Below are 42,185 nucleotides of genomic sequence, written 5' to 3'. Positions count from 1 at the left end.
CGTGCTCCTCGCGGCCGCCGGTGGCGGCCGCTCGCAGGCACGCGCCACCGCGAAGCGTGGAAGTGGTTACTTCAGCGCCTCGACGAGCGCCGCGCCCTCGACGTAGGGGATGTCGCGGCGGGCCGCGTAGGCGGCGGCGTCCGCGGGTGCGAGCGCGTCGCCCGTCTCGTCGTCGAGCATCTCGCAGACCACGGCGGCGGGCGCGGCGCCGACGGCCTCGGCCATCGCGAGGCCGAGTTCGGTGTGACCGGTCCGGCCGTCGAGGCCGTCGCGGTCGCCGCGCAGGACGTGGACGTGGCCGGGCGCGCGGAACTCGGCGGCGAACTCCTCGGGCCCGTAGCCGGTCGGGTCGTCGCGGACCCGCGCGGCCGCGTTCGCCACCTCGACGATGGTCTTCGCGCGGTCGGCGTCCGTGATCCCGGTGAACGTCTCGCGGTGGTTCACGGGGAGCGAGAACGAGGAGCGGTCGTCGTAGTCGGGGTCGTCGTCGACCGCGGGGTGGTCGAGCGCGTCCGCGAGGAACGGTAGGTCGAACGCGTCGCCGACCGCGTCGCTCACGGCCACGCAGATCAGGCCGCCGGCGTCGTTGCGCATGTGCGCGACCGCGGCCTCGTCGACCGCGCCCGCGGGGTAGACGATGTCCGTCTCCCCCTCGCGGTCCGCGAAGTCGTGGACGCAGACCGGGTCGCCGGCGCGGAAGGCGTCGAGCGCGCGCTCGACCGGGTCCGTCCCCTCGGCGGTCTCGCCGGCGTCGGCCCCCGCCGCGTCCGGGTCGGCGTCGACGTCGGCGCGCATCAGGCGACCTCCGTCTCGACCGCGGCCGAGCCAGGCTCGTCGGCGCGGCTCGCGGGCTCGACGCGGACCTCCACGCTGTCGCCGTCTTCGAGGTCGAGCGCGTCGCGCAGCCGGTCCGGCGCGATCAGTTCGAGCTGGTCGTCGTCGTGGTGGGTCCGGTCGGGGACGATGGCGTGGACCGCCTCGTAGCGCTCGCCGTCCGCGACGAGGGTGACGCCGTAGCAGGTGGCCGCGCCGTAGGTGCGGTCCTCGCCCTCCCACGCCTCGATCGGGACGGCGTCGATACCCGCCATCTCGCCGCGTCGGCGGACGCTCTCCTCGGTGAGGTTCACGTTGAGCGTCCCCGGGAACGGGTCGTAGCCGAGCCGCTCGCGGAACTGCTCGGCGTACCCCGGCAGCGTGATGTAGTGGCGCCCCTCGCCCATCCCGCCGGTGACCGCGCCGCGGAGCGAGAGCTCGACGTCCGACTCGAACAGCCGGCGGTAGTCGGCGTACTCCGCGCGGAGCGCGGCCTCGCCCGCGTCCGTCACGCGGACCCACTGCCCGTCGCTGACCACGTCGCGCTCGACGTAGCCCGCGGATTCGAGCGTCTGGAGGCGCCGCGAGGCGGTCTGCGTGGAGGCGTCGAGCCGGTCGCCAAGCGCCGCGCACGACACCTTCGTCTCGGAGAGGCCGCCGACCAGCCCGACGTGTTTGAGGGCCGCGAGCGCGGCCGGGTCCACGTCGGCCGTCGCGTCGGTCGCCGTCGCGTCTGACATACCGAACGCTCGGTCGTCCGCGGTCAAAAGGGTAACGAATGTGGGATGCGTCTCAAAAACGTTAATCGACAACCGGCGGCGAGGATCCGCGTCGTATCAGAAAATTCGCGCTCGCGGTACCTAATCCCGTCGGTGCCGGCCGGGTTCGCGGGTGTCGGGGACACCGGCCGAACTCGTTCGGTCGACGGGTGGGAGCCTCTCGCGTACCGGTCGGCGAAAGGTAAGGTACAAATACGAACGGCGATTGCTTCGTCTTGAGGGCTCGTAGATCAGTGGCAGATCGCTTCCTTCGCAAGGAAGAGGCCCGGGGTTCAAATCCCCGCGAGTCCATGTTTTTGCGCCGCGAGCAACGTCGCGAGCGGCGCATCTCTTAATGAGCGGGGATTTGAACCCTACCAGTCGCGCGCAGTGAGCGACGCGAGCGAGCACGTCTGGTAGGGTTCAGAATCCCCGCGAGTCCACTCCTTCACTCCTTTCAGTCGTTCAGTCGTTCCCTCGCGTGGTCCCACTCGCTCACTGCGTTCGCTCGCGGGACCCCCGCGAGTCCACTCCTGCGCTCGCTTCCTTCGCTCGTTAGGCCCGCGAGTCCGCTTCGTCCGTTGGAAGCGATTAAATACTCTCGGCGAATCCGTCGGCGTATGGGCGTCTCCGAGATACTCGAGGGCACGAACCTCACGCACCGGCAGATGGGGATCATCATGGTCGGGTGGATCCTGCTCGTCACCGTCATCTCCGTCGGCCTGCTGCTGTACACGTCGTCGCTGTAACGCCGGTGCGGCCGGTTCCGACGGCGTGACCGATCCGGCGGACGGGGCCGCGAGCGCAATCCTCTTTTAGTCGTTCGTTGTCGGGAGCGGTATGGCACGCGACAGCGACGCACACGACGGCGAGGAGACGGACCGCCGGCTCGTCGGCGGCTGGGAGGGGCGCTACTACGAGGACTTCGCGGTGGGTGACGTGTACAAACACCCCTACGGGCGGACGGTGACCGAGACCGACAACGTCTGGTTCACCAACCTCTCGATGAACCTCAACCCGATGCACTTCAACGAGGCGTACGCCGCCGAGACGGAGTTCGGCGAGCGCCTCGTCGACGGCACCTTCGTCATCGCGCTGGCGGTCGGGATGAGCGTCATCGACGTGTCGGCGAACGCGACCGCGAACCTCGGGTACGATAAGATCCGCCACCACGCGCCCGTCTTCCACGGCGACACGCTGTTCGCCGAGTCCGAGGTGATAGCGAAGCGCGAGTCCTCCTCGCGCGACCACGTCGGCATCGTCACCACGGAGCTGCGGACGTACAACCAGGACGACGAGCTGGTGCTCTCCTTGGAGCGCACGCCGATGGTGCTCAAGCGGTCGCACGCGCAGCCGAGCGCGGCGCAGCCGACGGGGTGGCCCGAGGGGATCGGCACCCAGCCGGAGGACCTGGAGTGACGCCCGCGCCCTCCGGCCCCGCGGCGCCGACCCTCGACGACCCGGTCCCGGCGACGCGGCTCGGCGGCGACCTGCCGTTCGCCGCCCCCGAGGAGGCGGCCGCGCTCGTCCCCGAGACCGCGACGCTGCTCGTCTCCGGCTTCGGCGGCGTCGGCTACCCGAAGCTGGTCCCCGAGGCGCTGGCGGCGGCCGACGGCGAGCGCGAACTGACGGTGATCTCCGGCGGCGGCGTCGGCGACGAGATCGACCGCGACCTCGTCGAGTCCGGCGACATGGCCCGGCGCTACCCGTTCGTCCCGAACGAGACCGCCCGCGAGGCGGCCAACGAGGGCCGGCTCGCCTTCCACGACCGCCACATCTCGCGGCTCGCCGACGAGGTGCGGTTCGGCGGCCTCCGCGCGGGGATGCGCGGCGAGACGGTAGCGGTCGTCGAGGCGGTCGCGGTCGGCCCCGACTGGCTCGTCCCCTCCACTTCCATCGGCCACACGCCCGCGTACGTGGGCGCCGCCGACCGCCTGATCGTCGAGGTGAACCGCGCGCAGCCGATCGACCTGGCTCGCGTCCACGACGTTCACGTCCGCGACGACCCGCCGAACCGGGCGCCGATCCCGCTCGACGACCCCCTCGGCGAGACCGGCGGCCCGGCGGTCGGGTTCGACCCCGAGAAGCTCGCCGCGGTCGTGGAGACGGACCGCCCGGACGACCCCTACGAGTTCCGCGATGTCTCCGCGACCGACGAGGCCATCGCGGCGAACCTCGGCGGGTTCCTGGAGGCCGAACTCGACCGCAACCCCCTGCTCGCCGACGCCGTGAACCTCCAGTTCGGCGTCGGCAGCCTCGGGAACGCGCTGATGGGCGCGCTCGCGGACGTGGACTTCGGCGACCGCGACGTGGCGTACGTCGGCGAGGTCGTCCAGGACGGCCTCCTCGACATGCTCGACGCGGGCGACCTCCGCGGCGCGAGCGCCACTTCGCTGGCGCTGTCGAGCGAGGGGCAAGAGCGGCTGTTCGCGGACGTCGAGCGCTACGCCGAGGACGTGGTGTTGCGCCCGGCGGACGTGTCGAACGCGCCCGAACTCATCGACCGGTTCGGCGTCGTCGGCGTCAACAGCGCCGTCGAGGTCGACCTGTACGGCAACGTGAACGCCACCCACATCGGCGGCACCCGCGTCGTCAACGGCATCGGCGGCGGCGGCGACTTCGCCCGCAACTGCCGGCTCGGCGTCGTCGCGCTCCCCTCCACGGCGGTCGGCGGCGACGTCTCGCGGGTCGTCCCGCTGACGCCGCACGTCGACCACACCGAGCACGACGCGAGCGTGGTCGTCACCGAGCACGGCGTCGCCGACCTCCGCGGCCTGTCGCCCCGCGAGCGCGCCGAGGAACTGATCGCGGTGGCCGACCCCTCCTTCCGCGAGGACCTGGAGGCGTACCGCGCGCGAGCGGCCGAGGACGGCGGCAACACGCCGCATCACCTTCCATCGGCGTTCTCGTGGGGGTCGACTGACTCGTAGCCCCGCGAGATCTGTTTTTCCAACGCGTAAGCAGTGAAAAAACCCGGACTGTTACTCGGACCGTAGTTTCGATTTCCGGCCGATCCCCTCGCTTTCCGTCAATTCTCGGGCGCGACGATACCCTTTTAGCGGTCCACGATGTTGGCGGATCTACATGGTAGATAGTGACAAGACGACTCGACGTGACGTTGTGAAGGGCGCGGCCGCGATGGGCGCCGTCGGACTCGCCGGCTGTTCCGGCGGCGGCGACGGCGGTGACGGCGGCGACGGCGGCGGCGACGTGACGGTCACCATCGGCGGCACGTCCACCGGCAGCTCGACGCAGGCGGCCGGCCAGGCGCTCGCCCGCGCCGCCTCCCAGCACAGCGACTTCCTGAACATCTCCGTTCAGGAGACGCAGGGCTGGACGGCGAACCTGTACGCCTACGACAACGGCGACATCCCGGCGATGGGCGTCGACAACAACTCGCTGGCGAAGGCGCTCAACGAGGAGGGGCCGTTCGCGGAGGATCCCGTCGACACCCTGCCGAACCAGGGCTTCCTGTTCACCTCGCTGCAGATCCACTGGGTCGGCCTCAACGACAGCGTCGAGTCCGTCGCCGACCTCCGCGAGGGCGGCTACACGATCTACCCGATCCAGCCCGGATTCGGGACGCGGCTGCTCACCGAGGAGATCCTCAAGGAAGCCGGCATGTGGGAGCCGAACGAGATCCTCAACCTCGACACGGGCGACATTCCCGGCGCCGTCGAGGAGGGCCGCGTCGACGCGCTCTGTCTGTACGGCGCGAACGGCGTCGCCCTCTCCGGCTGGTGTCAGAACGTCGACGTCCGCTCCGGCGGCGGCCTGAACCTGCTGGAGGTCGACGACGAGTTCCGCTCGGTCATCGAGGAGCACCCCGGCGCGATCCTCGAAGAGGTCGAGCCGTACGGGTACGAGCAGGACGTCACCGCCTACACCGACACGATGACGACCTGGTCGCTCGCCGGCCAGTGGGCGTTCAGCCCCGACATCCCGGCCCGCGCGACCGAGGAGATCTGCCGGCTCGCCATCGAGCACGAGGAGACGCTCCGCGAGTCCGACCCGACGACGCTGGAGTACTCGCCCGAAGCGATGACCCAGACCGTGATCCCGGAGATCGACATCCACGCCGGCGTGGCGAACTTCTTCGAGGACAACGACGTCTGGGAGGACTCCTGGAGCCGCGGCGACGAGTAGCCCCGACGACGCGCGCACAACCACCCTGACCACCCCCTTTCACCCTTTGACGGATGGCCACCAACCCCGACACACCACCCGACCCGACCGATCCGCCGACTGACCCCGACGTAGCGGAGGACAGCCTGCTCGCCGACGAGGAGTCGCTCGACCTCGCGGACGGCGACCGCGGCAGGAGACAGCTCTGGCTGTATCTCCTCTCGCTGCCGCTCTGGGTGGCCGTCGTCTTCGGCCCCACCGTCGTCGCGCCCGCGCTGCTGGGCACCGAGATAGACGGGTCGACGACGATGGTCGGCATCGCCGGCGTCGGCGGCGTCGCCGTCGTGGCCGCGGCGATCCTCTGGCTCGGCTCCGGCATCGAAGAGCGGCTCCGCATGGCGCTCATCTGCTACTCGATCCCGTTCTGGACGATCGTCATGTGGTACTCGTACACCCAGCAGATGCCCCGCGGGCAGTACGCGGTCGCGTTCCTCGGCGGCATCCTCGGGCTGTACGTCCTCTCGGAGCTCGACGAGCCGCTGATCGAGGGCAACTGGATCGAGACGGCGCTGCTCGTCGTCTCCGGGCTGATAACCCTGGGAACGAGCGGCTACCTCTTCCTGAACTACCAGCAGGTCGCGATCGACACGGTCGGGCGCGCGACGGAGGCGCAGATCATGCTGGCGTTCGCGTTCACGCTCGCGATGATCTACCTGACCTGGCGCTCGTTCGGGATCACCTTCCTCGCCGTCGTGCTGATCGGCATCGGCTACGGGCTGGCGGGCCCGCAGATGCCCGGCGCCCTGAGCCACGGCGGCCTGAGCCCCTCGCGGATCCTCCGGATCCTCGTGGTGAGCGTCGACGGCTTCTTCGGCTTCCTCACCCGGTTGGTGGCCGCGTGGATCGCGTTATTCCTGCTGTACGCGGGCCTGCTGAAGGCGTACGGCGCGTTCGACCTCATCCTGCGGCTGGCGGTCCGCTCGGCGAAGTACGTCGACTCAGGGATCGCGCAGACGGCCGTCATCGCGAGCGCGGTCATCGGCTCCGTCAACGGGAGCCAGACCGCCAACGCCGGGATGACCGGCTCGTTCACCATCCCGCTGATGAAGGAGAACGGGATCAAACCGGAGACCGCCGGCGGCATCGAGGCGGTCGCGTCGACCGCCGGCCAGGTGCTCCCGCCCGTGATGGGCGCGGGGGCGTTCATCATGGCGTCGCTCATCACCGGCGTCACCTACGTCGACGTCATCATCGCGGGGCTGATCCCCGCCGCGGTCCTCGTGGTCTCCATCGCGATGGCCGTCCACTACGTGGCGGCCCCGCAGATCGACGACCCCGAGATGGACGGCCTCATCGGCGATCAGATGGACCGCCGGACGGTGGTCCTGGAGTCCGTGAAGTACGGCGTGCCGCTCGTCATCCTGATCTACGTGCTGGGCGTGCTCCAGTACACGGTGATGACCGCGGCGCTGTACACCGCGCTGTCGATGATCGCCTTCGGGATCGGCGTCCCGCAAATCCAGGCGGCCCTCGACGGCGAGAGCAACCGCGAGACGTTCGTCGAGACGCTCGAACAGACGATCGACGGCTTCCGCGAGGGGGTCATCGTCGTCGCGCCGGTGACGATCATCCTCGCGGCGATCAACGGCGTCGTCGACATCCTGATGGCGACGGGCGTCCCGACCGCCATCTCGCTCACGCTGCTCGACCTGTCGGGCGGCATCGCCATCGTCGCGTTCATGCTGGCGATGATCATCTGCATCATCCTCGGTCTCGGCATGCCGACGACCGCCGCGTACACGGTCGTGGCGCTGCTCGTCGCGCCGACGCTGATCAACCAGTTCGCGGTGCCCGAGTTCGCGGGCCACTTCTTCGTGTTCTACGCCGCCATCCTGGCGGGGCTGACGCCGCCCATCGCCACCTGCGTCGCGGTCACCTGCGGCATCTCCGGCGGCGGCTTCTGGGGGAGCTGTAAGGAGGCGCTGCGCATCTCCGCGCCGCTTTTCGTCCTTCCCTTCGCCTTCGCCTACCACCCCGAGCTCGTCTCCGGGAGCTTCAACTACGCCTCGCTGTCCGCCGGCGTGCTCGCGATGCTCGGCTCGCTCGCGATCATCCACGGGATCAACTACCAGTTCGTGTTCGGCCGCGGGCAGACGTACGGGCTGCGGATCGCCTTCTTCGTCGCCGGCGTGTTGGCGATGGTCCACCCGATGCAGATGGTCCAGTTCGGCGCCCTGGCGGCCGTCCTCGCGCTGTACGGGCTCCAGACGGTCATCGGCCGCCCGAACCCGCTGGGGACCCTGCGCGGCGCGGCGGGCATGATCTCCGGCCGGAAGCGGTAACCCGGCCGGCGACCCGCTTCCGCGGCCGTCCGTCGTCCAGATTTCTTTCCACCCTCTCCGCTCTCTTCTTCACCGTCGTCTCCGCGCCGCGAGCGGTCGCTCAGTACGACCGCGGCAGCCCCAGCACGCGCTCGCCGAGGTAGTTCAAGGCGAGCTGTTGAGTGACGGGGACGAGCCGCGTCAGGCGGGCCTCGCGGAAGTAGCGCTCCACGTCGTACTCGCGGGCGACCCCGAAGCCGCCGTGGGTCTGGACCGCGGCGTCGGCCGCCTCGAACGCGGCCTCGGCGGCGAGGTACTTCGCGACGTTCGCCTCCGCGCCCGCCGCGGTGCGTTCGAGGTCGTCGAGGCGGTCGGCCGCGCTGTAGATCACCTTCTTGGCCGCGAGCAGGTCGGCGTACGCCTCCGCGAGCGGGTGTTGGACCGCCTGGTTGGCGCCGATGGGGCCGCTGAACACCTCGCGCTCGTTCGCGTACTCGATGCCGCGCTCCAGGGCGACCTCGCCGAGCCCGAGGCACTCGGCGGCGATCACCAGCCGCTCCTCGTTGAGCCCGTCGAGGACCTGGTAGAACCCCTCGCCCTCCTCGCCGATCAGGTTCCGCGCGGGGACGCGCAGGTCGTCGAAGTACAGCTGGTAGGAGTGGACCGCGCGGCTCGCGGTCTTCGGGATCCGCTCGATCTCCAGCCCGTTCCCGTAGGCCTCCTCGAGGTCGACGAGGATCATCGAGATGCCGCGGGTGCGCTTGTCCACCTCGTCTCTGGGCGTCGTCCGCGCCATCAGGAGGAGGTAGTCGCTGTCCTCGACCCGCGAGATCCACACCTTCTCGCCGTTGACCACGTACTCGTCGCCGTCCCGCTCGGCTCTGGTCTCCATCGCCGTCGAGTCGGAGCCGGCGTTCGGCTCGGTGAGCCCGAACGCCTGGATGCGCGCCTCGCCGTCGGCGACGCGCGGCAGGAGGTCCGCCTTCAGCCCCTCGTCGGCGTACTTCACGATCGGGACGGAGTTGTAGATCCCGCCGTGGATCGACTGCGGGCCGGCGAAGCCGCCGCCGCTCGCGGCGATCTCCTCCATCATCACCACGGCCTCGCTCGTCGACATGCCCACGCCGCCGTACTCCTCGGGCACGAGCATGCCCAGCCAGCCGTCGTCGGCGAGCGCGTCGACGAACTCCGTGGGGTACGTCGCCGTCCGGTCGCGCTCGCGCCAGTACTCGTCGCCGAACTCGGCGCAGAGGTCCCGGACGCTGCGCCGCACGAGCGACTGCTGCTCGGTGAGTTCGACCGAGTCCCGCCAGTCCTGCGTCATGGGAGCACCTCCCGGCCGCGGCTCATAAGGATTCGTGACCGGGCAGTTCGTGCCGCCGAACGGGCGCTCTGAGGCGCCCGAGGCGGTCGCTCCGCGGGGTCGTCGCACCGTCGGGTTGCCGCGACGGCACCGCTTATGAACCGGGACGTGGTGGCGGGCGGTGAATGGACCGCTCCTACTGGCGCACCGTCTCCCTGGTGACGCTGTGGCAGGTGTCCGCGAGCGTCTGTTACTACACCGTCTTCGCCGCGACGACGTTCTTCCGCGACGAGTTCGGGCTCTCCCGGCTTCAGGTCGGCCTCGTCGTCACGACGCTGACGCTCGGGTACGCGCTGTTCCTGCTGCCGGTGGGGGCGATAACCGACCGCGTCGGCGAGCGGAAGACCCTCTCGCTCGGCCTCGTCGGCCTCGCCGCGGGGATGGTCCTCGTCGCCGGCGCGCCCTCCTACGCCCTCCTCCTCGTCGCCGTCTTCCTGCTCGGCTCCGTCTACAGCGTCGCGATGCCGGGGACGAACAAGGCGATATACGACAGCGTCCAGCCCGGCCGGCAGAACACCGCGATGGGGATCAAGCAGGTCGGCGTCACCGGCGGGAGCGGGATCAGCGCGCTGCTCGTCACCGGGCTCGCGGGGTACCTCTTCTGGCAGGCCGGCTTCCTGATCGCCGCGGGGTTCGGCTTCCTCGTCGCGCTCGTCTTCGGGGTCCTCTACCGCGGCGCGGGCGGCGGGACGGCGAGCCGGCCGGACCTCCGCGGCCTGGCGGGCAACCGGCCGTACGTCCTGCTCGTCGTCGCCGGGCTGTTCCTCGGCGCGGCGCTTTTCACGACCACGGGGTACACCGTCCTCTACGTCGAGGAGTCCGTCGGCGCGTCGGTCGCGTTCGCCGGCACCGTGCTGGCGGTCGTCCAGCTGTTCGGCAGCGGGGGGCGGCTCCTCGGCGGGTGGCTCTCCGACCGGCTCCCCGGCGACCCGCAGGTCCGGATCGGCGGCATCCTGCTCGTCCAGACGCTCGCGAGCGCGGGGCTGTTCCTCGTCGTCGCCCGAACCTCGACGGAGGCGACCGCCGCGGTCGCGTTCGCCGCGCTCGGCTTCTTCGTCCTCGGCTTCACGGGCGTCTACTACTCCGTGATGGCGACGCTCGTCCCGGCCGACCAGATGGGGAGCGCGACCGCCGGCTGTCAGGTCGCCCTGACCTCCGGGGCGCTGTTCGCCCCGCCCGCGTTCGGCTACCTCGCGGACACCGCCACGTACCGCGCGAGCTGGACCCTGCTTGCCGGGATCTGCGTCGTCGCCGCCGTCCTCGTCGTCGCCGTCATCCGCGCCGACCCGCCGGTCGGCGAGACGGCGATGGCGGAGTAGCGACCCCGTCGCCGTCCCCCGGCCGACGCGCGCCCGACTCTCGGCAACCGCGGCGGCTACCCCCGACGTTATCAGCCGACCCGCCGAACCGTCGGCCGACATGGACGCCGCCGAGCGCCGGATCGTCGGATTCACCGCGGGGTCGCACGGGCTCGTCCACACCTACGAGCTGTCGATCCCGATCCTGCTGACGGTGTGGGTCGGGCGGTTCTCGACGACCGCCGCCGCGCTCGGCGTCGTCGTCACGCTCGGCTACGGCCTCTTCGGCCTCGGGGCGCTGCCGGGCGGCATCCTGGTCGACCGGTTCGGCTCGAAGCCGCTCATCCTCGCCTGCCTCGTCGGGATGGCCGGGTCGTTCCTGCTCGTGAGCGTCGCGCCGACGCTCCCCGTCCTCGCCGCGGCCATCGCGATCTGGGGGCTCACCGCCAGCGTCTACCACCCCGCGGGGCTGTCGCTGCTCTCGAAGGCGGTCGAGCAGCGCGGGACCGCGCTCGGCTACCACGGGATCGGCGGCAACCTCGGCATCGCGCTCGGCCCCCTGGCGACCGCGCTGCTGCTGTTGGCGTTCGACTGGCGGCTGGTGACGGCGGCGCTCGCGCTGCCCGCGCTCGCCGTCGCGGCGTACGGGGTCACCGTCGACGTGGACGCGGCGCTTCAGTCCGGGGACGAGAAGGATCCCGACGGGGAAGATCCGGACGGGGTTGAGCCGGACGGGAAAGATCCGAACGGCGGGTCGAGCGACTCGTCCGGCGGGACCAAAGGCGAGGTCTCGCTGTCGTCGATCGCGACCGACACGCGGCTCCTGGTCGCCGGCGGGTTCCTGATCGTGTTCGCGTTCGTCACGTTCAGCGGGCTCTACTACCGCACGTTCCTCACGTTCCTCCCGGACCTGCTCGGCGACGTGCTGGGCGGCCTCGTCGACCTCCAGATCGTCGACCCCGAGAACCCCTACGCCGACCAGTTCGACGTGGGCCGGTACCTCTACGTGGCGGTGCTCACGGTCGGGGTGCTCGGCCAGTACCTCGGCGGCCGGATCGCCGACCGCATCCCGCCGGAGCGGGGCCTCGTCGCGGTGATGGCCGTCCTGTCGGCGCTCGCGCTGCTCTTCGTCCCGGCGACCGGCGCGGTCGCCACCTTCCTCGCGGTGTCGCTCGCCTTAGGCGTCGCGCTGTTCACGGTCCAGCCGCTCTCGCAGGCGACGGTGGCGGCCTACTCGCCGAGCGAGGCGCGCGGCCTCTCGTTCGGCTACACGTACGTCGGGATCTTCGGGATCGGCGCGCTCGGCTCCACGCTGGCCGGGACGGTCCTCACCCGCGCCGGGCCCCGCGAGCTGTTCGTCGTCCTGGCGGTCATCGCGGCGCTCGGCGCGCTGGCGGCGACCGCCGTAACCCGGTTCGCGACGCGCCCGGACTGATCCGGTGCGCCGTCGCCTCATTCCCGACTGACTCGCCGAGGCGCGGCGTTCGCGGGCCCTCGGATCCGGCGGGGGTGTTTAAGAAGGCCGGCGTTCAATCCCGCCGTATGTACCACGTCCTGTTGCCCGTCGACATCGAGACGGACCGCGCGCTCTCGCAGGTCGACATCCTCGAATCGCTCCCGGCCGACGCCGCGGAGATCGAGGTCACGCTGTTGCACGTGTACGAGTCCGTCGACGCGCCCGCCGACGAGGCGGGCTCGTCGGTCATCGACGAGATCAACGAGTCGATCGAGGACCTCCGCGGGATCCCCGACTCGCTGGAGGCCGTCGAGGCGCGGCTCGACGAGCTCGGGATCTCCCACGACCGGGAGCTCCACGTCGGCGACGCCGCGGACGCGATCCTCGCGGTCGCGGCCGACCGCGACGTCGACTCGATCGTGCTCGGGATGCGCGAGCGCTCCCCGGTCGGGAAGGCGCTGTTCGGCAGCGTCAGCCAGTCCGTCATCCTCAACGCGGACCGCCCCGTCATCGTCGGGAAGCCGTCCGACGACGACTGAGACTCCCTCTCACTCCGCCGTCGCCGCGTCGACGAGGTCCGCGACGGACCGCCCGGAGAGCGACTCGACGACGGCCGCGAGGCGGTCGGCGTCGACGCCGCTGCCCGCGAGCAGCCCCGCCGCCTTCGCCTCCGTCTCCGCGGCCGACATCGGCTTCTCCGGCTCGCCGAGCGGGACGCTCACCGACGCCTCGCGCGTCTCGCCGCCGGCGGTCACGGTCACCCGCGCGCCCCACGCCTCGGGGAACCGCGCCTCGATCGCCGGGTCGGTCTCCACGCTCGTCGCGTCCATCAGCCGACGAATCGCGGGGTCGTCCCACCGCGGCGGCCCGTCGAGGCGCCCGACCGCGCGCAGGAACGCCTCGGCGTCGGCGGTCCCCTCGGTCAGCGTCACGGCGGCGGCGAACGGCGCGGAGAACTGGCAGTCGACGAACCCCTCGGGGCGCCGCTTCGCCGCGATCGGCTCGCCCGTGAGCCGGACGCCCGCGCTCGGGATCGCGACCTCGATCCCCTCGACCGCGTCGGGGTCGACCGCGGGGGCTACCTCCCGGAGCCCGTCGATCGCGGCGTGGAGGTAGCGGCAGCACGGGTACGGCTTGCGGCCCGTCTCCGCGACCGCGTCGCGCTCGCTGATCCGGTCGACGGCGGCGGGGTTCGGCTCGTCGGAGTACCCTGAAAAGAAGCCGTGCTCGCCGTCGAGCGGGTCGGCCGCGCCGACGACCCCGGCGGCCGCGAGGTCGGTCGCCTCGATGCCGCGGCGCGCCGCGAGCCCGGGGTGGAGCCGCTTGTTCCACGCGCCGTTCGCGAGGAACTGGAGCGAGCCGGCCGCCTGGCTCCCCGCGATCCCGAAGGCGTCCCGCAGTTCGTCGGCGTCGAGGCCGCGGACCACGCCCGCCGCCGCGACGGCCCCGAACGTCCCGCAGGTCGCAGTGACGTGGAAGCCGCGGTCGTAGTGGGCGTCCGGCCCGACCGCCTCGCCGACGGTACAGGCCACGTCGTAGCCGGCCGCGACGCCCGCGCGGAACCGGTCCGCTGGCGTCTCCGGACCCTCACCCTCGGCCGCCGCGAGCGCGGCGGCGATCACCGGCGCGCCCGGGTGGAGCGAGGAGGCGAGGTGGGTGTCGTCGAAGTCGAGGCTGTGCGCGAGCGCCCCGTTCGCGAGCGCCGCGTCCGCGGGGGTCAGCCGCTCGCCGCTCGGGAGGACCGTCGCGGCGGCGTCGCTCTCGGGGTCGGGCGTCGGGCCCGCGACCTTCCGGACGCCGTCGAGGATCGCCGGCGTGGAGTCGGCGTGAGTCGCGCCGCCGACCGCGACCGCGAACCAGTCGAGGAGGTGCGCCGGGAGGTCCGGCCGGTCGGGGTCGACCGACAGGCAGTGGTCGACGATGCGCTGGGTTACCATGGCGGCGGGTCGTCGCCGCCGGCAATCAAGGTTCGCTCCGCGGCAGCCCCGCGCCGGGAACGGGGTCAATCGGTGTGTTCGTCGTCGGCCTCGTGGTCGGCGACTTCTTCCTCGTGGTCGTCGTCTTCCTCGTCCTCGTCGCCTTCGTGAGCGTGCGCGCCGGAGTCTTCGTCGCCGTCGGCCTCGCTCTCGGCCTCGACATCGATCGTCACGGGTCCGTCGTCGACCGCGTCCGGTCCGGACTCCGTCGCCTCGTGATCGCCCGCGTCGTCGTCACCGAACTCGTCGCGGTCGGCCGACTCCAGTTCGCTCAGCGCGTAGCCGACCGCGTAACCGGTCGAGCCGCCGAGGAAGGCCCCGATGCCGGCGCCGATCGGGCCGCCGCGGGCCCCGAGGACGGCCCCGGTGAACCCGCCGACCGTCGCCGCGCGCTCCGCGTCGCGCTCGGGGTCGCCGGTCGGTTCGAGCGGGTCCTTCGCGTGCCGGTCCGCGTCGCCGTGGTCGTGGGCGTCCATACCACGCCTTGCGGCCGCACGGGCGTATATCCCTCGCCGATCAGGCGGTGTGTTTCGCCTCCTCCGGGTCCTCGACGACCTCGACGCCGCGGTTGTTGACCGCGTAGGGGTCGAGCCCCTGCTCCTGGAGGAACTGCTTGTAGAGCCGCTCGGCGGTCTCGCCGTCCTTCTGCTTGTCGCTGGCGTGGTCGCACAGCTCGACGAGGGTCTCGGGCACGTCGTTCTCGTGGACGATCCAGTGGTTGATCGTGTCGGAGAGCCGCCGGATGGGCGAGGTGAAGTGGCCGTAGATGTCGAAGTTGAGCGCGTGGTGACCGCCGAACGGGTCGTTCATGTACTTCGCCCGGGGCATCACCTTCAGCACGGCGCGCTGGATCTTGTTGAGCTGGCGCTCCGGGGACTCTTCGAGGGCGGCGTTGACCGCCTTCCGCGGGTCGTCGCCCCACGCGTTGCCGGGGATCGAGACGCCGTCGAGCTCTTGGATCTCCTTGAGCGCCTCGTTCCACTGGTCGGGGGTCGGCTGCGGGTGGACACGGTACATCGCCTCGACGCCGCGGTCCCACATCAGCGTGTGCGTCACCGCCTTGTTCGCCTTCAGCATCGACTCCTCGATGATGGTGTGCGCGCGGTCGCGCCGGGGGTTGAGGACGAGCGAGCCGTCCTCCTTGCGCTGCTCGTGCATCCGGTCCGCGAGCTCGAAGGCGAGCTGGTTCTCCTCGCTCAGGGGGAGGTCGGGGTCGTCGAGCCGGTTCTCGCACTCCTTGTAGGTGAGCCGCTCGTCGGAGTTGATGACGGACTTGTAGATGTCGATGTCCTCGAACGAGAGGGTCTCCTCGTCTATCTCCATCTCCACGGTGTGGGCGAGCCGGTCCTCGTTCGGGACGAGCGAGCAGACGGTCTCGGCCAGCACCGGCGGGAGCATGTGGATCGTGTAGTCGGGCAGGTAGACGGTGTTCGCCCGCTCGACGGCCTCCTCCCACATCGCGGTGTCGGGCGTGACGTAGTGGGTCACGTCGGCGATGTGGACCCACAGCCGGTAGGCCCCGTCCTCGCGCTCGATGGAGATGGCGTCGTCGAAGTCCTGCGCGTCGACCGGGTCGGTGGTCCACGTGGTGAGGTCGCGGAGGTCCTCGCGCTCGTCGATCTCGGCCTCGATCTCCTCGTAGACGCCCTCGGTCCGGGCCTCGGCCTCGCGGAGGACCTCGTTCGGGAACTCGTCGCGGATCCCGAACTCCTCGAACAGCTCCTCGCGCTTCTCCGCGAGTCGGTCCGCGAGCGCCGGCGTGATCGTCACGGGGCCCTGGTCCTCGGCGGACCCCGGCTTCGGCTCGTCGTCTGACATACCTCCACCAACGCGGGTGCGTTAGAAAGGCCTGTCGGGCGGCGTGACGCGGGCGTCGTCTCTCGGTCGGGCGCGCCCGGTTCGTCCGAGCGCGCGGTCAGACGAGCGCGGCGACAGCCGGCGCCAGCGCCAGCGCGGCGACGGCGAGCGCGACCGCGCCGAGGACGACCGGGACCGCCGACGCGCCGACCAGTCGGAGCGCGGTCCGGCGCGCGGTCGCGTCCGAGACGACGAACGGCGCGCCGTCCGCGACCCGCGACTTCACCTCGCCGACCGGCGCGTCCGGGAACGCCGCGGCGTCGCCGACGACCGTCACCTCGTCGCCCGGGCGGAGCGCCCGCTGGACGTACCGCCGCCGCGGGTCGTCGCCGATCGTGAGCGGGCCGATCTCGTACCCGGTCTCCGTGTCGTCGACCTCGTCGACCGCGTCGATGAACCCCCGGACGCGCTCGGGCGGCTCCTCGCCGGCGTCGAGTTTGACCTTCTCGTCGACGTCGAGCGAGAACGTCGCCGCCGCGGGGTCGACCCGGACCCCGGTCCCGCCGGCGTCGACCCGGAACGGGACGCCGGCCTCCCCCCCGTCGATCGAGACCCACGACTGCCCCTTCCCCTGGCTGCGGAGCTCGGACACGTCGTACTCGACGCAGAGGCACGGGTCGCCGCCGAACGGCGCCGGGAGCGTATCGTCGTCGACCGCGGCGGCGCGGCCGGTGACCCGTATCCCCCGCTCCGCGCCGTCGAGTCCGGCCGGGTCGGTCGGCGTCGTTCGGAGGACCCGGACCGCGTCGCGGGCGCCGCTCGCGCCGCGCGCGAGGAGGACGATGCCGAGGACCAGCGCGCCGGCGCCGATCGCGGTCGGGACCGGGTCGAGGGCGCTGATCGCGGTCGGAACTGAGCCGAGGGAGTCGACGGCCGCCGGAACCGGCGTCGCGGTCGCTGCGTGGAGGGCACACATACCTATCCCCGCGGTACCGACCCGCGCTTGGTAGAACTATCGGTCGCGGTCCGAGCGGTCGCGGTCGGAGCGCGTGCGGTCGGAGCGGCCGCGGTCCGACCGGGCGCCGGCGTCGCCCTCGTCGCTCCGAGCGCCGTCGTCCGCCACCGCGTCGACGTAGCGCCCGAGGAACTCCTCGTCGCTGAGCCCGTCCGCCTCGATCGACCGGAGCAGCGATTCGAGCCCGTCGCGCGGCTGGTGGCAGATCTCGTCGTCGCAGTCGGCACAGAGGTACTCGAACTCCTTGTCGCGCCGGCTCCAGCGGTCGCCCTCCTTGTCGTACTCGCGCGCGTCCTCCCGCAGCACCGAGTCGCCGCACGCGATACACACGACCGTCCGCCGGTCCCGACTCCCGCGGGAGCCCCACATACCCGTCCCCTCGGACCCGGTCCACTTAGCGTTTGGTGCGACGACCGACGCGCGTCCGACGCGGGCGCCCGCCGGGACTCCGACGGCCCGCAGCGGGCGACGCGTCGCCCGGACTCGTCCCCCCTCGTCCGGCGACGTACAGACATATTACGGTGGGCTCTCTGTGCTCCGTATGACGATCACCGAGTCCGACCTCCCGGGGGTCGGGAAGAAGTTCGAGATCGAGTTAGGCGGCGGCGAGGAGATGGTCGTCGTCATCCACAACACGGGCAAACGGGAGGTGTTTCGCCGGTCCGACCCGGACGCCGACTCCGAGAAGGCGTTCGAGTTCTCCGACGACCTCGCGCGGACGATCGGCTCGATCATCGAGGGGGCGTACTTCCAGCCCGTCGAGCCCGATACCCAGGAGACGACGCTGCCGGGCGGCATCCTCTTGGAGTGGTACGAGCTGCCCCCGGGCTCGCCGCTCGTCGGAGAGACGCTGGAGAGCGCCGACATCGGCAACCGCACCGGGCTCGCGGTCGTCGCCATCCAGCGCGACGACGAGGTGCTCGACAGCCCGGGCGCCGGCACCACCCTCCGCGAGGGCGACACGCTGATCGGGGTCGGCACGCCGGAGAACTGCGAGGCGTTCGAGGAGATACTCACCGAATGACCGGCGGACTCGGCGCGTCGCCCCTCGGCGCCGCGGCCGCTCCGGGCGGTCCGGTGACCGCGACCGTCGGCGCTCGGGGTGAGCGGTAGTGGCGCTGCTCGACGTCGGCGTCATGTTCGTCGCGGTCGCGGCCGCCGGCGCGGTCGCGAGCCGCCTCGGCCAGTCCGTGATCCCCGCGTACATCCTCGTCGGGACGCTCCTCGGGCAGTACGTTCTCGGACGGCTCTCGCTCCCGGTCGTCGGGACCGCCTACGTGCCCGAGACGGAGTTCATCTCCCTCGGCGCGGAGCTGGGGATCGTCTTCCTGCTGTTCTTCCTCGGGCTGGAGTTCAACCTCGACCGGCTGCTCGCCCGGCGGGGCCCGATCGGGACGGCCGGGACGATCGACCTCGCGAACTTCGGGGTCGGGCTCGTCCTCGGGTGGCTCGTCTTCGGGGCGTTCCTCCCGGCGTTCCTGATCGCGGGGATCGTCTACATCTCCTCGTCGGCGGTGATCACGAAGTCGCTCATCGACCTCGGCTGGATCGCCAACGACGAGGCGGAGCCGCTGCTCGGCACCCTCGTCTACGAGGACCTGTTCATCGCGGTGTACCTCGCGGTCGCGTCCGCCCTCGTGCTCGGCGGCGGCGACGTCGCCGCGGCCGCCGCGGACGTCGGGATCGCGGTCGGGTTCATCCTCGTGTTACTCGCCGCCGTTCGCTTCGGCACGTCGGCGTTCGACCGGCTGGTGGCGACGGACAACATGGAGTTCGTCGCGCTCCGGGCCGTCGCCGCCGTCGTGTTCGTCGCCGGCGCGGCGCTCGCGCTCGGCGTCAGCGAGGCGGTCGCGGCGTTCTTCGTCGGGATGGCGTTCTCCGCGACCGGGCGGGCCCACGACATCGAGACGATCCTGGAGCCGGTCCGCGACGTGTTCGCCGCGGTGTTCTTCTTCTGGATCGGGCTCGTCACCGACCCCGCGCTGTTCGCCGACGTGGCGGCGCTCGTCGCCCTCGCGGTCGTCGTGACCACGCCGACGAAGGCCGTCACCGGCTACTTCGCGGGGCGCGCGTTCGACCTCGACGCCCGGCGCTCGACGCGCGTCGGCCTCGGGATGACCACCCGGGGCGAGTTCTCGCTCATCATCGCGACCGTCGCGGTCTCCGGCGCGGAGGCCGGCTCGTTCGACCCGGCGCTCGCGGCGACGATCAACGCGTTCGCGGTCGCCTACGTCCTCGTGATGGCGGTGCTCGGGACGACGCTGATGAGCTACTCGTCGCCGTTCGAGTCGCTCGCGACCGCGTGGCTGGATCGGGACGGATCGGACAGCGGCGGTGTAAACGGGTAGCGTTTCGGCGGTGCCGTAGCGCACGTATAAATAGTCGTCAACGGATCGGCGGCCAACACCGCCAAAGCCCCAGTCGCGAGGACAGCGCACGCTCGTTGCGCTCCTCGTCGCTCGTTTCACTCGCTCCTGCGGTGCTTACGTCGCCTGCGCTGTCCTCGCAACTGCCCCTTTGAGTCCCGCCCCTCCGGAAGACGTTCCTGCTCGCTCACTCCGTTCGCTGCGCGGGCTGCGACTTCCGTGCTCCCGCTCGCTGCGCTCGCGGCAACGCACAGCGACCACACCTCGCGCCTCCCCAGCCTCGTCAGTCGCCGTCGCTTCGCTCCGGCGACTGACTCCCTCGCACCGGCGGTTCGCGGCCCTTCGGGCCGCTCACCGGGGCGCGCCGACCGCCGATTTATAAATGTCTCTCTCGCCGTCTCGGCGGTCATTTATAAATAGCGTCGCCGCGCTCGTCGCTTACTTGGTCGCGACCGGGCCGCGGCCGACGACGTCCTCGACCGCCTGGAGGAAGTCGCTCCGGCTCTCGAAGAGGGGCACCTCCGAGTCCGCGAGCACGTCGTCGAGCGTCTGCGGGCCGTCGGGCGTCCGGATCTCGGCGTCGCCCTCCTGTTCGCGGACGTCGCTGCGCGTCGCGGGCCACATGAGCCGCGACGCGACGCGGGCGACCGGCTCGCCGGCCACGTCCGGCCCGTCGCCGAGTTCGACGGCCGGCGCCGCTTCCGCCTCCTCGTCCTCGTCCGCATCGGTGTCGCTCATGCCCCGCGGTTCCGCTCGGGCGACACTAATGGTTTCGATGCCGTCCGGTCGCCCGCGGGGCGAGCCCCGCCCGCTCGGTCCGACTGGGGGAATACACCCGGAATAATTCGGTAATACTGTTATATCATCCGGCGGCATTTACCGGTTGGGGGCACGGCACACGACTCCCGTATTCGCGTGTCGAACGTCGGCACGCCGGTCTCCGCCTCTTCCGTTTCGCGACACCGACGCCGAGCGGCGCGTCGCCCTCGACGACGGCCACGGCCACGAGCCGTCGGTCCCGCCGCTCGCCTCACCGCCGGTCACGCCCACCCGCGGTCGGTCCGGTTCAGGCGCTCGCAGCCGTCCTCGGTGACGACCACGAGGTCCTCGATCCGACAGCCGAACCGCCCGTCGAGGTAGATCCCGGGCTCGACGGAGCAGACCATCCCCGGCTCCAGCGGGCGGTCGTTGCCGGCGACGAGGTACGGCTCCTCGTGGACGTCCAGGCCCACGCCGTGGCCGGTCCGGTGGACGAACGCATCGCCGTACCCGGCCGCCTCGACGACCTCGCGCGCGGCGCGGTCGACGGCCGACGCGGGGACGCCGGGCCCGACCGCCTCGACGCCGGCCGCCTGCGCCTCGCGCACGACCTCGTGGACCTCGCGGTACGCCTCGCTCGGCTCGCCGCCGAAGGCGAGCGTCCGCGTCTGGTCCGACGGGTACCCGTCGACGCGCGTCCCGAAGTCCAAGACGACCGGCTCGCCAGCCCGGATCTCGCGGTCGCCGTGGCCGTGGTGGGGCTTCGCGCCGTTCTCGCCCGCCCCGACGACCGTCTCGAAGCTGACCCCGCGCCCGCCGCGCTCGGTCAGCCGGTCCGCGATCCAGTCGGCGAGCGCCGCCTCCGTCATCCCGACCGCGTCGGCGCCCAGGTCGCGGAGGTCGCCGACGACCGCGTCCGCGACCCCGGCCGCCTCGCGGAGGGCCGTCAGCTCGGCGTCGTCCTTCCGCACCCGGAGGTCGGCGAGCGCCTCGCTCGCGAGCCCCCACTCGGCGTCCGGCGCCGCCGCGCGGAGGTCCTGCGTGAACCGCGCCCACATCGTGTCGTCGACGAGGAGCCGCCCCGAGTCGAGCCCGCGGTCGGCGAGCAGCTCGCGCGTCGCCGCGACCGGGTCGTCGCCGTCGCTCCACGTCCGCACCTCCCCGACGGTCGTCGCCTCTCGGACCTGCGTCTCGTACAGCGCCGGGGCGAGCAGCGCCGGCTCCGGGTCGGCCGCGCTCGCCGCCGGCACGACGAGGAAGAAGTGCCGCTCGCCCGGCTCCTCGGCGAAGCCGGTGAGGTACTGGAGGTTGCGGCTCGGGAACGCGACCAGCCCCGCCGCGCCGGCCTCGTCCAGCCGCCGCGCCGCCAGCTCGCGCCGCCGCTCGTGCGGGTCGGCCGGTCGCTCCCCTCCCGACCGGTCCGCGTGTGCGTCGTCTGTCACGGGCCGGAGTTCGGCCTCGGTATATAAGTAGGGTGGCCTTGCGGTGACAGCAAGCGGCGCATAACTACGCCGGATCGGTCGCTACGTGATAGCATGTCGACCGAGAACGCCGCGACCTTCGACTGCCCGGAGTGCGACGTGAGCGCCCCCTCGACGTCGGTGCCGTACGACTCGCTCGGCTACGTCCTCTGCCCGGTGTGCGGGTACGCCGCGTCGCCGAACGCGGAGGGGTCGCCGAGCGCCGGTCGGTCGCCGAGCACGGGCGACTGACCCGACCGACGCCGCGCCCGGCCCGGACCGTCGGCCGGCGGACGGCCCCCGCTCGGCCGCCGCGGAACCGCACCGCTTTAGCCGCGGGGCGCGTCCGCCCGGGTATGAGCTGGTCGCTGGAGCGCGACGACGGCACGGTCACCGAGTGGGAGCGATCGGACGGGTACGCGACCGTCAGGCTCCGCGAGCGCTCGGCCGGCGGCTTCGTCGTCCGCCTCGACGTGATGGAACAGGCGACCGACGAGTCGGCCTACGAGCGCGAGCGGTTCGACGACCGGGACGCGGCCGAGGAGCGGGCGACGGCGTGGCGCGAGGAGCGCGACCTCCACGGGTAGCGCGGGCCTGCGACGGGTAGGACGGGCCCTCGACGCGCGGCGCGGGCACCTACTCGATGTCGACGCCATCGTCGAGGAAGACCTGACACTCGACGGTCCGGCCCTCGGGGTCCTCGGCGAAACACTGGTAGATGTCGTACGTCTCGTTCTCTCGCGGTTCCGTCACGACCGCGTCGCCGAGCCGCTCGCTCGCGGCGTCGACCCCGTCGCGGTCCGGGTAGACGAAGGTGAGGATGCCGCAGTCGTCGGCCGCGTCGCGCTCGCAGAACCCGAACAGGAACCCGTCGAACTCTAAGATCGTACAGTCGGGCTGTTCGAGCCGCACGGTCGCGTTCAGCCGCTCGCGGTAGAACTCGACGACCGCGTCGCGCCGCTCCGTCGCGTGGAAGACGATGCCGGTCATAGCGGTCGCTCGCGGCGGAGGCACTTCATCGCTCCGGGCGACGCGGTCGAGGTCGCCGGACGCGATTTCACCGCTCCGGGTGCGTGGGCGCGTCGAACCCGCCGCGGACGAGCGGCTTCGCGACGTGGCGGCGCGCGCTCGGCGGCACCTCGTACCACCCCGGTTCGAGGTCGCGTTCGATCGGTTCCGCGACCTTCCCCGGCGCGCTCGTCCCGCAGTCGCGACACCGGTACCCCTGTCCGCTCCCCGCCGACGACATCGACCGCCCGCAGTCGGGGCAGGTCGGGACCGCTGGCGCGGTCCGGACGAGGTCGCGGACGGCGAACTTCTCCAGTTTCAGGGTGCTCTCGGGCCCCGCCGCGTCCGCCCGCACCTCGTGTTCGCCGCAGAGGGTGACCCGGTCGCCCGGCCGGAGCGCGCGCACCCGGTCGCGGAACCGGCCCGTGGGCGCGAACGCGACGGCGCGGAGGCGGTCGGAGTCGGTCCCGTCCCCGGCGTCGGCCGCGCCGTCGTCGGCGACCGCGTCGCGGTCGGCCGCCACGTCGACGTGGACGTGTCCCCCCCGTTTCGTCTCCGGCTGGCTCGCGATCCTCCCGGCGACCCGATAGCCGGCGCCGTCGCGGAGGTCGCCGATCCGGCCGGGCGCGAGGTGCGCGTCCGTGCCCTGGTTCGTCAGGAACGTCGCCGCGCGCTCGACCGGCTCGCCCTCGATCCCGTCCGCGATCTCGCGGCACGCGGCCGGGTCGTCGCCCCGGATCCCGTGGAGGATCGGGCCGGGGGCGTTCGGGACGCAGACGGCCGCGCCGGTCTCCCGGTCGACGGTGTCCCAGACCGTCGGGTACCCCTCCGCCGCGGCGTCGAAGACGCTGTCGGCGTCGACCTCGCGCGGCGTCCCGCAGCGGTCCAGCTCGCGGTAGGAGATGCGCTCGAAGGTCCAGTCGTCGAACGCGGCCGGCGCGCCCACCGCCGCGAGCGCGCCGATCCGGCCCCGCCCCGCGACGGCCTCGTCCGCTCTCTCCGCCCCGCCGGCCGAGCCGACCGCGGCGTGTCGGAACCCCTGTTCCTCCGCGACCTCGACCGCCTCCGCGACGGAGAGCCGCTCGCGGAGCGCGCGCCGCGCGAACGCGGCGACCGCCTCGGGGATCGGCGCGCCGGTCGGGTCGAAGGGGTCGCCGTCTGCGTCGCGGTCGGCGACGACGACGCCGGGGGAGGTCCGCGGGTCCGCCGCGGCGGCGAACTCCTCGACCGTCTCGACCGCGACCGCCGCGGCCCGCTCCGCGTCGACCCCGGAGACGTGGAGCGCGACCGCGGCGTTCCCCCGCGTCTTGTGTTTCACCGCCGGGTTCAGGCGGACGAGGAGGCGCCGCCGGATCCGGGCGCCGCCGTCCGCGAGCCGCGCCGCGATCCGCGTCGCCACGTACGTCGTACACATCCCGCGCTCGCGGGAGTCGGTGTCGTCGACGGCGACGATCGGCATGTGCCCGCGTTCGCGGCGGCGCGTCAAGCCCCTTTCGAGGCCGGCCTCCCCCGACCGCCGAGCGGAGCCCCGCGGCTCGCCGACCGCGTTTCCGGGGCGGTCGAGTATTTAACCGTTTCCCGCCTCGAACGACGGAAATCGCAGGCGGGCGGCAGTTTCGTCGCCACACCGACGACACAACGCATATATACGGCGAGACGCTTATTCCGGCTATGTCCCGGACTGCGCTCATCGGGAACGTCACCGCGATGCTGGAGGACGCAGGGTTCCTCGTCAGCGACCGGTGTGCGGTCCGGCCCAAGAGCTTCGACGTGGCGGCCCGCCGCGACGAGGACCTCCTCCTGTTGAAGATCCTCGGCAACGTCGACGCGCTCGACGCGGAGACCGGCGCGGAGATGCGCCGGCTCGGCGAGTACCTCAGGGGGACGCCGATGGTGATCGGGATCCGCACCCGCGACGAGGAGCTGAAGCCCGGCGTCGTCTACTTCCGACACGGCGTGCCGGTGATCAACCCCGACACCGCCTACGACCTGTTCGTCGAGGGGATGCCGCCGCTCATCTACGCCGCCCCCGGCGGCCTGTACGTCAGCCTCGACGGCGACCTGCTGGCCGACGAGCGCGAGGAGCGCGGCTGGTCGCTCGGCCGGCTCGCGAACGAGCTGGGCGTCTCCCGGCGCACCGTCTCGAAGTACGAGGACGGGATGAACGCCTCCATCGAGGTGGCGATCCAGCTGGAGGAGCTGTTCGACCAGCCGTTCTCCAGCCCGGTGGACGTGCTCGACGGCGCGGACGAGGTCCGCGACTCGGAGCCGACCCCCTCCGCGCCCGAGGCTGACCCCGACGACGAGCACGTCCTCCACGTGCTCACGAGCGCGGGCTTCACCGTCCACCCGACCGCTCGCGCCCCGTTCAAGGCCGTCTCGGAGGACGAGGACAGCCCGGCGACGCGCGTGCTCACCGGCCACTCGGCGTTCACCGCCGCGGCCGAGAAGCGCGCCCGGATCATGTCCTCCATCGGCGAGGTGGCCCGGACCCGCTCGGTGTACTTCACGGAGGAAGACGAGAAGCGCGAGTCGGTCGACGGCACCGCCCTCGTCTCCTGCGAGGAGCTCGCCGAGGTCACCGACCCCGAGGAGATCCGCGAGCTGATCCGCGACCGCGCCCGCGCCCCCTCCGAGGCCTGACCGGCTCGCCGCGGCCCACCCGGTTCTCCCGTCTCACTCCCGCCGACGAGCCGTCGCCCTCACCGGCCGAGTAGCCGACTGAAGAAGCCGCCGTCCTTCTCCTCGTCGTCGTCGGCGTCCGCGGTCGACTCCGCCTCGGCGTCCGCCGAGCGTTCCCCGTCGTCCGCCTCCGCCTCGCTCTCGCCGTCCTCCTCGGACAGCACGGTGTTCATCGTCCCGGTGTCGTCGTCGCGGAACGGGATGCTGCCCGCGAGTTCGTCGTCGATGTCGTCGTCGGTCTCCGAATCGGCGCCCGAACCGCCCTCGGGCCCGTCGCCGCCGGCGTCGCGGCCGGCGGTCGCCCCGCGCGCCGTCTCGTCCGCGTCGGGGATCGTGTCCGACTCCTCGTCCGTCGCGGCCTCGGGGCCGGTGGCCTCGAGCTCGGCGGCCGCTCTCCCGCCGCTCACGGACTCGTCGCCGGCGCCGGGTCCGCCGGCCTCGTCGCTCTCGGTCGCCTCTCGGTCGGCGCCGATGCCCTCGCGAGCCGCCCCGTCGCCGTCGTCGACGGGCTCCTCCGGCTCGTCGCCGTCGTCGGGTGTTCCCTCGTCGGTCGTCTCGCCTCCGTCATCGTCGGAGGCCTCGCTCCCGCCGCCACCCGCGTCGTCGTCGCCGTCTTCGTCGGTGTCGTCGTCGCCGTCTTCGTCGGTGTCGTCGCCCGCGTCCGGACCCGCCGCCTCGCTCTCGCTCGCGACGATGATGTCGTCGCCGTCGCCGGGCTCCGCCACCCCGGTCGCGTCCGGGTCCGCGACGATGATGTCCTCGTCCTCCCCGTCGGCCTCGTCCGGCTCGCCGGTCTCTTCCGCTTCGTCGGCCTCGCCCTCGCCGCCGTCGGGCTCGTCGTCGGCCGCCGGCCCGTCGTCGACGATCACCGCGTCGTCGTCGGGCGCGTCCGGCTGTCCGTCCTCGGTCTCGTCGCCCATCTCGTACGCTTCCTCGGCCTCGTCATCGATCTCGCTCTCGGCTTCCGCTGCGGGCGCCTCGGTGCCGCCGACCGCCTCGGCCGCGGGCTCGTCGAGCCCGGCCCCGTCGACGGCCGCGCCGGTCAGCGCTCGGGCGAGGTCGCGGTACGCGCGCGTCGCCGGCGCGTCGGGCGCGACGGCCAGCAGCGGGCGGTTCGCCGCCGCGGCCCGGGCGACGGCCTCGTCGTCCGGGATCCGGCCGAGGACGGGGACGTCGAGCAGGGCGGTGACGACCTCGTCGGTGTCGTCGGTCACGCGGGTGATCGCGGCGCCGGCGACGGTCCCGCCGAGCCGCTCGGTCAGCTGCCGCGTCTTCTCGGTGTCGCCGAGGGCGCTCCGCTCCGGCGTCGAGACGAGCAGCGTCTCGTCGGCGATCGCGAGCGGGAGCGTGGAGTCGTGAGACAGCCCGGCGCCCGCGTCGACGAACACGTAGTCCGCGTCGTCGAACGCCTCGACGACCCGGCGGAGCCCCGACGGGTCCGCGGCGGCGTACGCGTCGAGATCGGTCGCCCCCGGGACGACCCGGAGGCCGGACGGCCCCTCGCGGACCGCGTCCTCCGGGTCCGCCTCGCCGGCCAGGGCGTCGTGGAGGGTGGTCTCGCCGGGCGTCACCCCGACGGCGCCCGCGAGGTTCGCCATGCCGAGGTCGGCGTCGATCGCGACGACGTCGGCGCCCGAGTCCGCCAGGATCGTCGCCAGCGCGGCCGTCGTGGTGGTCTTCCCGACCCCACCCTTCGCCGACGCGACCGCATACACCGTTGCCATACGGTGAGGGTCCGGCGACTGCTACTTAAATGTAGGCGGCGGCGCCCGGATCTCCCGGCCGTCGCGGCCGGGTCCCGGCCGGAATCCGGGCGAGATCGCCCCGGAATCGGCGCGCAACCCCGCGGGCTTTCGCAAACACCTTATACGTCGCTTGTAGAGTTTCAGGCGATTAGTAGCATGGCGAGACCAGAGGTGCTCAACTCGATCAAGGAGGCCGAACGGGAGGCGGACGAGATCATCGCTGACGCGGAAGCGGACGCCGAGGAGCGCCTCGCCGAAGCTCGAGAGCGCGCGGACGAGATCCGCGCCGAGGCCGAGGAGGAGGCGGAGGCCGAGGCCCAAGAGCGGCTCGAAGCGGCCCGAGAAGAGATCGAGGAGCGGCGCGAGGAGATCCTCGAATCGGGGCGTGCCGACCGCGACGAGCTCGAACGCGAGGCCCGCGACCGTGTGGAATCGGCCGTCGACTACGCCGTAGAACAGTTCGAGGCGGCGGTCCACGACCAGGCCGAGGAGGCGGTGGATGCTCAGGCCTGAGCAGATGAGCCGGGTGTCGGTGACGGGCTCGAAGCGCGTCATCGACGACGTCATCGAGGCGGCGTACGCCCACCACTCCCTGCACGTCACGGACTACGACGACCGGTACGAGGGGTTCGAGCCCGGGACGTCGCTCGACGGCGCGGAGACCGTCAACGAGCGCCTCGTCACGGTCCGGTCGCTCGAGAGCATCCTCGACGTCGACGAGGACGACGCCGAGGTCGCCCGGTCGCTCGACGACGACGAGCTCGTCGCCGAGCTCGAACGGGTCCGCGAGCGGGTCAACGAGCTCAACGACGAGCGCGACGAGCTCCAGGCCGCGATCCGCGACCGCCAGGAGGAGATCGACCGGATGGAGCCGTTCGCCGAGCTCGGGATCGACCTCGAGTACCTGCGCGGCTACGACTCGGTCGAGGTCGTCGTCGGCGAGGCAAAGCCCGACGCCGTCGAGGCCGCGCTCGCCGACGCCGACTCGATCGACGTCTTCGACGTGTTCGTCGGCGGCGACGTGCTCGCCATCGTTGCGCGGCCGACGGACCCCGACGCCGAGGGCGTCGTCCAGGACGCGCTCGTCGGCGTCGACATCGCGCTGCTCGACGTGCCGGACGCCGACGCCAGCCCGGAGGAGTACGTCGCGGAGCTGGAGGCCGAGCAGGCCGACCTCCGCGACGAGCTCGCCGGCGTCGAGCGCCAGCTCGAGTCGGTGAAAGAGGAGGCGGCGGGCTTCCTGCTGCGCGCCGAAGAGCAGCTCACCATCGAGGCCGAGAAGAAGGAGGCGCCGCTCTCGTTCGCGACCACCGAGAACGCCTTCGTCGCGGAGGGGTGGGTACCGACCGAGACGTACCCCGACTTCGAGGCGGCGATCGTCGACGCGGTCGGCGACCACGTCGAGGTCGAGGAGCTCGAACGCGCCTCGTTCACCCCCGACGGCGACCACCACGCCGAGCCGGTCGAGGACGGCGACGCGGGCGGCTCGGCCGACGAGAGCGCCGCTGACGCGGACCGCGAGGCGGAGACGGCGGTCGCCACCGACGGCGGCCACGCGACGCACGGCACCGACGACCCGCCGGTCGTCCAAGACAACGGCAGCGCGGCCGGCCCGTTCGAACTCCTCGTTCAGGCGTTCGGGCGGCCGAAGTACTCGGAGTTCGACCCGACGCTCCTCGTCTTCCTCACGTTCCCGGCGATGTTCGGGTTCATGATCGGCGACGTCGGGTACGGGGTCCTCTACGCCGCCATCGGGTTCTTCATGTACTCGAACTACGAGGGGGCGTTCCGCGAGCTCGGCTCCGTCGCGATGTGGGCCGGCGGCTTCACGATACTGTTCGGGATCTACTTCGGCATCGACCTGTTCGGCTACCACGCCTACCAGCTGCTCGGCATCCACTGGCCGGTCGCCGGGAAGGGGCTCTCGCCCGCCGACCTCAACTGGGGGCTGTCCTTCCTCGTCGTGAGCGTGGTGTTCGGGATCGTCCACCTGAACGTCGGTCACGTGCTCTCGTTCGTGAGCACCGCCCAGCAGCACGACCTGAAACACGCCGTGTACGAGGCCGGCTCGTGGCTGCTGATCCTCAACGGCGCGTGGATCTGGATCTTCAGCCAGCACGTGCCCGGTCCGAAGCCCGACTTCCTGTTCGAGGCGGTCTCGATCCTGACGTTCGGCGCGGTCTCGTTCAGCGGCTTCCCGGTCGTCGTCGGTATCGCCGGCGCCGTCGGGGCGGGCCTCGGGATCGTGCTGCTCGGCATCGGCGAGCCGCCGGAGCTCGCGGAGTTCCTCTCGCCGATCGTCAACGTCATCTCGTACGCCCGGATCATGGCCGTCCTGCTCGCGAAGGGCGGGATGGCGCTCGCGGTCAACCTGCTCGCGTTCGGCGCCTACATCGACGACGGCGGCGACGGGAGCTTCCACTTCATCTTCAGCGCGGACTACCTCGCCAAGGTGCAAGAGACCGCGGACTACGAGCTCGTGTTCGCGGGTATCACCACGGCGTTCGACCCGGCCTCGATCGGTCTGGTCGGGATCGTCGCCTTGGTGGGCGGGATCGTCGTGGCCGTCGTCGGCCACGTCGTCGTCCTCCTGCTCGGGGTCACGTCCGCCGGCATTCAGGCGGTCCGCCTCGAGTACGTGGAGTTCTTCGGGAACTTCTACGAGGGCGGCGGCCGCGCGTACCTCCCGTTCGGCCGCGACCGGAAGTACACCCGCGACGACTGACGACGCCCGGTCGTCGGTCGCCGCTCGGTCTCGCCGCTTCGACCGCGGTCGAACCCGGCAATTCCGTCGGGTTCTGACGCGGATAGCACCCGCTTTCCCCGCCGTTCTCCCGGATTCCGTTCGGTCGTTTTGGGAAGCTTTATGACTCCTGTAGGGGCAAATAGCAACCGTTCGGAGACGAGCAACAGCAACTACTACCAATGTTTGAAGCTACCAACGAACTCGGGAACCTCGTACTGTCGACCGGTGGAACGCTGACTGACCCCAACGCCGCGGCGGCGCTCGCCGTCGGGCTCGCGGCGCTGGGCGCAGGCTACGCGGAGCGCGGTATCGGGTCGGCCGCCGTCGGCGCGATGGCCGAGGACGACGACCTCTTCGTCAACGGGCTCATCCTGACGGTCCTTCCCGAGACGATCGTCATCCTCGCGCTCGTCGTCGTCTTCATCGTCGGGTAACTCTCCAGCGTTTTTCAACCAATGAGTTTGGAAACCGTCGTTGAGGACGTTGAAGATGAGGCCCGCGCGCGTGCGGAGGAGATCCGCGAACAGGCCGAGGCGGAGGCCGACGAGGTCATCGACGAGGCGGAGGCCGACGCGGACCGCATCCGCGAGGAGCGGCTCGCAGAGGTCGAGAGCCAGATCGACCAGGAGCGCGAACAGACGCTCTCGTCGGCGAAGCTCGAGGCCAAACAGGAGCGGCTGGGCGCCCGCCGCGACGTCTTGGAGGACGTCCACGACGAGGTCGAGGCGGCGATAGCCGACCTCGACGGCGACGACCGCCGCAACCTCACGGAGGCCTTACTCGACGCGACCCTCGCGGAGTTCGACGACGACGAGGACGTCGCCGTCTACACCCGCGCCGAGGACGTCGAGCTGCTCGAAGAGCTCGTGGCGGACCGCAACGCCGAGGTCGACGGCGAGGTCGACTGCCTCGGCGGCGTCGTCGCGGAGAGCGACACCTCCCGCGTTCGCGTGAACAACACGTTCGACTCGGTCCTGGAGTCCGTCTGGGACGACGAGTTGAAGAACATCTCGGAGCGGCTGTTCGACCAATGAGCGCCGCCGGTAGCTCGAACCCCGAGTACGTCGTCGCGCGGGTTCGTGCCCGCCGCGGCAGCCTCTACGGGGACGAGGAGTACCGCAAGCTCACCCGGATGGGGCCGGCCGAGATCGCCCGGTTCATGGAGGAGTCGAGCTACGGCGAGGAGGTCAACGCGCTCGGCAGCCGCCACGGCGGCGTGGACCTGATCGAGTACGCGCTGAACCGGAACCTCGCCGAGCAGTTCGACGCCATCCTCGACTGGAGCGAGGGGCCGCTGTACGACCTCATCGCCCGCTACCTCCGGAAGTTCGACGCTTGGAACGTGAAGACGGTCATCCGCGGCGTCTACACCGACGCGGACCAGTCGGCCGTCGAGGCCGACCTGATCCGCGCCGGCGAGTTCGACGACCGGCGCGTCCGTCGGCTGCTGGAGGCGGACTCGATCGACGGCGTGATCGAGGTCCTCGAAGACACGATCTACGGCGAGCCGCTGCGCGAGGCGTTCGCCGAGTACGAGGAGACGGGCGTGCTGGTGCCCTTGGAGAACGCGGTCGACCGCGCGTTCTACGAGCGGCTCCTCTCCGGGCTCGGCGGCGACGAGCCGACCCGGCAGTACGAGGCGTTCCTCAAGGCGGAGGTCGACTTCCGGAACGCGACGAACGCGCTCCGGCTCGCCCGCTCGGGCGCGGACATCGACCCCGCGGCGTACTTCATCGAGGGCGGCGACCTGTTCACCCGCTCGTCGCTCGCGCGGCTGGCGCAGAACCTCGACGAGCTGGTCGAGTACATCGGCGACAGCCAGTACGGCGACGAGCTCGGGCCCGCGCTGCGCGAGCTCGAGGAGGCGGACAGCCTCATCGCGTTCGAGCACGCCATCGACGGCGCGCTGTTGGCGTACGGCGACCGCCTCGGCACGATCCACCCGGTGTCGGTCACCCCGGTGATCTCCTACATCCTCGCGAAGGAGCGCGAGACGGAGAACATCCGGGCGATCGCCCGCGGGAAGGAGGCCGGCCTCTCGCCCGACGAGATCGAATCGGAGCTGGTGATAACATGAGCCAGGAGATAGCGGTCGTCGGCAGCCCGGAGTTCACGACCGGATTCCGCCTCGCCGGCGTCCGAGCGTTCGAGAACGTGCCGGACGAGGAGAAGGACGAGCGGCTCGACGACGCCGTCGAGCGGACGCTCGACGACGACGACGTCGGCATCATCGTGATGCACGACGACGACCTCGACCACCTCTCGCGGGGGACCCGCGAGGCCGTCGAGGGGAGCATCGAGCCGGTCCTCGTGACGCTCGGCGGCTCCGGCGCCGGTAGCGGCGGGCTGCGCGACCAGATCAAACGCGCCATCGGCATCGACCTGATGGAGGAAGACGACTAATATGAGCAAAGCAGACACAACCGACGCCGAGACAGACAGCGGCGTCATTCAGAGCGTGAGCGGTCCGGTCGTGACCGCCCGCGATCTCAACGCCCGCATGAACGACGTCGTCTACGTCGGCGACGAAGGGCTCATGGGGGAAGTGATCGAGATCGAGGGCGACCTCACGACCGTTCAGGTGTACGAGGAGACCTCCGGTGTCGGCCCCGGCGAACCCGTCGAGAACACGGGCGAGCCGCTGTCGGTCGACCTCGGCCCGGGGATGCTGGACGCCATCTACGACGGCGTTCAGCGCCCCCTGGACGTGCTGGAGGGCAAGATGGGCAGTCCGTACCTCGACCGCGGGGTCGACGCGCCCGGTATCGACCTCGAGGAGGAGTGGGAGTTCGAGCCCGAGGTCGAGGCAGGCGACGTCGTCGAGCCCGGCGACATCGTCGGGATCGTCGAGGAGACGGTCACCATCGACCACAAGGTCATGGTGCCGCCGGACTACGAGGGCGGCGAGGTCGTCGCTGCCGAGTCCGGGAGCTTCGACGTGACCGAGACGGTCGTCGAGCTGGACAACGGCGAGGAGATCTCGATGCACCAGGAGTGGCCGGTGCGCGAGGCCCGCCCCGCCAACGACAAGAAGACGCCCCGGACGCCGCTGGTGTCCGGCCAGCGCATCCTCGACGGCCTGTTCCCCATCGCGAAGGGCGGGACGGCCGCCATCCCCGGGCCGTTCGGCTCCGGGAAGACGGTCACCCAGCACCAGCTCGCGAAGTACGCCGACGCGGACATCATCGTCTACGTCGGCTGCGGCGAGCGCGGCAACGAGATGACCGAGGTCATCGAGGACTTCCCCGAGTTGGAGGACCCGGCCAACGGCAACCCGCTGATGGCCCGCACCTCGCTCATCGCGAACACCTCGAACATGCCCGTCGCGGCGCGTGAGTCCTGTATCTACACGGGGATCACGATCGCCGAGTACTACCGCGACATGGGGTACGACGTGGCGCTGATGGCCGACTCCACCTCGCGGTGGGCGGAGGCCATGCGCGAGATCTCCTCCCGGCTGGAGGAGATGCCCGGCGAGGAGGGGTACCCCGCGTACCTCGCCGCCCGCCTGGCGCAGTTCTACGAGCGCGCCGGCTACTTCGAGAACATCAACGGGACGGAGGGCTCCGTCTCGGCGATCGGCGCGGTGTCGCCGCCCGGCGGCGACTTCTCCGAGCCGGTCACCCAGAACACGCTGCGTATCGTGAAGACGTTCTGGGCGCTCGACGCGGACCTGGCGGAACGGCGCCACTTCCCGTCGATCAACTGGAACGAGTCCTACTCGCTGTACAAAGACCAGCTCGACCCCTGGTTCGAAGACGAGGTCGCCGACGACTGGGCCGAGCGGCGCCAGTGGGCGGTCGACGTGCTCGACGAGGAGACGGAGCTGCAAGAGATCGTCCAGCTCGTCGGGAAGGACGCCCTGCCCGACGACCAGCAGCTCACCCTGGAGGTCGCCCGCTACCTGCGCGAGGCGTACCTCCAGCAGAACGCGTTCCACCCGGTCGACACGTTCTGTCCGCCGGAGAAGACGTACCTCATGCTGACGACGATCCAGACGTTCAACGACGAGGCGTTCGACGCGCTCGACGCCGGCGTCCCGGTCGAGGAGATCATCGACATCGACTCGGCCCCGCGGATTAACCGTATCGGCGTCCAAGAGGACTACGAGGAGTACGTCGAGGATCTCAAAGCGGAGATCACCGAGGAGCTCCGGAGCCTCTACTGACCATGAAAGAGTATCAAACCATCACCGAGATCAGCGGTCCCCTCGTGTACGCCGAGGTCGACGAGGCGATCGGCTACGACGAGATCGTCGAGATCGAGACGGCACAGGGGGAGACGCTGCGCGGACAGGTGCTCGAATCCTCGGAGGACGTGGTCGCCATCCAGGTCTTCGAGGGCACCTCAGGCATCGACCGAGACGCGTCCGTCCGCTTCCTGGGCGAGACGATGAAGATGCCCGTCACCGAGGACCTCCTCGGGCGGGTGCTCGACGGCTCCGGCCGCCCGATCGACGACGGCCCGGAGATCGTTCCCGAGGAGCGCCAGGACATCGTCGGCGCGGCGATCAACCCGTACTCCCGGGAGTACCCCGAGGAGTTCATCGAGACGGGCGTCTCCGCCATCGACGGCATGAACACCCTGGTCCGGGGGCAGAAGCTCCCGATCTTCTCCAGCTCCGGCCAGCCGCACAGCGAGCTCGCGATGCAGATCGCGCGGCAGGCCAGCGTGCCCGAGGAGGAGGAGGGCGACGACGAGGACGGCTCCGAGTTCGCCGTCATCTTCGGCGCGATGGGGATCACCCAGGAGGAGGCCAACGAGTTCATGGAGGACTTCGAGCGCACCGGCGCGCTCGAACGCTCCGTCGTGTTCATGAACCTCGCGGACGACCCCGCCGTCGAGCGGACGGTCACGCCGCGGATGGTCCTGACGACGGCCGAGTACCTCGCCTTCGAGAAGGACTACCACGTCCTCGTCATCCTGACGGACATGACCAACTACTGCGAGGCGCTCCGCGAGATCGGGGCGGCCCGCGAGGAGGTGCCCGGCCGCCGCGGGTACCCCGGGTACATGTACACCGACCTGGCGCAGCTGTACGAGCGCGCCGGCCGGATCAAGGGGCGTGAGGGCTCTGTCACGCAGATCCCGATCCTCACGATGCCGGGCGACGACGACACCCACCCGATCCCGGACCTGACCGGGTACATCACGGAGGGGCAGATCTACGTCGACCCCGACCTCAACAGCCAGGGCCTCCAGCCGCCGATCAACGTCCTCCCCAGCCTGTCGCGGCTGATGGACGACGGCATCGGCGAGGGGCTCACCCGCGCCGACCACGCCGACGTGAAAGACCAGATGTTCGCGGCGTACGCGGAGGGCGAGGACCTCCGCGACCTCGTGAACATCGTCGGTCGCGAGGCGCTGTCGGAGCTCGACAACAAGTACCTCGACTTCGCGGACGCGTTCGAGTCCGAGTTCATCGACCAGGGCTTCGACGAGAACCGCGACATCGACGAGACGCTCTCGATCGGCTGGGACCTCCTCTCGATGCTGCCGAAGGACGCCCTCAACCGGATCGACGAGGAGTTCATCGAGGAGCACTACCGCGAAGACGAGTCCGAGCGCGAAGTCCTCGAAGCGGCCGACTGACGGCCCGAATCACTTTTTGACGCCTGCGACGCCGCGCCCGGACAGCGGCGCTGATCACCGTCGCTCCCAGTCGTCGTCGGGGGTGACCCGCCGCGTCTGAAAAGAATTAACCGCCTCGGAGCGGAAGCTTCCCTCAAGATGGCCAAGGACGTCAAACCGACGCGGAAGAACCTGATGGCGATCGAGGACCGCATCGAGCTCTCCGAGCGCGGTCACGACACGCTCGAACAGAAGCGCGACGGGCTCATCATGGAGTTCATGGACATCCTCGACCAGGCGCAGGACGTCCGGTCCGAGGTCTCCGAGAACTACGAGACGGCCCAGCGCAAGATCGACATGGCCCGGGCGATGGAGGGCGACGTCGCCGTCCGCGGCGCGGCCGCGGCGCTGAAAGAGCACCCCGAGATCACGACCCAGTCGAAGAACATCATGGGCGTCGTGGTCCCGCAGATCGAGTCCTCGAAGGTCCAGAAGAGCCTCGACGAGCGCGGGTACGGCCTGTTGGGCTCCTCGGCGCGGATCGACGAGGCGGCCGACGCCTACGAGGAGCTGTTAGAGAAGATCATCCTCGCGGCCGAGGTCGAGACGGCGATGAAGAAGATGCTCACCGAGATCGAGACCACGAAGCGCCGCGTGAACGCCTTGGAGTTCACGCTGCTCCCGACGCTCTACGAGAACCAGGAGTACATCGAGCAGAAGCTCGAAGAGCAGGAGCGCGAGGAGATCTTCCGCATGAAGAAGATCAAAGCGAAAAAGGAGGAAGAAGAGCGGGCGGAGGCCGAGGAGGCGACCGCGGAGGTCGCGGCCGCGGAGACCGAAGAGCTCGAGCCCGCCGACTGACGCCCTCGCGGCGTTCGCCTCGAATCGCCATCACCGCTTCCGCGCCGGTCCCGCTCGTTTTCCCGCCGTCGGCTTTTAGCCCGCCCCGCACGTAGCGACGGGTGTGTCCTGTCCACACTGTGACGCCGAGGTCGTCGCCTTCGCGGTGCCGCCGGCGCTCCGCGAACACGCCCCCGCCGATCCGGCGGCGATCTGTACGCGGTGTCTGCGCGTCGCCGCGGCCGACGAGGCGGGCGTCGCGGACGCGGCGACCGACGACCCCGACCTCGGCCGCGTCGACCCCGCGTTCCCCTCCGGCGAGGCGGGGATCGCCTTGGCGCTCTGTTGCGGGAACCTGGAGTCGTTCGCCACGAACCGCGCGTCGATCGAGGCCCTTGTCCGCCACGCCGAGGGGGCGGGCGCGGACGTGTTCGCGTTCCTCGGCCGGCTCGACGCCGCCGACGCCGCGTTCGACCTCGACCGGCGCCGGAAGGCCCTGATCGACGCGCTCTGAGCGGACGCGCGTCGAGCGGTGCGCTCCCGGCCGCCGAGCCCCTACAAGTCGACTCCGTCCGGGTCGTTCCACTCGTCGTCGTCGCCGTCGTCGTCCGCCTCCGTTCCCGCCGGACCGAGCCGCTCTTCTCCCTGCCGCGACTCGTGGACGGCGAAGCCGCCGGTGCGGCCGTCGTCGCCGCCGGCGTACGGGTCGGTCTCCGGGTCGTAGTCGCGCTCGTCGCGCTCGAACACGTACGCGAAGAAGCCGAACAACGGGACGAAGAAGGCGATCAGCGCCCACTTCCGCGGGTCCATGCCGTACTTGGGCGCGTCGACGTACGCGTAGGCGGCGAAGCCGACGAGCCACGCGAGCGGGACGCCGACGAGGATGACGGCGACGAGCGGTGTCATACCGTCGCTTCGACCGCGCGGTAATAAGGCTGCGGGCGGCGTCAGCGCCCCGCTCCGCCGCAGGAACCGAGGCCGGCGCGTCGGCGGGCCGCGTCGCTCACAGGAACGGCCGCCAGTAGAACGGGCTGACGAACCCCTCGATCACGGCGGCGACGGCGAACAGGATTCCGAGACCGACGGTCACCCAGAAGGCGGTCTCCAAGGCGTCGGCGAGCCGCTCGCGGCTCGCGCGGCCGCGGAACGTCCGCCACGAGACCGCGCCGAGGTGGACGCCCAGCGCGCCCGAGGCGACGAGCGCGGGGATCTCGAAGATCCCGTGGGGGACCACGAACGCGACGAGCGCGGGGAGGTTCTCCTCTAAGGCGGCGGTGGCGCCGAGCGCGAGGCCGTTGAACGCGAGCGACGAGAGCGCGGGGAGGACGAACCCCGCCCCGGAGAAGGCGGTCGCGATCGCGACGCCCCAGTTGTTCCCGAAGTACGTCAGCGCCGCCACGGGCGGGATCTGTCCGACCAGCCGTCCCTCGATCGAGGTCGGGACCGTCTCGGCGAACGGCGCGGCGGCCAGCCAGCCGAGCGCGCCGAAGCCGACGGCCACCGCGAGCGCGAGGGCGTGGTGGCCGGGCGTCGACCGGACGAAGCTCCCGAGCGCTCGCCAGCCGCGGCGGGCTCCGCCGACGAACTGCGCCCTGACGCCGGCCTCGGGCGGCGAGGCGGGGTCGACCGTGCCGCGGTAGTCGCCGTAGAGGACGGTCTTCAGCAGGTCGAGCGCGGGCGCGACGACGACCGCGCTGGCGAGCGCGACGACGGGGCCGCCGCCGAGGAACGCGATCCCGGAGGCGACCGACGCGACGGCGACCAGCGAGCCGATCGCGACCACGAGGTAGGCGGCGGCGTCGACGGGGTTCGAGCGCACGAAGCCGCCCGCGCCCTCGACCGCGCCGACCACGCCGGCGTCGTCGACGACGACGGCGACCGGCGCGAACGCGAACAGGATCCGGACGAGCGCTAAGGCGACGAACCCGACGAGCAGGGCGGCGACCGCGACCGCGGCGCCGAGGAACGGGTTCGCGAGGAACGCCGCGCCCACCGCGATCGACCCGAGCGCGACGACGGCGATCCAGAGGAGGAGCTCGGCGACGTACACCCCGAGGAACGTGAGCCAGCGGGACCGCGCGCCGGCGATCCCGCCGACGAGCCCCCGCTCGTCGCGGAGGCTCGTGATCACCGCGGAGAGCTGCCCGGCCGAGACGACGGCGTACGCGACTATCGCGAGGGCGACCGAGACGAGTACGCCGGCGACGAACAGGGCTCCGACCGTCGGCGTCAACAGGGGCTCGAACGCGGGCGTCAGGCCCTCGGCCCACGCCTGAATCGCCTCCGGGTCCTGCGTCTCCGGCGGCGGCTCGACCCCGGCGAGGGCGTCGCCGGCGGTCGCGAGCCGCCCGGAGAGTTCGAGGTGGAGGTAGATCCCCGCCAGCGCGGCGAACGTGCCGAGGCGAGCGATCACCGGGACCGCGGTCCCGAGGAGGTAGAAGGGGAGGAGCTGTGCGGGGCGGCGACGGAGGGTCGCTGTCGTTGCCGAGACGGCGGCGGAGAGGTCCATGTCCTCGCTTCGGCCGTGCCACACAAAAAAGAGCGTGTCCGGGAACTAATCCCAGAACGACTGCGTGCGCGCGTACTCCCGCTCCTGGCGGAGCACGTCGCGGTAGAACTCGTCTTCGTCCTCGCGCAGCTTGTTGATGATCCGCGCGGCGTTGTGGGGGCCGACGCCCCGGGCGGCGAGGGCGATCACCGCCCGTTTCCCGTGGGTCTGGACGAGGCTCGCGGCGCGGTGGGCGCGCTCGGTGCGGCGCTCCTGCTCGTCGTCCTTCTCGGGCGCGCGCACCGCGGCGACCGTCTCGTCGTCCCACGGGTTCAGCGCCGCGATCCGCGTCGACCCGCACTCGGGGCACTCGGGCTGGTCGCGGACGCGCCGGACCTTCGTCGTCTGCTTCCAGTCGGTACAGTGGAGACAGAAGAGGATGACGCGGTCGTCCCGTATGCGCTCCTTGACCGTCTCGATCACGTCGGCGTCGGCGTTGTCGGGGACGAGGAACTCCGTGCCGGCGGACCGGCCCGCGGTGCCGAGCGGGGTGCGCTCGCGGGCGATCGCGAGGTCGAGCGAGCCGTCCTGGACCGCCGCGAGCAGGTCGGCGGTCTCCGGCACGGCGAGGTCGGCGTGGAACACCTCGCGGAGCGCCTCGTCGTAGACGGGCGTGTCCTCCAAGGCGGCGAGCAGGCGGTCGCCGCCGAACTTCCCCCGCCCCTCCTTGTAGCGCTTGACGGCGCCGAACTTCGCGGCGACCTGCGCGAGCGTGAACTTCAGCGCGTCCGACTTCTTCACCGCGAGTTCGAGGTACGCCTCCAGGCGGTCGGGGTCGGTCGTCTCCAGCACCTCGCGGAAGGTCCCGGGACCGACGCCGCCGGGGACCTCGAACTCGATCCGGTACGGGTCGACGTCCATGCCGACCGACGAGCCGGCACGTTGGCCGACCAACGCCGCGAGCAGGCGTGCGAGCGTCTCGTTGACCTCGTGGCCGAAGGCGGCGTTGACCGCGACGGTGCGCGCGCTCCCCTCGATCACGACCCGCTCGTCCGTGGGGACCGGGTGGCCGGCGTCGACGTGGTCGACGACGGACTTCAGCGCGGCCGCGACCGTCTCCGCGTCGGTCGGGTAGCGCTCGGCGAGGTCGGCGGCGACGGCCTCGGGGGTCGAGCCATCCTCCAGCGCGGCCGCGGCCTCGCCGCGAATTCGACCCACCTCCTCGGCGACGGGCTTCGGGACGGGGATCTCCTGGCCCACCCACGAGGGGACCTCGCCGGTCGGGTCGGGGATCGGCGTCACGTTCACGCGCTCCTCATCCTCGTCGATCTCCGTAATCCGCCACATCTCGCCGCGCTGGACGAACGTCTCGCCCGGCCCGGCGAAGTTGACGACGAACTGCTCGTCTAAGGTCCCGATACCCCGCCGCGAGGACATGTCGTACACCTCGTAGGTGGCCTCGTCGGGGATCATCGAGAGGTTCGCGTAGAAGTACTGCCAGGTGCCGCCCGACTTCTCCAGCGTGTCCGTCTCCTCGTCGAGCCACAGCAGTCGGTTGCCGTCGAGCTCGCGGACGACCTCCTGGAACCGCGGCTCGGAGAGGTCCCTGAACGGGTAGGCGTCCGTGATCGTCCGGTACGCCTCCCGAGCGTGGAGCTCCCCCTCGTCCATCACGAGGCCGACGATCTGGTTCGCGACCGTGTCGAGGCTGCCGTGGTGGATGTTCGCGGGCTCGACGAGCTCCTCGCCCGCCCGCCGCGCGATGGCCATCGCTTCGAGGGTGTCGTCGCCCCCCTGCGCGACGACGGTCCCCTCGGAGACGAGGTCGCGGCGGTGGCCAGCGCGCCCGACGCGCTGGAGCAGGCGGGCGACCTCGCGCGGGCTCCCGTACTGGACCACGTGGTCGACGCGGCCCACGTCGATCCCGAGCTCCATCGAGGAGGTACAGACGAGCCCGTCGAGGTCGCCCGACTTGAACCGGTCCTCCACGTCGATCCGGACCTCCTTCGAGAGCGACCCGTGGTGGAGCTCGATCTCCGTGGGGTCGTCGACCCCGCGCTCCCGCTCCTTTTCGGCGAGCGTCTTGAACCGCGAGCCGAGCGCCTCCGCGGTCTGTCGCGTGTTGACGAAGATCAGCGTCGACTCGTTGTCCGCGACGATCTCGCGGATCGTCCGCACGTGGCTCGCGGTCGTCTCGTCGACCGCGAGTTCGCCCGCGAGCGTCGTGTCGCGATCGGTAATCGACGGGTCCAGCACGCGCACGTCGGTCCGCGTCCCGGCCGCGACCTCGACCGTCTCGAAGTCGCGGTCCCCCTCGCGGTCAGGGTCCCGCGTCCCCGTCCCGACGAGGAACCGGCCGACCTCCTCGGGGTCGCCCACCGTCGCGGAGAGCCCGATCCGCTGGAACGGCCCCGCGACGCGGCGGAGCCGCTCCATGCCGACCGTGAGCTGGGCGCCCCGCTTCGCCGAGGCCAGCTCGTGGACCTCGTCGATCACGACGTGCGCGACGTCTTCGAGGGCGACTCGCATCTTCGAGCCCGTCAGGATCGCTTGGAGGCTCTCCGGCGTCGTGATGAGCACGTCCGGCGGGTCGTCCGCCTGCTTCGAGCGCTCGTACTGCGTGGTGTCCCCGTGGCGCACCGCGACCTCGACGCCGAGGGTCTCGCCCCACCACTCCAGCCGGTCCATCATGTCGCGGTTGAGCGCGCGGAGGGGGGTGATGTAGAGGGCAGAGATGCCGTCGCGGGGCGGGTCGCCGGGCGAGTTCCGGGCCTCGGCGAGCGCGTCGAAGACGGGGAGCATCGCGGTCTCCGTCTTCCCGGTGCCCGTGGGGGCTAAGACGAGCGCGTTCCGCCCGGCCGCGAGCGGCGGGATCGCCTCGCGCTGGGGCTCGGTGGGCGTGGAAAACCCCCGGTCCGACAGCGCCTCGCGGACCTCGCTCCCGAGGTGCGCGAACGCGTCCATCCCCGACGGCTCCGACATTAACTGATCGCCGGGTCTTGGGTCGTCGGGCGATTAAGCCCGTCGCTGTGCGCGATCGATCCGCCCATCGCGTCCGGGCGGAGCGGCGGCCCGGACGCGCTCAGTCGGCGCGGCGGAGTTCGACGGTGAACACGCTCCCGGTCGGATCGTTGTCCTCGACCCACACGTCGCCGCCGTACCTGTCAACGAGCGTCTCGACGAGGTACAGCCCGATCCCCGTTCCACCGCTCTCGAGTCCCTTCTCGCCCTCCTGGAAGATCTGCGCCTTGTGATCGTCCGCGATCCCGGGACCGTCGTCCGCGATCGACACGCGCACCGTCTCGTCCGACACGTCGGTCGACACCGTGATCTCGGCCACTTCCTTGTCGTTGTGGACGACCGCGTTCGTCAGGAGGTTCCGGAACACCGCCTCCAGCAGGTCGTCCGCCAACACCGTCACGTCCGGAATCGTCTCGTCCACGGTGACAGTCGCCCGGTCTTTGTCCGACCGGATCTGTTCGATCTGCTCGGTGAGTTCGGTGCGGAGGTCGACCGGCGTCTGGTCGGTACCGACCTGTAGCAGCACGTCGGTGACGTCTCTGGCGGTCTCCGTGATGTCGGCGGCCTGCCGCGCCGC

At 71.3% G+C, this 42,185-nt stretch carries 40 protein-coding genes and 1 tRNA gene; 24 read left to right on the top strand and 17 right to left on the bottom strand.

Annotation, left to right across the window (positions count from 1 at the left end):
* Positions 1 to 66: 66 nt before the first annotated feature.
* Positions 67 to 795 carry a 3,4-dihydroxy-2-butanone-4-phosphate synthase gene (gene ribB / locus EXE44_RS15225; protein ID WP_121563586.1) on the bottom strand — a complete coding sequence of 243 codons (729 nt, stop codon included), beginning with the start codon at positions 793 to 795 and terminating at the stop codon, positions 67 to 69.
* The gene (locus EXE44_RS15220; protein WP_137717850.1) at positions 795 to 1,553 is read right to left on the bottom strand and encodes a DUF120 domain-containing protein; all 759 of its coding nucleotides are present in this window, start codon (positions 1,551 to 1,553) and stop codon (positions 795 to 797) included. The genes ribB and EXE44_RS15220 overlap by 1 nt, the downstream gene beginning before the upstream one ends.
* Before the next feature lie 258 nt (positions 1,554 to 1,811).
* Here EXE44_RS15220 and EXE44_RS15215 point away from each other — a divergent pair.
* The 6 genes from EXE44_RS15215 (at position 1,812) to EXE44_RS15195 (ending at position 8,038) form a co-directional block, all read left to right on the top strand.
* A tRNA-Ala gene (locus EXE44_RS15215) sits at positions 1,812 to 1,883 on the top strand.
* Positions 1,884 to 2,191: 308 nt separating this feature from the next.
* Entirely contained in the window at positions 2,192 to 2,320 is a 129-nt protein-coding gene (locus EXE44_RS21930) for a hypothetical protein (protein ID WP_255510283.1), read from the top strand.
* A 91-nt stretch (positions 2,321 to 2,411) separates the two neighbouring features.
* Positions 2,412 to 2,990 (top strand): MaoC family dehydratase, encoded by a 579-nt coding sequence (locus EXE44_RS15210; protein WP_137717849.1) that lies wholly within the window; start codon positions 2,412 to 2,414, stop codon positions 2,988 to 2,990.
* Positions 2,987 to 4,501, top strand: a complete 1,515-nt coding sequence (locus EXE44_RS15205; RefSeq protein WP_137717848.1) for an acetyl-CoA hydrolase/transferase C-terminal domain-containing protein — start codon at positions 2,987 to 2,989, stop codon at positions 4,499 to 4,501. Before EXE44_RS15210 ends, EXE44_RS15205 begins: the two co-directional genes overlap by 4 nt.
* A 154-nt stretch (positions 4,502 to 4,655) precedes the next feature.
* The gene (locus EXE44_RS15200; RefSeq protein WP_235681744.1) at positions 4,656 to 5,717 is read left to right on the top strand and encodes a TAXI family TRAP transporter solute-binding subunit; all 1,062 of its coding nucleotides are present in this window, start codon (positions 4,656 to 4,658) and stop codon (positions 5,715 to 5,717) included.
* A 53-nt stretch (positions 5,718 to 5,770) separates the two neighbouring features.
* Positions 5,771 to 8,038: a TRAP transporter fused permease subunit gene (locus tag EXE44_RS15195; protein ID WP_137717847.1), complete on the top strand. Its 2,268-nt coding sequence runs from the start codon at positions 5,771 to 5,773 to the stop codon at positions 8,036 to 8,038.
* Between the two features lie 100 nt (positions 8,039 to 8,138).
* Here EXE44_RS15195 and EXE44_RS15190 read toward each other — a convergent pair whose 3' ends face one another.
* Complete coding sequence (locus tag EXE44_RS15190) at positions 8,139 to 9,341, bottom strand: acyl-CoA dehydrogenase family protein (protein WP_137717846.1); 1,203 nt, start codon at positions 9,339 to 9,341, stop codon at positions 8,139 to 8,141.
* A gap of 164 nt (positions 9,342 to 9,505) precedes the next feature.
* On the opposite strand from EXE44_RS15190, the gene EXE44_RS15185 reads away from it, so the two are divergent.
* The 3 genes from EXE44_RS15185 (at position 9,506) to EXE44_RS15175 (ending at position 12,673) form a co-directional block, all read left to right on the top strand.
* The gene (locus tag EXE44_RS15185; protein WP_137717845.1) at positions 9,506 to 10,699 is read left to right on the top strand and encodes an MFS transporter; all 1,194 of its coding nucleotides are present in this window, start codon (positions 9,506 to 9,508) and stop codon (positions 10,697 to 10,699) included.
* Positions 10,700 to 10,799: 100 nt separating this feature from the next.
* Positions 10,800 to 12,113: an MFS transporter gene (locus EXE44_RS15180; RefSeq protein ID WP_137717844.1), complete on the top strand. Its 1,314-nt coding sequence runs from the start codon at positions 10,800 to 10,802 to the stop codon at positions 12,111 to 12,113.
* 107 nt (positions 12,114 to 12,220) lie between these two features.
* Positions 12,221 to 12,673 (top strand): universal stress protein, encoded by a 453-nt coding sequence (locus EXE44_RS15175; RefSeq protein ID WP_121600315.1) that lies wholly within the window; start codon positions 12,221 to 12,223, stop codon positions 12,671 to 12,673.
* A gap of 9 nt (positions 12,674 to 12,682) precedes the next feature.
* Here the strand turns inward: EXE44_RS15175 and EXE44_RS15170 are convergent, their stop codons facing one another.
* The 5 genes from EXE44_RS15170 to EXE44_RS15150 all read right to left on the bottom strand — a co-directional run bounded on the left by EXE44_RS15170 (position 12,683) and on the right by EXE44_RS15150 (position 17,291).
* Positions 12,683 to 14,071: an MmgE/PrpD family protein gene (locus EXE44_RS15170; RefSeq protein ID WP_137717843.1), complete on the bottom strand. Its 1,389-nt coding sequence runs from the start codon at positions 14,069 to 14,071 to the stop codon at positions 12,683 to 12,685.
* 65 nt (positions 14,072 to 14,136) lie between these two features.
* Positions 14,137 to 14,586 carry a hypothetical protein gene (locus EXE44_RS15165; protein WP_137717842.1) on the bottom strand — a complete coding sequence of 150 codons (450 nt, stop codon included), beginning with the start codon at positions 14,584 to 14,586 and terminating at the stop codon, positions 14,137 to 14,139.
* Positions 14,587 to 14,626: 40 nt separating this feature from the next.
* Positions 14,627 to 15,928, bottom strand: a complete 1,302-nt coding sequence (locus EXE44_RS15160) for a ribonuclease R family protein (protein WP_137717841.1) — start codon at positions 15,926 to 15,928, stop codon at positions 14,627 to 14,629.
* A gap of 97 nt (positions 15,929 to 16,025) precedes the next feature.
* A complete protein-coding gene (locus EXE44_RS15155; protein ID WP_137717840.1) occupies positions 16,026 to 16,883 on the bottom strand; it encodes a hypothetical protein in 858 nt (285 codons plus the stop codon).
* A 36-nt stretch (positions 16,884 to 16,919) separates the two neighbouring features.
* A complete protein-coding gene (locus tag EXE44_RS15150; RefSeq protein WP_137717839.1) occupies positions 16,920 to 17,291 on the bottom strand; it encodes a hypothetical protein in 372 nt (123 codons plus the stop codon).
* 172 nt (positions 17,292 to 17,463) lie between these two features.
* On the opposite strand from EXE44_RS15150, the gene EXE44_RS15145 reads away from it, so the two are divergent.
* Positions 17,464 to 17,946, top strand: coding sequence for a cation:proton antiporter regulatory subunit (locus EXE44_RS15145; RefSeq protein ID WP_137717838.1), 483 nt, complete (start codon positions 17,464 to 17,466; stop codon positions 17,944 to 17,946).
* Positions 17,947 to 18,034: 88 nt separating this feature from the next.
* Positions 18,035 to 19,270 carry a cation:proton antiporter gene (locus EXE44_RS15140; protein ID WP_137717837.1) on the top strand — a complete coding sequence of 412 codons (1,236 nt, stop codon included), beginning with the start codon at positions 18,035 to 18,037 and terminating at the stop codon, positions 19,268 to 19,270.
* Between the two features lie 456 nt (positions 19,271 to 19,726).
* Here EXE44_RS15140 and EXE44_RS15135 read toward each other — a convergent pair whose 3' ends face one another.
* Together EXE44_RS15135 and EXE44_RS15130 are read right to left on the bottom strand one after the other, a co-directional pair.
* Positions 19,727 to 20,026, bottom strand: coding sequence for a DUF5789 family protein (locus tag EXE44_RS15135; RefSeq protein WP_137717836.1), 300 nt, complete (start codon positions 20,024 to 20,026; stop codon positions 19,727 to 19,729).
* A 302-nt stretch (positions 20,027 to 20,328) separates the two neighbouring features.
* Positions 20,329 to 21,489 carry an aminopeptidase P family protein gene (locus tag EXE44_RS15130; RefSeq protein WP_137717835.1) on the bottom strand — a complete coding sequence of 387 codons (1,161 nt, stop codon included), beginning with the start codon at positions 21,487 to 21,489 and terminating at the stop codon, positions 20,329 to 20,331.
* A 93-nt stretch (positions 21,490 to 21,582) separates the two neighbouring features.
* Between EXE44_RS15130 and EXE44_RS20840 the strand changes: the two genes are divergently transcribed.
* Complete coding sequence (locus EXE44_RS20840) at positions 21,583 to 21,759, top strand: hypothetical protein (protein ID WP_199241222.1); 177 nt, start codon at positions 21,583 to 21,585, stop codon at positions 21,757 to 21,759.
* A gap of 104 nt (positions 21,760 to 21,863) precedes the next feature.
* On the top strand, positions 21,864 to 22,094 hold the full coding sequence (locus EXE44_RS15125; protein ID WP_137717834.1) for a hypothetical protein: 231 nt from the start codon (positions 21,864 to 21,866) through the stop codon (positions 22,092 to 22,094).
* Between the two features lie 49 nt (positions 22,095 to 22,143).
* On the opposite strand, the gene EXE44_RS15120 is transcribed toward EXE44_RS15125, so the two are convergent.
* Positions 22,144 to 22,497, bottom strand: coding sequence for a VOC family protein (locus EXE44_RS15120; RefSeq protein ID WP_137717833.1), 354 nt, complete (start codon positions 22,495 to 22,497; stop codon positions 22,144 to 22,146).
* A 67-nt stretch (positions 22,498 to 22,564) separates the two neighbouring features.
* Complete coding sequence (locus EXE44_RS15115) at positions 22,565 to 23,974, bottom strand: tRNA(Ile)(2)-agmatinylcytidine synthase (RefSeq protein WP_137717832.1); 1,410 nt, start codon at positions 23,972 to 23,974, stop codon at positions 22,565 to 22,567.
* Between the two features lie 212 nt (positions 23,975 to 24,186).
* Here EXE44_RS15115 and EXE44_RS15110 point away from each other — a divergent pair, with 212 nt between their 5' ends.
* Complete coding sequence (locus tag EXE44_RS15110; RefSeq protein ID WP_137717831.1) at positions 24,187 to 25,158, top strand: transcriptional regulator; 972 nt, start codon at positions 24,187 to 24,189, stop codon at positions 25,156 to 25,158.
* Between the two features lie 59 nt (positions 25,159 to 25,217).
* Here EXE44_RS15110 and minD read toward each other — a convergent pair whose 3' ends face one another.
* Positions 25,218 to 26,921, bottom strand: a complete 1,704-nt coding sequence (gene minD / locus EXE44_RS15105; protein WP_137717830.1) for a cell division ATPase MinD — start codon at positions 26,919 to 26,921, stop codon at positions 25,218 to 25,220.
* Between the two features lie 177 nt (positions 26,922 to 27,098).
* On the opposite strand from minD, the gene ahaH reads away from it, so the two are divergent.
* The 10 genes from ahaH (at position 27,099) to EXE44_RS15055 (ending at position 36,613) form a co-directional block, all read left to right on the top strand.
* A complete protein-coding gene (gene ahaH / locus EXE44_RS15100) occupies positions 27,099 to 27,455 on the top strand; it encodes an ATP synthase archaeal subunit H (protein WP_137717829.1) in 357 nt (118 codons plus the stop codon).
* Positions 27,456 to 27,459: 4 nt separating this feature from the next.
* Positions 27,460 to 29,667, top strand: a complete 2,208-nt coding sequence (locus EXE44_RS15095; protein ID WP_137717852.1) for a V-type ATP synthase subunit I — start codon at positions 27,460 to 27,462, stop codon at positions 29,665 to 29,667.
* A 200-nt stretch (positions 29,668 to 29,867) separates the two neighbouring features.
* Entirely contained in the window at positions 29,868 to 30,122 is a 255-nt protein-coding gene (locus EXE44_RS15090; RefSeq protein WP_004598766.1) for a hypothetical protein, read from the top strand.
* Between the two features lie 21 nt (positions 30,123 to 30,143).
* The gene (locus EXE44_RS15085; protein WP_137717828.1) at positions 30,144 to 30,722 is read left to right on the top strand and encodes a V-type ATP synthase subunit E; all 579 of its coding nucleotides are present in this window, start codon (positions 30,144 to 30,146) and stop codon (positions 30,720 to 30,722) included.
* Positions 30,719 to 31,765 carry a V-type ATP synthase subunit C gene (locus EXE44_RS15080; protein ID WP_137717827.1) on the top strand — a complete coding sequence of 349 codons (1,047 nt, stop codon included), beginning with the start codon at positions 30,719 to 30,721 and terminating at the stop codon, positions 31,763 to 31,765. Before EXE44_RS15085 ends, EXE44_RS15080 begins: the two co-directional genes overlap by 4 nt.
* The gene (locus tag EXE44_RS15075) at positions 31,762 to 32,091 is read left to right on the top strand and encodes a V-type ATP synthase subunit F (RefSeq protein ID WP_121563633.1); all 330 of its coding nucleotides are present in this window, start codon (positions 31,762 to 31,764) and stop codon (positions 32,089 to 32,091) included. Before EXE44_RS15080 ends, EXE44_RS15075 begins: the two co-directional genes overlap by 4 nt.
* A gap of 1 nt (position 32,092) precedes the next feature.
* The gene (locus EXE44_RS15070; RefSeq protein WP_137717826.1) at positions 32,093 to 33,856 is read left to right on the top strand and encodes an ATP synthase subunit A; all 1,764 of its coding nucleotides are present in this window, start codon (positions 32,093 to 32,095) and stop codon (positions 33,854 to 33,856) included.
* Positions 33,857 to 33,858: 2 nt separating this feature from the next.
* On the top strand, positions 33,859 to 35,280 hold the full coding sequence (locus EXE44_RS15065) for a V-type ATP synthase subunit B (RefSeq protein WP_137717825.1): 1,422 nt from the start codon (positions 33,859 to 33,861) through the stop codon (positions 35,278 to 35,280).
* A gap of 138 nt (positions 35,281 to 35,418) precedes the next feature.
* Positions 35,419 to 36,120, top strand: a complete 702-nt coding sequence (locus EXE44_RS15060) for a V-type ATP synthase subunit D (protein ID WP_137717824.1) — start codon at positions 35,419 to 35,421, stop codon at positions 36,118 to 36,120.
* A 103-nt stretch (positions 36,121 to 36,223) separates the two neighbouring features.
* On the top strand, positions 36,224 to 36,613 hold the full coding sequence (locus EXE44_RS15055; protein WP_137717823.1) for a DUF6276 family protein: 390 nt from the start codon (positions 36,224 to 36,226) through the stop codon (positions 36,611 to 36,613).
* A gap of 41 nt (positions 36,614 to 36,654) precedes the next feature.
* On the opposite strand, the gene EXE44_RS15050 is transcribed toward EXE44_RS15055, so the two are convergent.
* From EXE44_RS15050 to EXE44_RS15035, 4 genes are all read right to left on the bottom strand, one after another.
* Positions 36,655 to 37,005, bottom strand: coding sequence for a PLD nuclease N-terminal domain-containing protein (locus EXE44_RS15050; protein ID WP_137717822.1), 351 nt, complete (start codon positions 37,003 to 37,005; stop codon positions 36,655 to 36,657).
* A gap of 97 nt (positions 37,006 to 37,102) precedes the next feature.
* Positions 37,103 to 38,608 carry a stage II sporulation protein M gene (locus EXE44_RS15045; RefSeq protein WP_137717821.1) on the bottom strand — a complete coding sequence of 502 codons (1,506 nt, stop codon included), beginning with the start codon at positions 38,606 to 38,608 and terminating at the stop codon, positions 37,103 to 37,105.
* 45 nt (positions 38,609 to 38,653) lie between these two features.
* The gene (locus EXE44_RS15040) at positions 38,654 to 41,569 is read right to left on the bottom strand and encodes a DEAD/DEAH box helicase (RefSeq protein WP_199241221.1); all 2,916 of its coding nucleotides are present in this window, start codon (positions 41,567 to 41,569) and stop codon (positions 38,654 to 38,656) included.
* Positions 41,570 to 41,669: 100 nt separating this feature from the next.
* The coding region (locus EXE44_RS15035; RefSeq protein WP_137717820.1) for a sensor histidine kinase KdpD at positions 41,670 to 42,185 on the bottom strand (516 nt) is incomplete at its 5' end.

It is taken from the genome of Halorubrum sp. SS7 (assembly GCF_005435055.1).
Lineage (GTDB): Archaea > Halobacteriota > Halobacteria > Halobacteriales > Haloferacaceae > Halorubrum > Halorubrum salinarum.
This window is presented reverse-complemented; position numbering and strand designations above follow the sequence as displayed.

Coding starts and splice junctions, on each gene's coding strand:
- ribB (WP_121563586.1), bottom strand. CDS start 795: ATGCGCGCCGACGTCGACGCCGACCCGGACGCGGCGGGGGCCGACGCC.
- EXE44_RS15220 (WP_137717850.1), bottom strand. CDS start 1,553: ATGTCAGACGCGACGGCGACCGACGCGACGGCCGACGTGGACCCGGCC.
- EXE44_RS21930 (WP_255510283.1), top strand. CDS start 2,192: ATGGGCGTCTCCGAGATACTCGAGGGCACGAACCTCACGCACCGGCAG.
- EXE44_RS15210 (WP_137717849.1), top strand. CDS start 2,412: ATGGCACGCGACAGCGACGCACACGACGGCGAGGAGACGGACCGCCGG.
- EXE44_RS15200 (WP_235681744.1), top strand. CDS start 4,656: ATGGTAGATAGTGACAAGACGACTCGACGTGACGTTGTGAAGGGCGCG.
- EXE44_RS15195 (WP_137717847.1), top strand. CDS start 5,771: ATGGCCACCAACCCCGACACACCACCCGACCCGACCGATCCGCCGACT.
- EXE44_RS15190 (WP_137717846.1), bottom strand. CDS start 9,341: ATGACGCAGGACTGGCGGGACTCGGTCGAACTCACCGAGCAGCAGTCG.
- EXE44_RS15185 (WP_137717845.1), top strand. CDS start 9,506: ATGGACCGCTCCTACTGGCGCACCGTCTCCCTGGTGACGCTGTGGCAG.
- EXE44_RS15180 (WP_137717844.1), top strand. CDS start 10,800: ATGGACGCCGCCGAGCGCCGGATCGTCGGATTCACCGCGGGGTCGCAC.
- EXE44_RS15175 (WP_121600315.1), top strand. CDS start 12,221: ATGTACCACGTCCTGTTGCCCGTCGACATCGAGACGGACCGCGCGCTC.
- EXE44_RS15170 (WP_137717843.1), bottom strand. CDS start 14,071: ATGGTAACCCAGCGCATCGTCGACCACTGCCTGTCGGTCGACCCCGAC.
- EXE44_RS15165 (WP_137717842.1), bottom strand. CDS start 14,586: ATGGACGCCCACGACCACGGCGACGCGGACCGGCACGCGAAGGACCCG.
- EXE44_RS15160 (WP_137717841.1), bottom strand. CDS start 15,928: ATGTCAGACGACGAGCCGAAGCCGGGGTCCGCCGAGGACCAGGGCCCC.
- EXE44_RS15155 (WP_137717840.1), bottom strand. CDS start 16,883: ATGTGTGCCCTCCACGCAGCGACCGCGACGCCGGTTCCGGCGGCCGTC.
- EXE44_RS15150 (WP_137717839.1), bottom strand. CDS start 17,291: ATGTGGGGCTCCCGCGGGAGTCGGGACCGGCGGACGGTCGTGTGTATC.
- EXE44_RS15145 (WP_137717838.1), top strand. CDS start 17,464: ATGACGATCACCGAGTCCGACCTCCCGGGGGTCGGGAAGAAGTTCGAG.
- EXE44_RS15135 (WP_137717836.1), bottom strand. CDS start 20,026: ATGAGCGACACCGATGCGGACGAGGACGAGGAGGCGGAAGCGGCGCCG.
- EXE44_RS20840 (WP_199241222.1), top strand. CDS start 21,583: ATGTCGACCGAGAACGCCGCGACCTTCGACTGCCCGGAGTGCGACGTG.
- EXE44_RS15125 (WP_137717834.1), top strand. CDS start 21,864: ATGAGCTGGTCGCTGGAGCGCGACGACGGCACGGTCACCGAGTGGGAG.
- EXE44_RS15120 (WP_137717833.1), bottom strand. CDS start 22,497: ATGACCGGCATCGTCTTCCACGCGACGGAGCGGCGCGACGCGGTCGTC.
- EXE44_RS15115 (WP_137717832.1), bottom strand. CDS start 23,974: ATGCCGATCGTCGCCGTCGACGACACCGACTCCCGCGAGCGCGGGATG.
- EXE44_RS15110 (WP_137717831.1), top strand. CDS start 24,187: ATGTCCCGGACTGCGCTCATCGGGAACGTCACCGCGATGCTGGAGGAC.
- minD (WP_137717830.1), bottom strand. CDS start 26,921: ATGGCAACGGTGTATGCGGTCGCGTCGGCGAAGGGTGGGGTCGGGAAG.
- ahaH (WP_137717829.1), top strand. CDS start 27,099: ATGGCGAGACCAGAGGTGCTCAACTCGATCAAGGAGGCCGAACGGGAG.
- EXE44_RS15095 (WP_137717852.1), top strand. CDS start 27,460: ATGAGCCGGGTGTCGGTGACGGGCTCGAAGCGCGTCATCGACGACGTC.
- EXE44_RS15090 (WP_004598766.1), top strand. CDS start 29,868: ATGTTTGAAGCTACCAACGAACTCGGGAACCTCGTACTGTCGACCGGT.
- EXE44_RS15085 (WP_137717828.1), top strand. CDS start 30,144: ATGAGTTTGGAAACCGTCGTTGAGGACGTTGAAGATGAGGCCCGCGCG.
- EXE44_RS15080 (WP_137717827.1), top strand. CDS start 30,719: ATGAGCGCCGCCGGTAGCTCGAACCCCGAGTACGTCGTCGCGCGGGTT.
- EXE44_RS15075 (WP_121563633.1), top strand. CDS start 31,762: ATGAGCCAGGAGATAGCGGTCGTCGGCAGCCCGGAGTTCACGACCGGA.
- EXE44_RS15070 (WP_137717826.1), top strand. CDS start 32,093: ATGAGCAAAGCAGACACAACCGACGCCGAGACAGACAGCGGCGTCATT.
- EXE44_RS15065 (WP_137717825.1), top strand. CDS start 33,859: ATGAAAGAGTATCAAACCATCACCGAGATCAGCGGTCCCCTCGTGTAC.
- EXE44_RS15060 (WP_137717824.1), top strand. CDS start 35,419: ATGGCCAAGGACGTCAAACCGACGCGGAAGAACCTGATGGCGATCGAG.
- EXE44_RS15050 (WP_137717822.1), bottom strand. CDS start 37,005: ATGACACCGCTCGTCGCCGTCATCCTCGTCGGCGTCCCGCTCGCGTGG.
- EXE44_RS15045 (WP_137717821.1), bottom strand. CDS start 38,608: ATGGACCTCTCCGCCGCCGTCTCGGCAACGACAGCGACCCTCCGTCGC.
- EXE44_RS15040 (WP_199241221.1), bottom strand. CDS start 41,569: ATGTCGGAGCCGTCGGGGATGGACGCGTTCGCGCACCTCGGGAGCGAG.